This window comes from Streptosporangium sp. NPDC000509, from assembly GCF_042898365.1.
GTDB lineage: Bacteria > Actinomycetota > Actinomycetes > Streptosporangiales > Streptosporangiaceae > Streptosporangium.
In genome coordinates, this window is sequence record NZ_JBIAYX010000007.1 from 80,979 (window position 1) to 137,689 (window position 56,711).

Annotated in this window: 50 protein-coding genes and 1 pseudogene (2 of these 51 cut by a window edge); 19 read left to right on the forward strand and 32 right to left on the reverse strand. The window is 70.7% G+C overall.

Going from position 1 to position 56,711, the window contains the following annotated elements; translation table 11 throughout:
- Window positions 1–250 carry the 5' portion of a YciI family protein gene (locus tag ACFY3D_RS14645; protein ID WP_389979376.1) on the reverse strand. 137 nt of this gene lie to the left of the window's left edge, so the window shows 250 of its 387 coding nt (coding positions 1–250); the start codon lies at window positions 248–250; the stop codon falls past the left edge of the window.
- Window positions 251–484: 234 nt separating this feature from the next.
- Window positions 485–793, reverse strand: a complete 309-nt coding sequence (locus ACFY3D_RS14650; protein ID WP_389979379.1) for a LysR substrate-binding domain-containing protein — start codon at window positions 791–793, stop codon at window positions 485–487.
- A gap of 217 nt (window positions 794–1,010) precedes the next feature.
- Here ACFY3D_RS14650 and ACFY3D_RS14655 point away from each other — a divergent pair, with 217 nt between their 5' ends.
- A complete protein-coding gene (locus tag ACFY3D_RS14655) occupies window positions 1,011–1,541 on the forward strand; it encodes a hypothetical protein (protein ID WP_389979382.1) in 531 nt (176 codons plus the stop codon).
- Between the two features lie 194 nt (window positions 1,542–1,735).
- Here the strand turns inward: ACFY3D_RS14655 and ACFY3D_RS14660 are convergent, their stop codons facing one another.
- The 6 genes and pseudogenes from ACFY3D_RS14660 to ACFY3D_RS14685 all read right to left on the reverse strand — a co-directional run bounded on the left by ACFY3D_RS14660 (window position 1,736) and on the right by ACFY3D_RS14685 (window position 10,718).
- On the reverse strand, window positions 1,736–4,750 hold the full coding sequence (locus tag ACFY3D_RS14660) for a hypothetical protein (RefSeq protein ID WP_389980037.1): 3,015 nt from the start codon (window positions 4,748–4,750) through the stop codon (window positions 1,736–1,738).
- Window positions 4,648–5,928: pseudogene (locus tag ACFY3D_RS14665) on the reverse strand (helix-turn-helix domain-containing protein); the annotation flags it as partial. The gene ACFY3D_RS14660 and the pseudogene ACFY3D_RS14665, both read right to left, overlap by 103 nt.
- Window positions 5,929–6,067: 139 nt before the next feature.
- Window positions 6,068–7,207, reverse strand: coding sequence for an NAD(P)/FAD-dependent oxidoreductase (locus tag ACFY3D_RS14670; protein WP_389979385.1), 1,140 nt, complete (start codon window positions 7,205–7,207; stop codon window positions 6,068–6,070).
- A 163-nt stretch (window positions 7,208–7,370) separates the two neighbouring features.
- A complete protein-coding gene (locus ACFY3D_RS14675) occupies window positions 7,371–8,579 on the reverse strand; it encodes a tetratricopeptide repeat protein (RefSeq protein ID WP_389979388.1) in 1,209 nt (402 codons plus the stop codon).
- A complete protein-coding gene (locus tag ACFY3D_RS14680) occupies window positions 8,576–9,907 on the reverse strand; it encodes an AAA family ATPase (RefSeq protein ID WP_389979391.1) in 1,332 nt (443 codons plus the stop codon). Before ACFY3D_RS14680 ends, ACFY3D_RS14675 begins: the two co-directional genes overlap by 4 nt.
- A gap of 238 nt (window positions 9,908–10,145) precedes the next feature.
- Window positions 10,146–10,718 (reverse strand): TetR/AcrR family transcriptional regulator, encoded by a 573-nt coding sequence (locus ACFY3D_RS14685; protein ID WP_389979394.1) that lies wholly within the window; start codon window positions 10,716–10,718, stop codon window positions 10,146–10,148.
- Between the two features lie 72 nt (window positions 10,719–10,790).
- Between ACFY3D_RS14685 and ACFY3D_RS14690 the strand changes: the two genes are divergently transcribed.
- A complete protein-coding gene (locus ACFY3D_RS14690) occupies window positions 10,791–11,363 on the forward strand; it encodes a dihydrofolate reductase family protein (protein WP_389979397.1) in 573 nt (190 codons plus the stop codon).
- A gap of 211 nt (window positions 11,364–11,574) precedes the next feature.
- Window positions 11,575–12,528, forward strand: coding sequence for a zinc-binding dehydrogenase (locus ACFY3D_RS14695; RefSeq protein WP_389979400.1), 954 nt, complete (start codon window positions 11,575–11,577; stop codon window positions 12,526–12,528).
- A 327-nt stretch (window positions 12,529–12,855) separates the two neighbouring features.
- Here ACFY3D_RS14695 and ACFY3D_RS14700 read toward each other — a convergent pair whose 3' ends face one another.
- Window positions 12,856–13,554: a response regulator gene (locus ACFY3D_RS14700; RefSeq protein WP_389979403.1), complete on the reverse strand. Its 699-nt coding sequence runs from the start codon at window positions 13,552–13,554 to the stop codon at window positions 12,856–12,858.
- Window positions 13,551–14,762, reverse strand: coding sequence for a sensor histidine kinase (locus tag ACFY3D_RS14705; RefSeq protein ID WP_389979406.1), 1,212 nt, complete (start codon window positions 14,760–14,762; stop codon window positions 13,551–13,553). Before ACFY3D_RS14705 ends, ACFY3D_RS14700 begins: the two co-directional genes overlap by 4 nt.
- 188 nt (window positions 14,763–14,950) lie before the next feature.
- Here ACFY3D_RS14705 and ACFY3D_RS14710 point away from each other — a divergent pair, with 188 nt between their 5' ends.
- Window positions 14,951–16,216 (forward strand): alpha/beta hydrolase family protein, encoded by a 1,266-nt coding sequence (locus ACFY3D_RS14710; protein WP_389979409.1) that lies wholly within the window; start codon window positions 14,951–14,953, stop codon window positions 16,214–16,216.
- Window positions 16,217–16,427: 211 nt separating this feature from the next.
- On the opposite strand, the gene ACFY3D_RS14715 is transcribed toward ACFY3D_RS14710, so the two are convergent.
- Window positions 16,428–17,423, reverse strand: coding sequence for a MerR family transcriptional regulator (locus tag ACFY3D_RS14715; protein WP_389979412.1), 996 nt, complete (start codon window positions 17,421–17,423; stop codon window positions 16,428–16,430).
- Window positions 17,424–17,667: 244 nt separating this feature from the next.
- Entirely contained in the window at window positions 17,668–18,462 is a 795-nt protein-coding gene (locus ACFY3D_RS14720; RefSeq protein WP_389979415.1) for a hypothetical protein, read from the reverse strand.
- Between the two features lie 618 nt (window positions 18,463–19,080).
- Between ACFY3D_RS14720 and ACFY3D_RS14725 the strand changes: the two genes are divergently transcribed.
- On the forward strand, window positions 19,081–19,932 hold the full coding sequence (locus tag ACFY3D_RS14725) for an alpha/beta fold hydrolase (protein ID WP_389979418.1): 852 nt from the start codon (window positions 19,081–19,083) through the stop codon (window positions 19,930–19,932).
- A 173-nt stretch (window positions 19,933–20,105) separates the two neighbouring features.
- Here ACFY3D_RS14725 and ACFY3D_RS14730 read toward each other — a convergent pair whose 3' ends face one another.
- On the reverse strand, window positions 20,106–21,038 hold the full coding sequence (locus ACFY3D_RS14730; RefSeq protein ID WP_389979421.1) for an NAD(P)H-binding protein: 933 nt from the start codon (window positions 21,036–21,038) through the stop codon (window positions 20,106–20,108).
- Between the two features lie 62 nt (window positions 21,039–21,100).
- Here ACFY3D_RS14730 and ACFY3D_RS14735 point away from each other — a divergent pair, with 62 nt between their 5' ends.
- Window positions 21,101–21,724 (forward strand): TetR/AcrR family transcriptional regulator, encoded by a 624-nt coding sequence (locus ACFY3D_RS14735; RefSeq protein ID WP_389979424.1) that lies wholly within the window; start codon window positions 21,101–21,103, stop codon window positions 21,722–21,724.
- A 244-nt stretch (window positions 21,725–21,968) separates the two neighbouring features.
- A complete protein-coding gene (locus tag ACFY3D_RS14740) occupies window positions 21,969–22,400 on the forward strand; it encodes a glutaredoxin family protein (RefSeq protein ID WP_389979427.1) in 432 nt (143 codons plus the stop codon).
- Window positions 22,401–22,603: 203 nt separating this feature from the next.
- Here ACFY3D_RS14740 and ACFY3D_RS14745 read toward each other — a convergent pair whose 3' ends face one another.
- Window positions 22,604–23,182, reverse strand: coding sequence for a TetR/AcrR family transcriptional regulator (locus ACFY3D_RS14745; protein WP_389979430.1), 579 nt, complete (start codon window positions 23,180–23,182; stop codon window positions 22,604–22,606).
- 139 nt (window positions 23,183–23,321) lie between these two features.
- On the opposite strand from ACFY3D_RS14745, the gene ACFY3D_RS14750 reads away from it, so the two are divergent.
- The 3 genes from ACFY3D_RS14750 (at window position 23,322) to ACFY3D_RS14760 (ending at window position 25,388) form a co-directional block, all read left to right on the forward strand.
- Window positions 23,322–23,738: a DoxX family protein gene (locus ACFY3D_RS14750; RefSeq protein ID WP_389979433.1), complete on the forward strand. Its 417-nt coding sequence runs from the start codon at window positions 23,322–23,324 to the stop codon at window positions 23,736–23,738.
- 151 nt (window positions 23,739–23,889) lie between these two features.
- Window positions 23,890–24,468 (forward strand): hypothetical protein, encoded by a 579-nt coding sequence (locus tag ACFY3D_RS14755; RefSeq protein WP_389979435.1) that lies wholly within the window; start codon window positions 23,890–23,892, stop codon window positions 24,466–24,468.
- 26 nt (window positions 24,469–24,494) lie between these two features.
- A complete protein-coding gene (locus ACFY3D_RS14760; protein WP_389979438.1) occupies window positions 24,495–25,388 on the forward strand; it encodes a hypothetical protein in 894 nt (297 codons plus the stop codon).
- A gap of 186 nt (window positions 25,389–25,574) precedes the next feature.
- On the opposite strand, the gene ACFY3D_RS14765 is transcribed toward ACFY3D_RS14760, so the two are convergent.
- Genes ACFY3D_RS14765 through ACFY3D_RS14775 form a run of 3 tightly spaced genes read right to left on the reverse strand, consistent with a single transcriptional unit; the run spans window position 25,575 to window position 27,267 of the window.
- Window positions 25,575–26,189 carry a GNAT family N-acetyltransferase gene (locus ACFY3D_RS14765; RefSeq protein WP_389979441.1) on the reverse strand — a complete coding sequence of 205 codons (615 nt, stop codon included), beginning with the start codon at window positions 26,187–26,189 and terminating at the stop codon, window positions 25,575–25,577.
- A complete protein-coding gene (locus ACFY3D_RS14770) occupies window positions 26,183–26,860 on the reverse strand; it encodes an NUDIX domain-containing protein (RefSeq protein WP_389979444.1) in 678 nt (225 codons plus the stop codon). Before ACFY3D_RS14770 ends, ACFY3D_RS14765 begins: the two co-directional genes overlap by 7 nt.
- Entirely contained in the window at window positions 26,857–27,267 is a 411-nt protein-coding gene (locus tag ACFY3D_RS14775; protein WP_389979447.1) for a hypothetical protein, read from the reverse strand. The genes ACFY3D_RS14770 and ACFY3D_RS14775 overlap by 4 nt, the downstream gene beginning before the upstream one ends.
- Before the next feature lie 50 nt (window positions 27,268–27,317).
- Between ACFY3D_RS14775 and ACFY3D_RS14780 the strand changes: the two genes are divergently transcribed.
- The 6 genes from ACFY3D_RS14780 to ACFY3D_RS14805 all read left to right on the forward strand — a co-directional run bounded on the left by ACFY3D_RS14780 (window position 27,318) and on the right by ACFY3D_RS14805 (window position 32,864).
- Window positions 27,318–28,067: a DeoR/GlpR family DNA-binding transcription regulator gene (locus ACFY3D_RS14780; protein WP_389979450.1), complete on the forward strand. Its 750-nt coding sequence runs from the start codon at window positions 27,318–27,320 to the stop codon at window positions 28,065–28,067.
- Between the two features lie 343 nt (window positions 28,068–28,410).
- Complete coding sequence (locus tag ACFY3D_RS14785) at window positions 28,411–28,911, forward strand: GtrA family protein (protein ID WP_389979453.1); 501 nt, start codon at window positions 28,411–28,413, stop codon at window positions 28,909–28,911.
- Between the two features lie 356 nt (window positions 28,912–29,267).
- The gene (trpS, locus tag ACFY3D_RS14790; RefSeq protein ID WP_389979456.1) at window positions 29,268–30,248 is read left to right on the forward strand and encodes a tryptophan--tRNA ligase; all 981 of its coding nucleotides are present in this window, start codon (window positions 29,268–29,270) and stop codon (window positions 30,246–30,248) included.
- Window positions 30,249–30,335: 87 nt separating this feature from the next.
- Entirely contained in the window at window positions 30,336–30,554 is a 219-nt protein-coding gene (locus ACFY3D_RS14795) for a hypothetical protein (RefSeq protein WP_389979459.1), read from the forward strand.
- A gap of 79 nt (window positions 30,555–30,633) precedes the next feature.
- Window positions 30,634–31,533, forward strand: a complete 900-nt coding sequence (locus ACFY3D_RS14800) for a GAF domain-containing protein (RefSeq protein ID WP_389979462.1) — start codon at window positions 30,634–30,636, stop codon at window positions 31,531–31,533.
- Entirely contained in the window at window positions 31,530–32,864 is a 1,335-nt protein-coding gene (locus ACFY3D_RS14805; protein ID WP_389979464.1) for an ATP-binding protein, read from the forward strand. Before ACFY3D_RS14800 ends, ACFY3D_RS14805 begins: the two co-directional genes overlap by 4 nt.
- Here ACFY3D_RS14805 and ACFY3D_RS14810 read toward each other — a convergent pair.
- From ACFY3D_RS14810 to ACFY3D_RS14855, 10 genes are all read right to left on the reverse strand, one after another.
- Complete coding sequence (locus tag ACFY3D_RS14810; protein ID WP_389979467.1) at window positions 32,845–33,780, reverse strand: hydroxymethylglutaryl-CoA lyase; 936 nt, start codon at window positions 33,778–33,780, stop codon at window positions 32,845–32,847. The genes ACFY3D_RS14805 and ACFY3D_RS14810 overlap by 20 nt on opposite strands.
- The gene (locus tag ACFY3D_RS14815; RefSeq protein ID WP_389979470.1) at window positions 33,777–34,559 is read right to left on the reverse strand and encodes an enoyl-CoA hydratase/isomerase family protein; all 783 of its coding nucleotides are present in this window, start codon (window positions 34,557–34,559) and stop codon (window positions 33,777–33,779) included. The genes ACFY3D_RS14810 and ACFY3D_RS14815 overlap by 4 nt, the downstream gene beginning before the upstream one ends.
- Window positions 34,560–35,810, reverse strand: a complete 1,251-nt coding sequence (locus tag ACFY3D_RS14820; RefSeq protein WP_389979473.1) for a CaiB/BaiF CoA transferase family protein — start codon at window positions 35,808–35,810, stop codon at window positions 34,560–34,562.
- Window positions 35,807–37,972: a hydantoinase B/oxoprolinase family protein gene (locus tag ACFY3D_RS14825; protein ID WP_389979476.1), complete on the reverse strand. Its 2,166-nt coding sequence runs from the start codon at window positions 37,970–37,972 to the stop codon at window positions 35,807–35,809. Before ACFY3D_RS14825 ends, ACFY3D_RS14820 begins: the two co-directional genes overlap by 4 nt.
- A 14-nt stretch (window positions 37,973–37,986) precedes the next feature.
- Window positions 37,987–40,056: a hydantoinase/oxoprolinase family protein gene (locus ACFY3D_RS14830; protein ID WP_389979479.1), complete on the reverse strand. Its 2,070-nt coding sequence runs from the start codon at window positions 40,054–40,056 to the stop codon at window positions 37,987–37,989.
- Between the two features lie 6 nt (window positions 40,057–40,062).
- The gene (locus tag ACFY3D_RS14835) at window positions 40,063–41,355 is read right to left on the reverse strand and encodes a hydroxymethylglutaryl-CoA reductase, degradative (protein WP_344743558.1); all 1,293 of its coding nucleotides are present in this window, start codon (window positions 41,353–41,355) and stop codon (window positions 40,063–40,065) included.
- 146 nt (window positions 41,356–41,501) lie between these two features.
- Window positions 41,502–43,421: a helix-turn-helix domain-containing protein gene (locus tag ACFY3D_RS14840; protein WP_389979483.1), complete on the reverse strand. Its 1,920-nt coding sequence runs from the start codon at window positions 43,419–43,421 to the stop codon at window positions 41,502–41,504.
- A gap of 396 nt (window positions 43,422–43,817) precedes the next feature.
- Window positions 43,818–45,158 carry a flavin-containing monooxygenase gene (locus tag ACFY3D_RS14845; RefSeq protein WP_389979486.1) on the reverse strand — a complete coding sequence of 447 codons (1,341 nt, stop codon included), beginning with the start codon at window positions 45,156–45,158 and terminating at the stop codon, window positions 43,818–43,820.
- A 38-nt stretch (window positions 45,159–45,196) separates the two neighbouring features.
- Entirely contained in the window at window positions 45,197–46,846 is a 1,650-nt protein-coding gene (locus ACFY3D_RS14850; RefSeq protein WP_389979489.1) for a glycoside hydrolase family 13 protein, read from the reverse strand.
- A gap of 208 nt (window positions 46,847–47,054) precedes the next feature.
- Window positions 47,055–47,669: a TetR/AcrR family transcriptional regulator gene (locus ACFY3D_RS14855; protein WP_350945484.1), complete on the reverse strand. Its 615-nt coding sequence runs from the start codon at window positions 47,667–47,669 to the stop codon at window positions 47,055–47,057.
- 442 nt (window positions 47,670–48,111) lie between these two features.
- Between ACFY3D_RS14855 and ACFY3D_RS14860 the strand changes: the two genes are divergently transcribed.
- Window positions 48,112–49,101 carry an NAD-dependent epimerase/dehydratase family protein gene (locus tag ACFY3D_RS14860; protein WP_389979493.1) on the forward strand — a complete coding sequence of 330 codons (990 nt, stop codon included), beginning with the start codon at window positions 48,112–48,114 and terminating at the stop codon, window positions 49,099–49,101.
- A gap of 113 nt (window positions 49,102–49,214) precedes the next feature.
- Here ACFY3D_RS14860 and ACFY3D_RS14865 read toward each other — a convergent pair whose 3' ends face one another.
- Window positions 49,215–49,589, reverse strand: coding sequence for a hypothetical protein (locus tag ACFY3D_RS14865; protein WP_389979496.1), 375 nt, complete (start codon window positions 49,587–49,589; stop codon window positions 49,215–49,217).
- Window positions 49,590–49,641: 52 nt separating this feature from the next.
- Here ACFY3D_RS14865 and ACFY3D_RS14870 point away from each other — a divergent pair, with 52 nt between their 5' ends.
- Both ACFY3D_RS14870 and ACFY3D_RS14875 read left to right on the forward strand, forming a co-directional pair.
- Window positions 49,642–51,936, forward strand: a complete 2,295-nt coding sequence (locus tag ACFY3D_RS14870; protein WP_389979499.1) for an MMPL family transporter — start codon at window positions 49,642–49,644, stop codon at window positions 51,934–51,936.
- Window positions 51,937–52,263: 327 nt separating this feature from the next.
- The gene (locus ACFY3D_RS14875; protein WP_389979502.1) at window positions 52,264–52,527 is read left to right on the forward strand and encodes a MerR family transcriptional regulator; all 264 of its coding nucleotides are present in this window, start codon (window positions 52,264–52,266) and stop codon (window positions 52,525–52,527) included.
- 243 nt (window positions 52,528–52,770) lie between these two features.
- Here ACFY3D_RS14875 and ACFY3D_RS14880 read toward each other — a convergent pair whose 3' ends face one another.
- The 4 genes from ACFY3D_RS14880 to ACFY3D_RS14895 all read right to left on the reverse strand — a co-directional run.
- On the reverse strand, window positions 52,771–53,940 hold the full coding sequence (locus ACFY3D_RS14880; protein WP_389979505.1) for a zinc-dependent alcohol dehydrogenase: 1,170 nt from the start codon (window positions 53,938–53,940) through the stop codon (window positions 52,771–52,773).
- The gene (locus tag ACFY3D_RS14885) at window positions 53,937–54,830 is read right to left on the reverse strand and encodes an SRPBCC family protein (RefSeq protein WP_389979508.1); all 894 of its coding nucleotides are present in this window, start codon (window positions 54,828–54,830) and stop codon (window positions 53,937–53,939) included. Before ACFY3D_RS14885 ends, ACFY3D_RS14880 begins: the two co-directional genes overlap by 4 nt.
- A gap of 600 nt (window positions 54,831–55,430) precedes the next feature.
- Window positions 55,431–56,006: a type 1 glutamine amidotransferase domain-containing protein gene (locus ACFY3D_RS14890; protein ID WP_389979511.1), complete on the reverse strand. Its 576-nt coding sequence runs from the start codon at window positions 56,004–56,006 to the stop codon at window positions 55,431–55,433.
- Window position 56,007: 1 nt separating this feature from the next.
- Window positions 56,008–56,711, reverse strand: partial view of a glutathione-independent formaldehyde dehydrogenase gene (locus tag ACFY3D_RS14895; RefSeq protein WP_389979514.1) — the 3' portion only. 457 nt of this gene lie beyond the right edge of the window; the window shows 704 of its 1,161 coding nt (coding positions 458–1,161); its start codon lies off the right edge, out of view; it ends in the stop codon at window positions 56,008–56,010.

The following is a 56,711-nucleotide window of genomic DNA, read 5'->3' on the forward strand; positions in this document are numbered from 1 at the left end:
GCAGGAAGTAGCCGCCGAACAGTTCCCTGGTCTCGCCGTACGGCCCGTCCGTGACCACCGGAGCCTCGCCGCTGAAGTCGACCACGACACCCTGCCCCGGATCGTCCAGCCCTTCCGCCGCGACGAGGACCTCGGCCTTCATCATGTCCTCGATGAACCGGCGGGTTGTGGCCATCATCTCGTCGAGGTCGGCCATCATGGCCGCGCTCGTCTCATCGGTGCCTCGCATGATCAGCAGGTATTTCGACATCGCGTTCTCCTGGTCCGGCGGGACCGCCTCTCGGCCCTCGCACCACACGTCGAACGAGCGGCCCGCCAATCGACACCGTCCCGGAGAAATCTTTCGCCGCGACGCGGACGATCCTGTCAGACCGGCCATCGAGCCCGGAATGGGTGACCGACGGGATCAGCGGAGACTCGACGTTCACCCGGGACGTGGGCGGCCTCCGGAGGAGGCGATTCCTGCTCGGCCTGATCGGATCAGTCACCCGAATATGGATATGCGAGGTTGGGCCGGCGTGGCGGAATCCACGGGACGGCCCGCTGAAAGGCCGACCATCGGAGACCGGGTTCCGCCCGCGACCAGGGCCTGCCTGCCGTTCCAGTCCTCGCAGAAGAACCCGATCCGAGGGGATCCTCCCAGGGCTTCGGCGAGCTGGAGAAGTGGGCCGAGGCAGTCGGGGTAACCGCCTTCGATCCACACCTCGTCGCACAGGTCGGACAGCGACACCCGGCGAAGCCCTGCCAGCCGATGGTCGGCGGGCAGGGCGACCTGGAACTCCTCGTCCAGCATCTGATTCCTCGACCTCGATGCCGGTGGCCCCGCTGACCCGGCTCCACGCCGGGATTCCGCCTGCTCTCCGGTGGTGAGCGGTCTGTGGCCGAGGTCGTGGGCGTGTACGGGACTGTACGGATAGTTCAGGCACCCCTTTTCGACGACCCGTACGGCTCGTGAGTGTGAGCTCACCGCCGTCGGCACAGGGTCTGGCGGCACCACGGAAAGGAACCCGATGTCCAAGCTCTTCGGGACCCGGAGGATCACGCCCACCCTGACGGCCCTCGCCGTCGCGCTCGCCCTGACAGGGACGGCCGGCGCCGTCGCCAGTTCCCAGGGCGGCACCGAGACCAGCGTCCAGTTCTTCACCGGGGAGAGCACCCCGTGGACCGTCCAGACGGTCGCCACATGGTCGAACGTCCCGACCGCCGTGACGAGCGTCACGGTGCCCGCGGGCACCACCCGGTTCGTTGACGCCCGCTTCACCGCCGAGTCCATCTGCGTCGGCGATCCTGCCGGCTGGTGCTCGGTGCGGATCGTGGCCGTCAACTCCACGGGGACGACGGTGGAGCTCAACCCTGTCACGAGCACCGACTACAGGTTCGACACACCCGGCGGAGCCGAGGAGGCGCACTCCCTGGAGCGGTTCTCCCCGCCACTGGGTCCCGGCACCTACACCGTGCGGGCGCAGGCGCTGCGGATGACCGGCATCAGCCAGTTCACCCTGGACGACCTCTCCTTCGCCGTGGGCCTGGTCAACCCCTGACCTTGCCCCGCCGTCGGGTCGGAGGACCGCCGGAGGCGGCGCCCGGCCCGACGGCTCCGTGGTGGGGTCGGCGTCCCGCGCCCGGCGGCTCCACGCGGGGCTTGACGGCTCCGTGCTCGGCCTCGTACCCGGCTCCGCCCATGGCCAGGCGATCCCGCGCGAGGTCCGGAGCAGGCGTGTGGCCCGGCCGAGGGTCAGCGGCACGGTGGCCGGTGGTCGAGGTCCGGTAGGTACCGCCTCCACTCCGCCTCGGCGATGGGCGCGCCGGCGAGCGAGCAGACCCACCGGGAGACCCTGCCGGTGTCGGTGTCCCAGAGGCGGGCTGTGGTGTCGTTGCCGCCGGTGGCGAGGGTGTGTCCGTCAGAGCCGAACGCGACGGCCGACACGCCGTCGGTGTGGGCGGTCAGCGTCGCGGTCCAGGCGGCCTGCCGAGGTCGTGTGGTGTCCCACAGCCGCACGGTGTGGTCGGTGCTCGCGGTGGCGAGGGTCCGCCCGTCAGGAGCGAACGCGACCGCGTTGACACGGCTGGTGTGACCGTTCAGCGTGGCCAGGGCGGCGGGGCGGCGTGGGTCGCGCAGGTCCCACAGGCGGATGGTGTGGTCGTCGCCGGCGGTGGCGAGGGTCCTCCCATCCGGGCCGAACGCGACCGCGTTGACGCTGTTGGAATGGGCTCCGATCGTCGCGAGCGGGGTCGGCCGTCGCGGGTCACGCATGTCCCACAGGCGGGTGGTGCGGTCGTCGCCGCCGGTGGCGAGGACCTGCCCGTCAGGGCCGAACGCAGCCGCGTTGACCACGTCGGTGTGCCCGCGCAGGGTGGCGGCGCGCCGTGGCCGACGGACGTCGGTGACGTCCCACACCCCGACGTCCGAGTCCTCACCGACGGTGGCGAGGGTCGCGCCGTCCGGGCTGAACGCGAGGCCGTACAGATCGCCGGCCTTCAGGTTCAGGGCGGACAGCAACGCCGGCCGGCCGGGCCGGGTCACGTCCCACAGGCGCAGGGTGTCGTCGAGACCGACGGTGGCCAGCACGGACGCCCCCGGCTGGAACGCCACCCCGGTCACCCCGTCGGTGTGGCCGGTCAGGGTCGCAGAAAGCCGGGGGCGGTGCGGGTCCGCGACGTCCCACAGGTAGGCGGTGAGGTGGCTGCCGGTGGCCAGAAGGCGCCGGTCGGGTGTGAACGCCACCGCGTTGACCTGGCCGTAGTGTCCGGTCAGGATCGGCTGCCGCAGGTTCCACAGCCGTACGCTGGTGTCCGCCCCGCCGCTGACGACGGTGCCCCCACGCGGGTCGACGGCCACCGTGTAGACGACGCCCGCGTGACCCGCCAGCGTCACCGGCGCGCTGGCCCGCCGCGGGTCGCGGACGTCCCAGATCCGCACGCTCAGGTCGTAGCCGCCGCTGACGAGGGTGTGCCCTTCGCGGTCGAAAGCCAGCGCGACAACGCCGCCGCCGTGCCCGGTCAGCGTGGACAGCGGGCGTGCCGCTCCCGGGTCGCGCAGGTCCCACAGTCGGATGGTGTTGTCGAAACCGCCGGTGGCCAGCACCCGGCCGTCGGGACCGAACACCGCGGAGAGCACCCGGTCGGTGTGTCCGCGCAGGTCGGGCAGGCGCCGTGGGCGGGCGGGGTCGGCGACGTCCCACAACCGGACCGGGGTGTCGAAGCCCGTGGCGGCGAGGATCCGGCCGTTCGGGCTGAACGCCACGTCGGACGCGCCTTTCCGAAAACCCCGCAGGACGGCGGCCGGTACGGGTCTGCGGGGGTCGGAGACGTCCCACAGCCGGACGGTACGGTCGTAGCTCGCCGTGGCGAGGACCCGCCCGTCCCCGCTGAACGCCGCGCCGATCACCCCCTCGGTGTGGCCGGTGAGCGTCGCCAGCGTCGCCGGACGCCGAGGGTCGGAGACGTCCCACAGCCGGGCGGTACGGTCATCGCCGGCGGTCGCCAGGAGGCTCCCGTCCGGGCCGAACACCGCCGAGGTGACGCCGGCGCCGTGGCCGGTGAGCGTGGCCAGGGGTGTAGGGCGCCGCACGTCGTCGGTCCGCCACAGCCGGATCGTCCGGTCGATGCCGGCGGTGGCCAGGAGGCTCCCGTCCGGACTGAACCGGGCGGCGTAGACCGCGCTGGTGTGCGCGGTCAGCCGGGTGGCGTACGGGGCGGCGTAGGTGCTCAGCAACGCGCCGCGCGACTCCGGGATGGGCGCCAGACGGTACGCGGCCAGACTCAGCTGCGCCGAGAGCGCCGGGTCGGCCGGGCGCAGCGCGGTGGCCTCGTTGGCGACCTTCCCGGCCAGGGCGGTGTCGCGCTGCGTCCGCAGGGTCTGCTCGCTGCGGACCGCGACGACGACGGCGGCGGTCGTGAGCAGCAACAGCACGGTCAGGACCGCGACGAGCCGCCGCAGGCGGCGGGCACGACGCTGGGTGGCTCGCTGCTCGGCGAGCTCACGCGCGGCGGAGGCCTCCAGGAACTCGCGGGCCACCGGGCCGGGGGCGGCGTGCGGACCGACGGTCCGCGCCCACTCCCGTGCCACCGCGAGCCGGACGCCTCGGTAGAGCGCGCCCGCGTCGCGGTGCTCGCGATCCCAGGCCACGGCCGCCTCGTTGAGTCGGCGTCCGGTGAGCAGGCCGGCCCGGTCGACCTCCAGCCAGCCGCGCAGCAGCGGCCACGCGGTGAGCAGCGCCTCATGGCTGATACCGACCGTCTTGGCGTCGCGGGTGAGCAGCCGCTGCTCGACGAAGCGCCCGATGACGTCGGTCGACTGCCCGGCCGGGTCGCCGCACTCGGCGAGCAGGTCGGGGGGGGGGGCCCCCCCCCCCGGGGGCCCCCCCCCCCCCGGGGCCGCGGCCGCCCCGGGGGGGCGGCGCGGGGGGGGGGGGGGGCCCCCCCCCCCGCCGGGGGGGGTGTCCGGCGCCGGGGGGGGGGGGGGGGGGCGCCCCCGCGGGCCCCCCCCCCCCCCGCTTCGGGGGGCGCCGCCGCCGGGGGGGGCCCCCCGGGGGGGGGGGGGGGGGGGGGGGCCCCCCCCGGGGGGGGGCCCCCCCCCGCCCCGGGGGAGACGTGCACCAGGCTGAGGAACAGTCGCCGGGCTCGATGGCGCCCAGCCTCGTCGAGGGCGTCGTAGACCGCGTCGGCGCTGGTCGCCACCGCGCGGTCGATTCCTCCGACGGCACGGTAGTCGGCGATCGTCAACCGCCGGTCCCGGCTGTGCTGCCAGGTGGCGTACAGCGCGTGAGACAGCAGCGGAAGCGCGCCTGCCGCGTGCTCGGGGGCGTCTCCGTCGTCTCCGCCTCGCGGGACGACCTCCCCGATCAACAGCTCGACCAGGCCTTCCTCGACCTCGACCCCCGCCTTGCGTGCGGGCTCGACGATCGCGCGGCGCAGCTCGGTCGCGCTCATCGGCCCCACGGTGAGCTGGTCGGCCCGCACCGCCGCGACCAGTTCGGGGTAACGCAGCGCCGGGGCGTAGAAGTCCGCGCGCAGCCCGATGACGACGCGCGCCGCACTCTGTCCGGCCACCGCGCACAGCGCGGTCACGAACGCGCGCCGCTCCGCGTCGTCGGCGCACGCGGTGAACAGCTCCTCGAACTGGTCCACGACGAGTAGCAGGCGGGACCGCTCCCCTGCTGTGGCGTACTCGGCGGCACGCGCGGGATCGGCGCGCAACCGGGCGGCCACGTCATCCGTGGGCAGGCCGGCCGCGGCGGCCAGCCAACCGGCGAGCTCGTCACACGGGCGCGCGCCCGGGGTGAACAGCGCCACCGACCAGTCAGGACCGAGAAGCCCGTCGTGACGCACCGCGTGGACCAGTCCGGCGCGTAGCAGTGACGACTTGCCCGATCCGGAGACCCCGACGACGACCTGTACGCCCACGGCGCCCTCGATGTCCCCGTCCCGGGCGGCCAGGCGATCGACCAATTCGCGGGTGAGCGCCTCACGCCCGAAGAACCACTCCGCGTGCTCGGCCTCGAAACCGGCCAGGCCCCGGTACGGCTCCGGGTCCCGCGGCCGGCGGCCGGGTGTGCGCCTCACCCGCTGCCAGGCCGACAGCCACCGCGCGACCAGCCCCGGATCGTCGACCCCACAGACCGCCAGGACCCGTATCAGCAGTTCGCGCGACGAGGTGGAGGGCAGTCCCCGTCCGGCGAACCAGTCACCGATCGTGCTGTGGTTGCGGAAGGTGTCGGATCCGGCCGCGACCTGGCGAACCGTCAGCCCGGCGCGCAGCCGCAACAGTGTCAGCTCGCGAGCGAAATCATCGCGTACCCTGATCCGTTCCGGATTCGGCGTCTCCTCTTCCGGCGAATGTGGCACGGGCACGGTGGCGTCCTTTCTCGGTCTCACCCAGATGCCCCGACGACATGTCACACGGAAACGCGCCCTCAATGTAAACACCGCTCGATGTTCACGCAATCGCCTTGGACGCGATCGGACGCCCCGGACCGATGAGCTGTTCGAGCCGAAGGAAAGCGGCCATGGCGAATCGACACCGGGCCCCTCTTCTCGTCACGGGGCGGTGGCCGGCCCCATTCCGTCACCGGCGGGGGTGGTCGGCCACCGGGTCCGCGAGGCGTTGGTCGATGTCGGGAAACGAGCCGTCGCCGAACAGGATCCGCACCGCCAGGGCGCGACCGGCGCGACCGCGTAGCACGGTCACCGCCGCCTCCGCCGCGGCGGGGGACCGGATACCGGCGAAGACGCGGCGCAGCGACAACCGGCCCCGAAACCGGTTTCGCAACGCGCCCCCGTCGTATCGGCTCAGCACCCGTTGGTCGCCGGTACGCAGGTATCCGGCGGTGACCGCCGCGGCCAACTCGGACATGCGCAGGCAGGGGTCCAGCCCACCGGCCGTGAGCGGTGACACCGCACCCGCCGCGTCCCCGACGAGCAGCCCGGCGGGACATGCCAGCCGCCGCAGTACACCGCCGACCGGGATCGGACCACCTCGACGCTCGATCGGCCCGACCGGCGCCGCGTGGCCGGGCGCGTCAGCGACGAAGGCGTCCAGCAGGTGGCGGATACCGGCGCGCATCGCGTCCGGATAGCCCGCGACACCGACATGCGCGTGCCGGCCGTCGTCGATCACCCACCCCAGATACCCCGGAGCGACCCGGGGGTCCAGCACGCAGTGGAACGTCGGGGTGGTCGTGCCCGACGCGATCGGGTGGACGATCTCGGCGCCGACGAGAAGGCGCCGGTTGACGTCAAGGCCGAGGTCACGGGCCACCCGGGAGCGGGCACCGTCCGCACCGACGACGAACCGCGCCCTCACCGGTTCCGCGCCCTCCAACCGCACGAAACCCCTCGACACGCCGACATACCGTACGCCCAGGAGGACCCGTGCCCCGGCCGACTCCGCCGCGCCGCGCGCGTGCTCGTAGACGGCCGCCATGTCGGCCACGCGATACTCGTCCCGGTCACTGGTGAGCCGGATCGGTGCCCGCCGCGACGGCGGATACAGCAGCACGTCCCGGATCCCCGGCCCGAGCAGGTGATCGGGGATGTCGAAGTCGTCGAGGGTACGGCGCACGAAGATCCCCGTCGTGCGGATGCCGGCCGACAACGATCCTCGACGGTCGACCACCATCACGTTCAGGTCCCGGCGCGCGAGCAGGCGGGCGGTGCTCAGACCGGCCAGGCCCGCACCCACGACCAGTACGTCCACTGTCTGCATATCTTGTGACGGTAAGGGCGACGCCTCGCCCGTACGACGGTTTGCACGCTACCTGCCCCATACCTCCACACCGTCGCCACACTCGGCTCCCTACCGAGAGGGCCGCGCCCTGCGCCCCGGTCGGCACCGCGCACACCCGCCGAAGTGCCCCGGTCCAGCCGGGTCAGCGCGGGTGCAGGAGGTTGGCGGCCCAGGTGGACGCCAGGCAGGCGTAGAAGACGAGCAGCACCGGGACCAGCGACTGGCCGACGTACGACATCGGGATCAGGGCCGCCTGCGTCGCGGCCAGCGCGCCCGTGACGCCTCCGAAAACGTGGCGGCGCACCCCGCTGAGCCGTGCCGTCTCCTGGACGGGCGTGATCAGTCCGAGCACGGCGACACCCGCCATCACGGTGCCGGGCGACCGCGCCACGGCGGCCGACGCGAGCAGCACGATCCCGCAGCAGAAGAGGCCCGCGGAGATCCGGGCGGCCCACACCTCGGCGGTGTCGAACAGCTGCCGGTCGCGAAGGTTCCGGTGCAGAACCAGCGTGGTCACGGCCTGGCTCACCCAGTTCACCCAGGTCGCCACCGTGAGCAGCACCATGTAGACGAACCAGGGGACGAACAGGCACAGCGCGAGCCACAGCAGGATCCGCCGACGGGTGAGGAGACGCAGAGACGCGAGCCAGCCGTCGAGACGACGCAGCGGATTGCGCTGTTTGAGGGCCTCCAGGAGCAGGCTCCGGCCCTCCTCGTACTCGGGCGCGAGCCGGAGTGTCTCGCGGAACGCGTCGGCGGCGGCCCTGTGGTCGCCGGTCGTCATCATGACCAGTCCGTACGCACGGTGCGCGTCCGCGTTCTCGGGGGCCAGCCGGATCGCCCGCGAGGCGTGCTCGCGGGCGCCGTCCGCGTCGCCGAGCTCGGCCAGGGTGAGCCCCATGATCTGGGCGAGCCCGCCGTCCTCCGGTGCCAGCCTCAGTCCACGGCCCGCGGCTCCGGCGGCGGCCGGGAACTCGCGAAGGTTGAAGTGGGTGCGGGCCAGCAGTTCGTAGATCAACGGCTCGTCCGGGCCGCGCGCCAGCGCGTTCTGGAAGGCACCCAACGCCTCGCGCTCCCGGCCGGTTCTGCCCAGGATCAACCCGGCCACCCAGTGCCCGAACCAGTGATCGGGGATCAGTCCGGTCCCGCGGTTCGCCTCCACGAGCGCCTCGTCCATGTCCTTCTGGAGAAAAAGCGCGAGGGCGAGCATGAGGTGCGCGGCCGGATTCTGCGGATCCTCGGCCAGCGCGGCACGGGCCTCCCGCTCGGCGTCGGGGCCGCGGCGCAGCATCACCAGCATCCGCGCCCGCTCCGCCAGAGCCTGGACCCGGGCGTCGACCGAGGAGGTCATCGCCGCCTGCCGCCGATCCAGGGCAGCAGGTCGTCCCAGGCCCCGCTCTCGTTGGAGTACGTGACGTAGTTTCGGGCCGTGGCCATCCATTCGGCGACCGCCGTCGGGCGGACCGAACGGGCCGCGCCCAGCAGGTCGGCGGTGGACAGCGGCAGGAGGCGGCCAACGCGTATCGCGTCCTGGAGCTTGGCCTCCACGGCCCGGTCCACCACCCCCTTGAGGTCGGCACCGGTGAACCTCTCGGTGGCCTCGGCGATCATCCGGAAGTCCACCTCGGCCAGCGGCGTCTTCCTGCACAGCAGTGACAGAACGGCCGCCCGCGCCGCCACGTCCGGCGGCGGCACGAACACCAGCTGGTCGAACCGGCCGGGACGGCGGAACGCCGCGTCCACGTACCAGGGGGCGTTCGTCGCCGCGAGGATCAGAACCCCCTCGTTGGCGCCGCCCTCCACACCGTCCATCTCCGCGAGGAACTGGTTGACGATCTGCCGGTTGTGCGCCTGCCCCATGTCCGAGCGGCGCGCCGCCAGCGCGTCGACCTCGTCGAAGAACAGCACGCACGGGCTGTTGCGACGGGCCCTCTCGAACGTCGCGTGCAGGTTGCGTTCGCTGGACCCGACGTACATGTCGAGGATGTCCGACAGTCCGACGCTGATGAAGTCGGCGCCCAGTTCTCCGGCGGCGGCCCGCGCCAGATGGGTCTTCCCGCAGCCGGGCGGCCCGTACAGCAGCACCCCGCCGCCGGCGCGCCTGCCGTAGGCGGCGAACATCTCCGGCTGCTGGACCGGCAGCAGCAGCTTCATCCGCAGGGACTGCTTGACCTGCTCCATCCCGGCCACGTCCGCGAAACTCGTACGCAGCCTGTCGGCGCCCGGGTTCAGGGGCGACGCCACGTTCGCCGCCGCCTCGTCGAGGATGGGCCTCGGCACGGAGTTCGTGAGCTCGGCCTCGAACACGGGATCGGCGAGCGAGCCGTCCCGTGCCACGGCCTCCCGGTAGCGCAGTCGTGCGGCCGCCACGTCCCCTTCCGCGGCCAGCGCCCTGGCCACGACGACCCCGGCCCGGGGCGGCCCCTGCCCGGCCACGACGCGGTCGAGCGCCGCCAGGGCCGCGCCGCTCTTGCCCTGCCTGAGGAACACCTCGGCGAGCCCGGTCGCCGACTCGGCGTCACCGGGAACCAGGGCGAGCGCGGCGCGGAACTCGGCCTCGGCATCCATGAGCAACCCCGCGCTCAGCAGCTGTTCGGCCAGGTGGCGCCGCAACGGAAGATTGTCCGGCGACACCCGCAGCGCCTGCCGCAGCGCGTCCAACGTTCCCCGATCGGTCACAAGAGGCCCGCCTTTCACCCCAAAGCTGGAAACATCTGTCGATGATTCCATGCGGGTTCGCACCCGGCTGCCCCGCGCATCCGGTTCGTTCGCTCCCCCGCCCTCTCCGACGCGAACCGCGGTGGGCGCATCGCCTCCGATCAACGAATGCCGACCGGCGCATGAGGATCAGGAGAGTCAGAAGATCACTTCCCGTAAGGAACGATCGTCTCCCGGAATCCTCGGGCGGCCTCACAGGTCAGGCGTTCAGCGATCTTTGCACGGCGACGTCCACCAGCTCGTGGATCTCCCGCTCGGTGAAGATGTCGGGCAGTGTCAGCCGTTCCACGATGAGCCAGTTCAGCGCGAGGTAGAGGAGCACCGCCGAGGTCGAGTCACCGGGCAGGCCCGAGGCGGCATGGTGGCCGACGTTGGCGTCGATGTCCTCGCGGATGCGTTTGGTCAGCACCGCGCGCAGCTCAGGGCGCCGGGTGGACTCCAGCCGCAGTTCGAGCAGGGCCAGGTAGCCGGAGTTGAAGGCGGAGACCCGATCCACCAGTTCGTGCATGAGCTCGGCGTAACGGGTCGCGTCCTGCACACCTTCCCGGCTGCGGGCCATCGTGGCCTCGTCGGGCAGCAACCGCTCGTAGATGCGCCCGCCGACCTGGGTGAACAGGTCGTCGCGGTTGGCGAAGTAGTTGGAGGCCGTGCCCAGGGGCACGGCCGCCTCCGCGTCGACGGCCCGGAAGGTCAGCCCCCGCGCCCCCTCCTTGGCCAGCACCTCGATGGCCGCGTCGATCAACGCCTGCCGTCGCTCGGGATTCCTCCGCACTTGACACCACTCCATCTGTAGTACTACGTTCCAACCACTACAAGCAGAGTACTACATTGGGAGTTAATTGATATGCGAAAACTCGTCTACTACGTCGCCGTCTCGCTCGACGGCTACATCGCGGGCCCCAACGCCGAGTTCGACTTCTACCCCGTGTCGGACCAGATGGCCGCCTGGATCAACGACCGCTACCCCGAGACGCTCCCCACCCATGTCCGCGGGCTTGTCGGCCTTGAGGACGCGCCCAACAAGGTCTTCGACACGGTGGTGATGGGCCGCGGCACCTACGAGCCGGCCCTGGACGTCCCCACCACCAGCCCGTACGCCCACCTGCGCCAGTACGTCGTCTCCAGCACCCTGACGATCGACGATCCCACGGTGCGGGTGGAGACCGGTGACCCGGTCGAGCTCGTCCGGCGGCTGAAGGCCGAGGACACCGGCATGGACATCTACCTGTGCGGCGGCGGCAGGCTCGCCGCCTCCCTGCTCCCGGAGATCGACGAGATCATCCTCAAGGGCTACCCCGTGGTGGCGGGCGCGGGCATCTCCCTGTTCTCCGGACGGTTCCGCCCCACCCTGTTCACCCCCACCCGGCGCGAGTCCTTCGACAACGGAACCCAGGTCACCTGGCTCACCAGGGCTTAGCACCCCGAGCCGGCCGGACACCTCGGCGCGAGACTTCCTCAGGCAGCACGCGCCCGGCGAATGAGCACCCATCCGGAGCCCGCAAGAGTGTGGCCGGGGAACATGGCTCGCGGTCGCTTGACCTCGATCGAGGTTGAGGTTGGAGACTGCTCCGCGCCGGTGTCGGACAGCCGAGTACGGGAGAGCGACTGACGTGCGAGTGGTGAAGGTCATGAGTTTCGGAGGCCCCGAGGTGCTGGTCGCGGGCGAGGCGCCGGAGCCGGTCGCCGGGCCCGGCCAGGTGGTGGTCGACGTGTCCGTCGCGGGCATCACCTTCGTCGAGACGCAGATCCGGCGCGGCGTCGACAAATGGCACGCCAGGCCCGAGCTGCCGTACGTGCCGGGCGGTACGGTCGCCGGCCGGGTGGCCTCGCTCGGAAAGGGCGTGGATCCGGCCTGGTCGGGACGGCGCGTCCTCGCCGGCACCGGGGAGAGCGGCGGCTTCGCCGAGTGTGCGGTGGCCGCGGTGGGCGACCTGATCCCGGTGCCGGAAGAGCTGGGACTGCCCGAGGCCGTCGCCCTGTACACCGACGGCGGCACCGCGCTGGGCCTGGTCGAGGGAGCCCGGATCCGCCCCGGTGAGTGGGTGCTGGTCGAGGCCGCGGGTGGCGGTGTCGGCAGCCTGCTGGTGCAACTCGCCCGCGCGGCCGGCGCCGGGGTCGTCGCGGCCGCGCGCGGCGCGCGGAAGCTGGAGCTGGCTCGCGATCTGGGCGCGGAGGTCGCGATCGACTACTCCGATCCCGGCTGGACGGACCGGGTACGCGAGGCGACCGGTGGCGCGGGCCCCGACGTGGTGTTCGACGGGGTCGGCGGGGAGATCGGCCGGGCCGCGTTCGAGGTGACGGCGGACGGCGGCCGCTTCTCCGTCCACGGCGCCTCCAGCGGCCAGGTCACCGCGATCGACCTCACGCGGGCGCGACGGCGCGGGGTCGAGGTGATCGGGATCGAGCAGCTCTTCGGTTTCGGGCCGCGGATGGAGAAGTGGACGACGCGGGTGATGTCGGAAGCGGTGGCGGGCCGGATCCGGCCGGTCATCGGGCAGACCTTCCCCCTGGAACGCGCCGCGGACGCACACGCCGCGATCGAGTCACGCGCCGCCCTGGGGAAGACCCTGCTCCTGATCTGACAGCACCCCAGGACCTCCCCGCCGAACCACGCACCGCGATCGGCCGGAACCGTTGTGCCGCTCAGTCGGATGTCGTCCCGGCAGATTCGGGGCTCAAGTGGTCGGTCAGGAAGGCGATGATCTCGTTCCTGGCCTTCAGCGTGAGATGTTCCTCCTCGTCGACGAGGTGGGCGGTGACAACGCTGTGGGGGGCTCGATCACGTCGCCGAAGAACGGGGGCGGGCCGGTGTCCGCGGAACCGCCCGGAAGAACACGGCCGTCGCAGGCATCGCCGAGGAGCGCCCGGCAGGCGGCGAAGCGACCGCCGGTGCACCGGCGGTCGTCCGATCAAGGTGATCGGACGGTCCCCGGCATCGGTCGAAGGTCGGGGGTGGCGGGGCGGATGAGGCCGCTCTCGTAGGCGAAGACCACCACCTGGGCGCGATCACGCAGCCCGAGCTTGACCAGCACGCGGCTCAGATGCGTCTTGACCGTCGCCTCGGCCAGATGCAACGCCGCGGCGACCTCGGCGTTGGACAGCCCGCGCGCCACCTGCACCAGCACCTCGTACTCGCGCGCGGTCAACTGCGTCAGCCGCTCGTCCCGCTCGGCGGGCCCCTGTGTCATCTGTGGCGCGAACCTCTCCAGCACGCGGCGGGTGACGCGTGGCGACAGCGCCGCCTCTCCCTCCGCGACGTTGCGGATCGCGCTCAGCAGTTCCTGCGGCCGGGTGTTCTTCGGCAGGAACCCGGACGCTCCGGCCTTCAGTCCGGCGAAGGCGTACTCGTCCAGATCGAAAGTGGTCAGGATGAGCACGCGCGAACGTGGGCTGTCGCGCACGATCCTGCGGGTGGCCTCGATGCCGTCCAAGCCGGGCATGCGTACGTCCATCAGCACCACGTCCGGACGCAGGTGCCGCGCCAACCGGGCCGCCTGCTCGCCGTCACCCGCTTCTCCGGCCACCTCCATGTCCGGCTCCGCCTCGAAGACCATGCGGAAGGCCATCCGCAGCAGCGACTCGTCGTCGGCGATCAGCAGCCGGATCATCGTGGCGCTCCCAGGTTCAGCACGGCCAGCACCCGCCATCCGCCGCCCGCCACCGGTCCGGCGTCCAGGGTCCCCCCGTAGGCGGCCACCCGTTCCCGCATGCCCGCGATCCCGCGCCCGTCGTCCCGGAGCCCGGGGCGGGGCCCCGGCGCCCGGGTCCCGGCACCCGGGGACCCAGGAGCGCCGAGCACGACCGGGGCGCGAACATCGGTGACCTCCACCTCGGCGCGGCGCGGCGACACGTCGACCCGCACATCGGCGCCGGCCCCGGGCGCGTGCCGCAGCGTGTTCGTCAGCGCCTCCTGAACCAGCCGGTAGATCGTGAGCTGGGCGGCGGCGGGAACCGCCTTGGTGTCACCAAGCACCCGGACACACGTCGCGAGCCCGGCCGCGCGCATCCGCTCGGCCAGCGGACCGATCTCGGCGATCCCGGGCGCGGGCTGAAGTGTCTCCTTGAGGCGGTCCTCGTCCCAGGTGGCGTGATCTCGGCCGGAGCTCAGGGAGTGACGCATGTCCCGCAGGGCCTGACGTCCCGTCGCGGCGACCTGTTCCATCGCCGCCGCGGCCCGGTCCGGCGCGCTGTGGCGGACGTGGGCGGCGCTGTCGGCGAGCGCGACCATGACCGACAGATTGTGAGTGACGATGTCGTGCATGTCGCGGGTCATCCGCGCGCGCTCCTCGGCGACGGCCAGCCGTGCCCGCTGCTCGCGGTCGCGTTCCAGGAAGGTCACATACGCCCCCCGCCCCCGCACCCACAGGCCGCTCATGAGGGCGGCGCCCGCCATCGCGCTCAGCGCGGCCACCGTGAAAGGGAACCGGCCGGGCGGCGCCCAGCGGGCGGCGGCCAGCAGCACCCCGACCTGCAGCGCGAGCGCCGCCGACAGGGTGTGACGCCACGGGCGACGCGCGGCGACCGTGTAGAGGGCCACCAGGAGGGCGGCGTCGGCGGGAAGCTGCACGTCCAACGCCCACTGGACGGCGGCGGCGAGACCGATCGCGCCCAGGACCGTCATCGGAGCGCGCCGTCTCCAGGCCAATGGCGCCACCAGCGCCGTCTGCAGCGCGAGCAGCCACGGAGGACCGGACAACACCTGGCCGGGTCCGAGCGTGGCCAGGAACAGCGCGGCGGCGAGCAGCGCGTCGAGGGGCATGGGCGACCATCGGCTCGGCGCGATGAGGCGGGCCGCCGGACGGCCGGCTGGTTCCATGCACTTCACCCTAGGTCTCCTGCGGGTTCGCTCCCGCTCCTCCCCGGGGATGACCGTCATCCGAAAGTCGCATGCGCGCGCACGACCTCCGCCGCTGGCCCGCGGGCGTGCCGGACTGCCAGCCTCGTCGGACACCCCTTTTCCGGTTGAGGAGCCTTCGCATGCCCATTGTCACGAAAAATACGGATTTGGCCGTTGATTCCAAGGCCACCGGCTCGTCCGCCGTCTCCAGCAGCCCGGCGTCCGCCGTCTCGAAAGCCGCACGCACCGCAGGCAAGGTCGCGGGGCTGGCCGTACTGGTGCTGGCGACCTGCCCGCCCGCGGCCGGCGCCGACGCCGGGAGACCGATCGGGGTGAGCCTGCCCGCGCCCGGCGGCCCCTATACGGTCGGGACCGTCGCCGTGCGACTGGTCGACCGCTCGCGGCCCGACCCACTGGTGGCGGCCAAGCCGTACCGGGAACTGATGATCAGTCTGTGGTATCCGGCGACGGGCGGCGGGCCGCTCGCGCCGCACATGCCGCCACTGGCCGCCGCCGACTGGGATCGGCACTCGGCACCGCCCCTGGGCATCGCCAAGGGCGCCGTCGCCTGGGCCGCCACGCGCACGCATGCCCGCGTGGGCGCGCCGGTCGAACCGCGCGCGGGCAGGCTGCCGGTGGTGCTGTTCGGTTCGGGGGACGGCGGGCCGCGCACGCTGGGCACCACCCTGGTCGAGGACCTGGCCTCGCGCGGCTACCTGGTCGTCACCGTCGACCACACCTACGAGGCCGACCAGGTGGAGTTTCCCGGCCGGCGCCTGGTGCGCGCCCTGCCGCTGCCCGCGAAGCTGACGCCGAAGGTCATCGCCAAGCTGCTGGCCGAACACGCGACGGCACGCCTGGCGGACATGCGCTACGTTCTGGACCGGGTAACCGCCCTGGCCCACGGCCGCCCCATCGGCGGCAGGCTGCCCACGGGGATGCTCGGCGCGCCCGACGCCTCGCGGGTCGGGGTGCTGGGACAGTCGCTGGGCGGGTCGGTCGCCGCGCAGCTGACTCGCGAGGACGCCCGCGTGGACGCGGGCGTCAACCTCGACGGTGCCTATGTCGGCCCGGTGGCCACCCGGGGTGCGGCCAAGCCGTTCCTGCAACTGGCGGCCGAGACCCACACGCGTGACAGCGAGCCGAGCTGGAAGTCGTTCTGGCGGGCCTCGACCGGATGGAAGCGGGAGCTGCGCTTCAAGGGCGCGGCCCACGGCTCGTTCACCGACCTGCAGCCGCTGCTGCCGCAGATCGCGACCACACTCCCCAAGGTGCCGCTCGCGGACTACGTGGGCACGATCGACCCCGGCCGTTCGGTGGCGGCCCAGCGCGCCTACGTCGGAGCCTTCTTCGACCTGCACCTGCGAGGCAGGCCGACCCGCCTGTTCCAGGGCCCCGACACCCGCTTCCCCGAGGTCTCCCTCATCCCCTGAATCCACGGGGCCCGCCCTCGCCCACGCGGCCGGTTCCCCGGTCAGGCATCCCGGACGACGGCGCGGGGGAAGTCACCTCTCCCGCATGCGTCCGAGCCATGCCCCTGCGAAGAAGGCCCGAACGCCGGCCGTTCTCCAGCCGTGATCGGCACGACCGCGTCGGCTGCCGGCCTCGCCCGTCTCCTCTTTCCGGCGCGCCCGGTTCGCCGCCTCACCGGGCCGAGGCACGAAGGGCCGCCGCGATCCACGCGAAGAGCTCGGGCCCCTCCTCGTCACCGGCGGGCGGCGTCCCGTTGATCACGGCCACCAGGGACAGGTACCTGCCGTGGGTCGCGTCGTAGCGGGCCTCCTCGTGGGAATCCTCGCGCCGGATCTTCTCGACGAGGAGGAAGGCCGTGGCCATCCGCTCCCGCGACTCGGCCGCGGTCTGCCCGCCGACGGCCTCGGCGGACGCGTTCGCCATGCGAACGACCAGCTCCCGCGCTCGGGGAGAGTCCGCCGGCAGCCCGGAACGATACGCCTCCACGATCTCCTCCCCGACCTTCGCCCCCTCCTCGTGGATGAAGTCCCACACCGGTGCGGCGGCCATGCGCCGTCCGGGGAACGTGCCGTAGGTGTCCCGGAGATAGGAGCGGACCGCGCCACGGAACTCCTCGCCCCGCAGCAGGTCGGCCAGCTCGATCCAGGCTTCGAGCTGGGCGGCGGTGGGGTCCTCCGGCAGGCTCGGTCGCATCGTCCGCAACCGCTCGACGAAACCGGGGGGTACGTCGAGATCCTCGCCGACCTCGTTCCAGAAGTCGTCGACGAGCCGCTCGCGCTCCTCGTCGGGCATCGAGACGAGTTTGTGCATCAGGGTCACCTGCGCGGCCGTTCCGCCCTGCTTGACCAGGGTTCTCAGCACGGCCCGTCTGGCCCGGAGGACTCGCTCCTGACGCTCGACCAGCTCCAGGTGCGTCGCGAGGAGATCGTGCAGCGACGTCTCGCCGTCGAGCAGCCCGCGGATGTCGTCCAGGCCGGCGTCCAGGTCACGCAGGGTGCGGATGAGCTCCAGCCGGGCGATCGCCCGGACGTCGTACAGGCGGTAGCCCGCCTCGGTCACATCTGTGGGCGCGATGACCCCGGCGTCGGAGTAGTAGCGGATGGCGCTGACACTCAGACCGGTCCGGCGTGCCACGTCCCCGATCGGATACAGCTCGTTGTCGTCCATGCCGCCACTATGGTGTCTCAAGCGGCTTGAGACTCAAGTCCCGCCCCGCCACCGTCATGCGTCCGCACGGCTCGGCTCGAATCTCGGCCAGAACCCTCCGAACACGTCGGCCTGCACGACGCGAAGAGGTCGACCGGCGTTCGTCGTGAACGTCGAGGTCTTCCTGGAGCGTGACGGCCGCCGGCTGCTCATCCAGCGCGGGACGCAGGAAGCCCACGCTCCCGGACCGCGACTGCTCGTCGGCTCATGCCTCCGACGTGGTCTGGGCGGCCGGTTGGTGGCGCGGGGCGGCGAGGTCGTGGGCGGAGCGGGCCAGCCAGATCATGACCAGGACGCTCGAGACCACACCGAGTGCCTCGACAGCGACTCCCTCGTCCTGGAACGGCAATGCCGCCAGTAGCAGCAGGATGGGCACCACCAGGGCGGCGATGCCGTACGCGACGGTCGCCCTCCCCCAGCGGTCGTCGCCCCCTTGGGCCCGCAGGATCAGCACCGTCCAGGCCAGGGCGGCCAGGCCGCAGATCGTCTCCGCCCAACCCGGGACGGGCAGGCCGACGAGGTCGAGTACGCCGATGACGGTGAAACCGCCGTACCCCAGCACCCCCGCACCCCGCGTGTACTCGCGGTCGCGGTCCAGCACCCGCATGAACAGCAGCACGACCACCCACATCACCGCAGAGTGCATCACCGCCGTATCCGCCCAGATCCACGACGCGATGACGTGGAGCAGCCACATCGCGGCCACCGCGACGTAGAGCGCGACGCGCACCCGAAGGGTGTTCCGGTCCTGCTGGGGCGGCGGTCCCGCCGCCGGGCCGCGCAGGGTCTGCCGGATCCCCCACGCCCAGGACATCCCGGCCAGGACCAGGAGGAGCAGGTTCTGCCCTGTCGCCGCGACGCCCTCGGGGAGGGGCGCGAACATCGTCAGCCACCACAACGGACCAAGGTCGCCGGATGCCAGGGCGACGACGACGGCGACCGTCAGCGCGGCGCCGTACAGACCGGCGACAAGCAGGGCTGAAGGGTGACGACGTGACACGGGACGCTTCCTGAGGATTCGGGGGGATGGGAGCGAACGCCTCACCCTACAGTCGATCATCGGGAATGGCGCCAGGTGGAGGACGGGTCCGCGGGGGACCTCACGACGAGCCCGGCGCACCCGCTGACACCCTCGAAACTCCGGCAGGGCCGGTTGACCGCATACCGCTCATGGGCCGAAGCAGGCCACCCACCCGCCGCATAAGCCGCGAACACCAGATAACCGTGACGCAGCCCCAGTCCGGCCTGCCCGGCGACGCGAGCTCCGATCTCCACCAGCGCCCTGACACCGCCGGACGCGGGGCAGACCGTCTCGCGACGTGACCCCGCTTGACCTTGACACGGTGAGAAGGCTTTCACTGCTGCCAAGGAGGTGGTCCCCGTGCTCGAACGGGACGTGGTGGTGGTGCCCGCGGCGCGCCCGCGACAGCGGTTCTTCTCGCAGAGCTCCCGTTTCGCCGGCGATCTCACACAGAGTCACCTACCGGCCGAAGCCCGGGGTCGTCGGCGACCTCTCCTCATATCCGGCGGCCGGTCCTGCTCCGCGCGCTCGTCGGCGCGCCGAACAGGTCCGGCCGGCTCGTCCCACATTTCAACGCGCTCGACGCGCGAGGAGGGGATGCAATCCGTCATGACCATGATCTACAAGTCCGAGGCCGGTGAACGCGAGCTCCGCGACCACTACCGGCAAGCGCTGGAGTCCTGGCCGGTTCCCGCCGAGCACCTGTGGGTGCCGACGCGCGAGGGCGAGACCTTCGTCCTGGCCTGCGGCCCGCAGGACGCACCGCCCCTGGTGCTGCTGCACGGCTCGGGCACGAACACGGCGATGTGGCGAGGAGATGTCGCCACCTGGTCTCAGCACTTCCGCACCTACATCGTCGACCTCGTCGGCGAGCCGGGCCTGAGCGCGCCCTCGCGCCCCGCCCTGGACTCTGACGCGGTGTCCCTCTGGCTGGACGACGTACGGGAAGGCCTCCAGATCACCGACGCCGCGTTCGTCGGCGCGTCTCTGGGCGGCTGGACGGCCCTGGACTACGCCATCCGCCATCCAGAGCGAGTGACCCGCCTGGTGCTGATGTGCCCCGGCGGCGTGGGACGGCAGAAGGTCGGCTGGATCTTCAAGACCCTGCTGACCCGCCCGTTCCGACGCGATCGACTACGCGAGTCTGTGATGATCGTCGCGGGACTGGACGAAGAGAAGGACCGGCAGGCCCTCGACGCCCTCGTCTTGACGTTCACACACTTCAACCCGCGCCGGGAAAAGCTCCCGGTATTCCCCGATGAGGCGTTGCGCGGCCTCACCATGCCCGTACTCGTCATCGTCGGTGCCCACGACGCCATGCTCGACTCCCACCAGACCGCCCGGCGTGTCCGTGAGTGCGTCCCGCACTCGACCGTGCACCTGCTCCCCGAAGCCGGTCACGCCATCTTCGGCCAGGCCGAGCCGATCGCCGAGTTCCTCCGGGCCTGAGGCGAAAGGTCACTCGACGCCGAAAGCCCTGTCGGCATCCTGCTCACGACCACGGCCCGCGCCTGAATTCACCGAGCTGTTTCACGTGATTCCCCTGGTCTGTGCTCATGCAGTGGGGTCGGCTTCGGGGTCGGTAAGGCGTGAGCGGGGTTGTCAGAAGGAGATCGGTCGATTCATCGGGTGGGGTTCTCGGTGAACGATGTGACGTGGTCGGTGACCCACTGGTGGAAGGTTCGCGCCGGCCTTCCGAGGAGGTCGGACACCGTCGAGGTGACGTACGCCGGGTGTCCCATCGTGGCGTTCCACGCCGCGAGGAGCATGTCCACGGCCGGGCGTGAGGCTTCCGGGGTCTCGCGCCGGAACTCGTCGGGCGACAGTTCCTCGAACGTCAGCCGGCGGCCCAGCACGTCTCCGATGACGCGTACCTGTTCGGCCTGGGTGAGTGACTCGGGGCCGGTCAGGACGTAGTCGCCGCCGGCGTGTCCGCCCTCGCGCAGGATCCGCGCTATGACCGCGGCCACGTCCCGATCGTCGACCGGGGCCGTCTCGGCCGCGCCGTACGGCCACCGGACCACGCCGTCGCCACGGATCGCGGCGGACCACCAGAACAGGGCGTTCGACGCGAACATCCCCGGCCGGACGATCGTCGCGTCGAGTCCGGTGGTCGCGACGAGCTCCTCGATCTCGGCGTGCAGCGCCGCCATCGGGTTCGGTTGCCGGAAGAACGGGTGCGGGGTCCGGTGCGGCGCGGACAGGTAGACGACCCGCTGCGCGTGGGCGGCCAGCCGGTCGACGACGGCCGCCGCGGTCTGCGGCGGGGCGGTCCAGACCAGGAAGACCGTGTCGACGGCGTGCAGCGCGGCGTCGAGCGATTCGGGCACCGTGAGATCGCCGGTGACGATCTCGACGCCGGCGGGCAGTGTCGCCGCCGACTCGGAGCGGCGCACCAGGGCACGGACCGGCACTCCCGCGTCGGTCAGCAGGTCGACCACGGCGCGGCCGATGCGTCCGGTCGCCCCGGTGACGAGCACCGGAGGCCCTCCCGTGGGTGTCAGGGCGGCCTCGCCGTCGGCGGCGGGGTGCGGCCGGGTGTCTGTCTGTTCCATGGGCGCATCTTTTCGTTACCGAGTTAAAAACGCAACTTAGTAACAAATGTTACCCTGGCGGAGTGAGCGAGCCGGTCGGGCTGCGGGCCCGCAAGAAGGTACGAACCCGGGACGCGATCGCCGAGGCGGCGATCTCGCTGTTCCTGGCGCACGGGTTCGACCAGGTGTCGGTGTCCGACATCGCCGCGACGGCCGAGGTGTCGAAACCGACGCTGTTCCGCTACTTCGCCACCAAGGAAGACCTGATCCTGCACCGCTTCGCCGACCACAACGGTGAGGCCGCACGCGTGGTCCGCGACCGACCCCCGAATATCACACCGATGGCGGCGCTGCACCGGCACTTCCTGGCCGGCCTCGATCGCTTCGAGCCGGTCACCGGCCTCAACGACCACCCCGAGGTGGTGGCGTTCCATCGGCTGGTGTTCACCACGCCAAGCCTGGCGGGACGGCTCCTGCAGTACATGCTCGACGACGAGGACGCGTTGGCCGCCGTCCTCGACCCGGGCGTCCGGGGCCGGCTGCAGGCCGCCCAGGTGATCGCGGTTCAACGCGTACTGGCCAGGACCAACTGGCAGAAGATCGCCGACGGGCGGACCGCACACGACGTGCGCCCCGAGGCGATCGCCGACGCCGACCATGCCTTCGCCGCCTTCGCCCGGCTGTGCCACACGACGGGCGCCTCCTAACCCGCCGCGCCCGCGCACTCCGGCCGGCGCCGCCGAGCGTTGACACCACCGGGGCAGGCAGGTCCAATGCGGCGAGGATCGCCGAGCACGCCACAGTGATGGCCCTGGCCACTGCTGCCTACTTATCGCGATCTTCTTCTCGCTGCCGACCCGCCGCTACCGCCCTCGACGCTGACGCCCCCGTCCGGTCCGCCGCTACCGCCCTCGACGCTGACGCCTCCGTCCGGTGCGCTAGCGTCATCACATGCTGCGCCGATGGATGCTACCGATTTTCTTCCTCGGACTCGGACTCGCCGCAGCGGCCCGGCAGACCGCCCAGGGGTCCCCGGGCGCCGCCGTCGCACCGCTCCTGCTGTTCCTGCTGGGGGCCGTCCTGCTGTCCCCGCTGATGTTCCCGAAGTCCATCGGCGCGGCGGAAGCGCTACGCCGCAGCGAGGCCGACGGCCGCCCGATCGTCTACTGGCGCCCCGGCTGCCGCTTCTGCCTGCGGCTGCGCATCCGGCTCGGCCGCCACGCCTACCGGATGCACTGGGTCGACATCTGGCGCGATCCGGAAGGCGCCGCGGCGGTCCGGGCGGCCACCGGCGGCGACGAGACGGTGCCGACCGTGGTGGTGGCCGGCAAGCCGCACGTCAACCCCGATCCTCAATGGGTGCGCGCGCAACCGCCCCTCTGAGAGGTCGCAGCCGTCCGTTTCGACATGCCACCTGACCTGGCGGCGCCTTCAGGCCTCCCAGCCGGCCGCGAGATACCGGGACGTCGCCGAGGAGTCGCGTCAGCCGGTCGTTGAAAAACGGCGCGAGCCGCGCCCGCACCCTCGCGCGAGCCGAAATCAGCCGATGACGGCGAGGTCGACCGAGTCGTGCTGAATCGCTCCTGTCAGATCGCCTTTCGACGGCCCGAGGGCGCGATGACCCGATCGACGAGGTCTTCGACGAAGGCCCTGGACGGCGGCCGGGCCTGGAAGACGCCCCGGACGAGCACGCCGCCCACCAGCAGGGCGAGGGACGACTCGACGTCCTCGGGCGGCAGGTGGGCGCGCAGGACCGCTTCCATCGACCGGGTGCCCGCCTCGTAGAGCTGCTGGCGCAGCTCGTCCACGACCGGATCGCTCCCGGAGCGCTCGAAAACGCCTCCCAGGACGCGGTCGAGGTGCCCGTCGGCGAGGTCCTCGGCGAAGTCGGTCAGCCCGGCGATCAGGTCGGCCCGCAGGTCGCCGGTCGGCTCCGGGTGGTCGACCGCGTCGCAGATCCGGCCGACCGAGGCCCGTACCAGGTCCAGGCGGGTCGGCCAGTGCGCGTAGACGGTCACCTTGGAGTAGCCGGATCGGCGTGCGACCTCGGCGTGGGTCACCGCGTTCCACCCTTCCTCGAGGAAGAGCCGCGTCGCGGCCTCGACGACGTCGCGGCGCGTCCGCAGGACTCTGGGATCGACCCCCTCCGCTTCCCCCTGCTCCATGTCGAATGATCCTATCCGGCTTCCTAGACCAAGAGATAACTTCTGAACACCTTGTACAGTACTTTCCAATGCGGCATATTAAGCGGCCGGCGGTGCGCACCAAAGCGCACCGCCTGCCGTCGACATCGGAAGAGGCGTCATGAGAACCACCACCCCGCGGAACCGTTCGAAAAAGCTCGACCTCGGCCTCTGGACCGCCCAGGGCCTCCTGACGCTCGCCTTCGCCGGTGCCGGCGTCTGGAAGCTGGTCACGCCGAGGGCGCAGCTCGCCGAGATCCTCCCCTGGGTCGGGGAGACTCCTCCGGCGCTGCTCTACGCGACCTCCGTGTTCGACATCCTGGGCGGGATCGGCGTGCTGCTGCCCGCGCTCACCCGCGTCAAGCCGGGGCTGACCCCGCTGGCGGCGCTCGGCTGCGTCGCGCTCCAGGTGTCCGCGATCGTCTTCCACCTCTCGCGCGGGGAGACGGACGTGGCGTTCAACATCGTGCTCCTCGCACTCGCGCTCTTCGTCGCCTGGGGCCGCCACCGCATGGCCCCGATCGCACCGCGCGGGTGACGGACGACCCCGATCACACCGCGCAGGGAACGGCGCCCTGTGTCCGTCCGGAACCCTCGGCGGACACCACCCCGCGCGGCCCCGGCCACTGACGATCTGCACATCGATGGCAGCAATGACTGCTTACGGGAAAAACTGCCACAATGAAGTCATGATCCCCAAGGTCGTGGCCGTCGTCGGCGACCGGGTCGCCGCGTTCGAACTCGGGATCGTCTGCCAGGTGTTCGGCCTGGATCGCTCCGACGACGGGCTGCCGCTCCACGACTTCACGCTCTGCACTCCACGACCTGGCACGATCCCGACGACCTCGGGGTACGCCATCCAGGTCGAGCACGGGCTGGAGCGTCTGATCGACGCCAACCTCATCACCGTGCCCGCCTGGCCTCAGCTCGACGCGCCCGTTCCCGCTCCCCTGTCCGCGGCCCTGCGGGAAGCCGTCGCGCGAGGCGGGCCGGGTTCGGCGGCGCCGACACCCTGCGCCACCACTTCACCGCCCGCCGCGGCATCGCCCCCGCCGCCTACCGTCGCGCCTTCCGCCACAGCACGTAACCGACCGCCGGCACGGGCGCACCGGCTACCTCCACACCTCCGCCACGGGTGGCGGGCGTGCCGCTCCCCGAGCGGTGAGGGTGAGGTCGGTCGTGAGGAGTCCCGAGATTGGGGCTTCGGGGCACGACCACCAGGATGGCAGGAATTTCCGGTAACCGGGCAGTGCTGCCACTCCTCCTGAATCGTCCGCTCTCACAGACTCGGGGCATGACATCGAGCACACACCGCCGTCCCTCGCTCGCGGGTCCTTTCCCCCTGCCCCGGCAGGAGCGCTTCACGGTCGCCGTCCACGCGCCCGGTGCCGGACCGCAGCACTGGGCCGGCGCACCGAGCGCCGCGCTGGACGCCGACGGCACGTTCGTCCTGGCCTATCGCGTGCGGGAGGATGGCGAGGACTACAACGTCGTGGCCCGCTCCGCGGACGGCGAACGCTTCACCACCGTCGCCGTCCTGCCGCGCCATCACTTCGGCGCGGCGATGGTGGAGCGCCCCGCCCTGGTCCGCACCCCGTCCGGCGGCTGGCGGCTGTATGTCAGCTGCGCCACGCCCGGAACCAAGCACTGGTGGATCAGGATGGTCGAGGCCGCGTCCCCGGAGGAACTGGCCGAGGCGGACGTGCGGACGGTTCTGGCCGGGGACGCCCGCACCGGAGTCAAGGACCCGGTGATCCGCTACGACGGCACAAAGTGGCGGGCCTGGATCTGCTGCCATCCGCTCGACGTGCCGGGCGCGGAAGACCGTATGAGCACCGCATACGCCACCAGCCAGGACGGACTGAGCTGGCGCTGGCACGGTGTCGTCCTCACCGGCCGGCCCGGCTCGTGGGACGCCCGCGGCGCACGTCTGACGAGTGTTCTCCCCGACGGCCGCGCCTGCTACGACGGACGCGCCTCGGCGGCGGAGAACTGGCGTGAACGCACCGGGCTGGCGACGCCGTCCAGCGGCGCCGGAGGCGCGCGGCTCACGCCGGTCGACGGCCCTCCCGTCGCGGACGTCCGCTACCTCGACGTACTGCCCCTTCCCGGCGGCGCTCATCGGATCTTCTACGAGGCCCGGCTGCCCGACGGCAGCCACGAGTTGCGCACCGAACTGGTGAAGTGAAAACGTCCGCGCTTCGCCGGGGCACGGCGGTGGGGTGGCCGAGCGTCTCCACCTTCGGTTCGATGACGACCGGCTGTGGGCGGGAGAGGGTGCTCTTGGCGCCGGCGTAGTCTGCCCACAGCCGGGCCGACCGGCGCCTGCCGACATCGCCGGCGAGCGGCTGTTTCCCGGAAACACCGGGTACGTCTATCGGCTCGGCCCGGGATGACCGGAGGAAGCCGGACGGCGGTCACGCCAGCGGGCCGCCGTCAGGCGGTACAGCACGTGGCGGCGGAGCCGGTGACCGGGCGGCAGGACCGGATGGTCGAAGTCGCCGGCAGAGTCATGGGTCATGCCGAGGCGTTCCATGACCGCGCTGGAGCGCGTGTTGACCGTCGCGGTGAAGGAGACCACCTCGTCCAGGCCAAGGCGGTCGAGGGCGAGATCGAGCGCGGCGGTGGCGGCTTCGGTGGCGTACCCGTGCCCCCAGGCTCGGCGGCTCAGCCGCCAGGCGATCTCGACGGCCGGCATGAACGGCGCCTCGAACGTGGGCCGGTGCAGGCCGGTGAAGCCGATGAACTCGCCGATTTCCTGGAGTTCCACCGCCCACCGCCCCCAGCCCTGGCGGGCGATCGCATCGTTGCCGGCGGCGGCGAACGCGTCGCTCTCGGCGCGGCTGAGCGTGGACGGGAAGTGCTCCATGACCGACGGGTCGGCGTTGAGTGCGGCGAAGGGCTCCAGGTCCGAAGGGCGCCAGGGGCGCAGCAGCAGCCGTGCGGTGCGCAGTTCGGCCGGCGGCAGGAGGATGGGGATGTTCACCATGACCGATCCTGTGCCCCAGCGGAGAAGGGTCCGTGCAGCGCGGCCCACTGCAGCAGCATGATCGTTTTGGCGTCGGCGATGCCGCCGTGGCGGACGAGGCGGAGGGCGTGGTCGAAGCCGAGCTCGACGACCTCGATGTCTTCGCCTTCCTCGGCGACCCCGCCGCCGTGTGAGGTGCGGGTGGTGGGGCCGTAGGGGGCGGCGTAGAAGTGCAGGCGTTCGGTGACCGAGCCGGGGCTCATGTAGACGGTGAAGACATGCTCGGCCTCGCCGATCGCGTGGCCGGTCTCCTCGGCTGCCTCGCGGCGGACGGCCTCCTCCGGAGTCTCGTCGTCGAGCAGCCCGGCGGCGGTCTCCAGCAGCATGCCGTCGGCGTGCCCGTTGACGTAGGCGGGGTAGCGGAACTGGCGGGTCAGCAGGACGGTACGGCGGGCGATGTCGTACAGCAGGACCGTCGCGCCGTTGCCGCGGTCGTAGGTCTCCCGCTCCTGCGTGCTCCAGCGGCCGTCGGCGTGCCGGTAGTCGAAGGTGGTGGTGCGCAGCACGTACCAGTTGCAGGCCAGGAGTCGCACGTCGCGCACCCGGACCCGGGTGTTGCCGGTGAGATCGCGTCCCGCCCGATCCAGGCCGGTGCGGCCGCGGCGGTCCGGCTCGTCGAGTCCCGCGGTCATGACGCCCTGCCGGCGGAGAGACCCTTCCCGAACAGCGGGAGGTGCACGGGCACCGTGGCGATCGCCCCGATCCTCGGCAGCGGCCGGCGGGCTTTGCGGGCCTCCGGCCACGGCGTGCCGTCGGCCGCCTCCGGAACGAGGCCGTGCACCGGCGACCGGACGTTCAGGAGCAGGCCGCGGAGGGACGCTGCCGCGCCGACGCGGGCAGGGGCGAGCCGGTCGGCCAGTTGTGCGTTCATGATGCCTTTTCTGCTGTTTCTCGCTGCCACCCATTCCCCGATCATCGGGACGTGTCCACTGCGGAAGACGGGCCGCGCCGTCTCCTCCAGCCGGGCCGGGTCGCGTGCCATCGGTTCGGAGTCGTCGCCCGTGCCGGACCGGCAGGGGCCTACGACAAGAATCATCACGCGACAGGACTATAATACGAAATATTCGGAAGAAACAAGGAGAAACGTGCATGCTGGCCGCGCAACGTAGGGACCTGCTCCTGGAACGCCTGCGGAAGGACGGCCGGATCATCGCCAAGGACCTCGCCGCCGAACTCGGCCTGTCCGAGGACAGCATCCGCCGCGACCTGCGCGACCTGGCCGCGGCCGGCCTGTGCCAGCGGGTGTACGGCGGTGCGCTGCCCGCCTCCCCCGCGATCGCCGACTACGTCACCCGCCAGGGCATCGAGGTCTCCGGCAAGCAGCGGGTGGCCGCCGCCGCGGCCACGCTGATCGGGCCCGGCAGCACCGCGATCCTCGACGGCGGCACCACGACCCTCGAGGTCGCCCGCGCTCTCCCGCTCGACCTGCGCGCCACCATCGTCACCCACAGCCCGACCGTGGCCGGCGCGCTGGCCGACCACCAGGACGTGGAGGTGTACCTGATCGGCGGGCGGCTGTTCAAGCACTCGATGGTGTCCTGCGGCGCGGCGGCGGTGGAGGCGGCCCGCGGGGTCAACGCCGATCTCTTCCTGCTCGGTGTGACCGGCGTGCATCCCGAGATCGGATTGACCACGGACGACGCCGACGAGGCCGCGATGAAGCGTGCCCTGGCGCGGCAGGCCGCGGACACCTACGTGCTGGCCAGCTCGGAGAAGATCGGCGCGGCGTCCCGGTTCACCGTCCTGCCGCTGACAGAAGTGGCCGGCGTCGTCACCGACGCCGAGGCGGGCAACGCCACGGTGCGGGCGCTCGGCGTACCGATCGTCCAGGCCACCTGACCGCCCCGGCACAGCCGACGTGCACGATCCTGCAGAAGCAGGATCACGTGAAGATCAACTCATACACCACTTCGCTGGATGTGCCCCCGGCTGTCCCGGCCGATGAGCAGTCGGCCTGGTTCGAGTCTCGACTCCGACTACTTGGCGTGTGCTTCCAGGAGCCTCGGAAGGTGTCGTGCTTCGCCGAGAAAAGCATGAGCAAGCACCATGGGTTGAGCGCGATCGATGACGGCGAAGCCGGATAAACCGTGTCCGTAAATCTCGTTACCGGGGTGTCCGACCGGTGAGAAGATCGGGAGTGCTCCGAATAGCGAACGCAGTACTCGTAAGATTACCGAGACCGTTGCACGCACTCGCGCTGAAGCACCGTGAGCTGCTGAAGTTCGCGGTGGTGGGCGGAACAGCGTTCCTGGCGGACAACACGGTGTTCTATGGGCTGAAGCTGACCGTTCTGGAACCGAAGCCGGTGACCGCGAAGGTCATCGCGGTGCTCGTGGCGACGATCGTGTCCTATGTGCTGAACCGTGAATGGTCGTTCCGGACCAGGGGCGGTCGCGAGCGCCGTCACGAGGCGGCGCTGTTCTTCCTGGTCAGTGGCGTCGGTCTGGTGCTCAGCTCCGTGCCGCTATGGATCTCCCGATATGTGTTCCTGCTGGAGACCCCGGATGTGAGCCTGGTGACCCAGGAGATCGCCGACTTCGTGAGCGCGCAGGTCATCGGCACGCTGATCGCCATGGTCTTCCGTTTCTGGGCGTTCCGGAAGTGGGTCTTCCCCGACGAGGAGGCCCGGTCCGGCGGCGTGCGGCTGGCTCCCACCCCCGATTCCACGGAAGAGGCGGCTTGACGGCGGCGAATCCGGAAGCCGTCGCGGGGGTGTTCACAAGCAGGGACGACCCGCGGTCGAAGCGAGGCTTGAAAGATCGCTTCCCGCGCCGGTCATGATTCGTTCCCCGGACTCGGCCCGCGCGGTGGGCACGCACAAGAATCATCGTCGGCTTGACTGCGATCTCCGCCCGCCGGATGGTATGGTCTCGGCATGCGGACGATCTTCTTGTTCCTTGGCTGGTGGCGCCCCTGACGGGCGGCACCGTTCATCCGCGTACCTGACAACGCGGCCGCCCGGTTCGGGCGGCCGTTTCGTGTGTTCGCACCTCGGTGGCCCGGCCAGGGCGGCCTCCCGATCCCAAGGGAGCCAAACCGATGCCACGACGACTCACCGGCTTCACCCCGTCCGGCGACCTGCATCTGGGCAACTACATCGGCGCGATCGCCCCGATAGTCGCCAAGCAGGCCGTCACGGACACGGTGGTGTTCATCTCCGACCTGCACTCCCTGACTCTGGAGCATGATCCGGCCGAGGTGCGGCGGCGGACGCTGGAATTCGCGACCATCCTGCTGGCCGCGGGCGCGGACCCCGAGGCGTCTTTGTTCCTGGTCCAGTCGCACGTCCCCGAGCACGCCGAACTGCACTACCTGCTGGAGTGCACCACCGGGTACGGCGAGGCCCAGCGCATGATCCAGTTCAAGGAGAAGTCCGGCCGTCAGAACCAGGTCCGGATGTCGCTGCTGACCTATCCGATCCTGATGGCCGCCGACATCCTGCTGTACGACACCGACGAGGTGCCGGTCGGCGAGGACCAGAGCCAGCATGTGGAGCTGGCCCGCGACGTCGCCCAGCGGTTCAACACCCGCTACGGCCCCACCTTCACCGTCCCCCGGGCGGTCAACCCGCCGGTCGCCGCCCGCATCATGGACCTGACGTCACCCGGCGACAAGATGAGCAAGTCGGCCCCCTCGGCGGCGGGGGTGCTTCGGCTGCTCGACGAGCCGAACGTCCTGCGGCGCAAGGTGATGCGTGCGGTCACCGACGCCGACACCGTGGTGAGCTACGACCCGGAACACAAACCGGGAGTATCCAACCTGCTCGCCATCCTGGCCGCCTGCACCGGCGACGAGCCTCAGCGGCTGGCCGGGCGGTTCGACCGGTACGGCGAGTTGAAGGAAGCGGTCGCCGACGCGGTGGTGGCCACCCTCGCCCCCCTCCGGGACCGCTACCTGCGACTGGCCGAGGACCCGCGGCACGTCCAGGCGGTGCTGCGGGCCGGTGCCGACCGTGCCCGCGGACCGGCCGGCGCGAAGGTACGCCAGGCCAAGGCGGCGATCGGTCTACTCCCCGGATGAGCCGGACCGATCATGCGCATACCTCTCCGGTCTACCCGCGTACCGGCGAGGAGTACACCCGATCCGACACGGCCACGATCGATCCACATGCTCGACCTCATCGCAGGCTCCCTGGACTACATCGACGAGCGCAGCCGACGCCTGTGGCCCGGCCAGGTCGGCCATCGGCACGGGCGGGAGGATCACCTGGCCTTCCTGCGGGCGCGCGAACTGCCGCGCGAGCGCAAGGCCCCATCTGAGGGTGCGCCGGCATGGCGGCCTCTGCCGAGGAATGCCAGGACCTGGCATTTCTTTGCCGGGGTATGAGATTCGAGATGTGGTTCCTCCGTATTCTGGGCGGAAGGCGCATAAAGCTCACCAGGTGGAAGGCTTTGGAGTGAGCCGGATGGCAGATGGCTGGAACGGCGGGGGAGGGCCCGACGAGAAGCTCGTGGAGCGGTTCCTGGATGGGAAGCTCACGGGGAATGACGTACGCGCCGTGACCCTGCATTCGTGGCGGCGGTGCCAGGAGGCGGGACTCACGCCCGGCACCGTGCAGCCGCGCCTGCTTGGTGATCTTGACTTCGACTGCGGAGTGGTGCGCGCGGCCCGGCCCGTGTTCGAGCGGCTGCGTACCGTCGTCGGGGGCACCCCGGTGAGCATGTTCCTGGGCGATGCGAATGGGGTCATGTTCCTGCGCAACGAGGGCGAACCGGCCCTGTCCCGGACTCTGGACGCGGTCGGCGCCGCGCCCGGGTTCCGCTTCGCCGAGGCGGACATGGGCACCAACGCCTTCGGCTCGGCGCTGGTGGAACGGCGAATCTTCCAGGTCACCGGCAATGAGCACTTCGCGGAGGAACTGCGCGGGCTCACCGGCGTAGGCGCCCCGATACGCCACCCGCTCAGCGGGCGGGTGAACGGGGTCATCAGCGTCGTCGGCCCGAACGACACGGCCAACGCGGAGATGATGGTCCTGGTCCGGCGATCGGTCGCCGCCGTCGAGCAGCGCCTGTTCGAAATGGCGGCCGACCGCGAGCGGGCCCTGATGGAGGAGTTCCTCCGGGCACCGGATGGAGGCGCCCCGACGGCTTCCACGCCCTTTGACCTGTGCCGCCGTGATCGGCTCGCCCTGGAGGACGCCGCCGTGAGGCTGGTCGCGCAGGGCCGGGCGGCGGTGGTGAAGATGGTCATCTCGGACGGCCGCACCGCCACGCTCGTGGCCCAGCCGATCAACGGTTCCACCGCCATCGCGGTGAAGGCGCGGTTCACCGACGGCCAGCGGGCCCGGCCGAACAGGGGAAGATGATCGGAACCGAGGAGTGGCTGCTCGCCGTGAGCGAGCCGGGCATCGGCCGGCTCGCCCTGCGGGCGCGCGAGCGACTCAGCCTGCTGTGCGACGCCGGCTCCCGCATCGGCACCACCCTGGAGGTCACCCGGACCGCCGAGGAACTGACCCAGGTCGCCGTCCCCCGGTTCGCCGACTACGTCGCCGTCGACCTGACCGACTGCGTCCTGCGGGGCGAGGAGCCCGGCAGCATGGACGCGGGGCAGCGCCGGGTCGCCCTCACGGGCATCAGGGAGGGGACCGCTCTGCACCAGCTTGGCGTGCTCATCCACCCGCTCCCGTCCACGCCGCAGGGGCGCAGCCTCGCCACCGAGCAGCCGGTGCTCGGCTCGGTGTTGTCCAACACCTTCGGGTGGCTGGCGCAAGATCCCGAGCGCTGCCGGAGAATCTGTGAGCAGGGCATCCACTCGCTCATCGCGGTGCCGATGCGGGCCCGGGGCGTCACGCTCGGCGTGGTGAGCTTCTATCGCGCCACGGGCAAGGACGCGTTCGAGGAGGACGACCTCGCCCTGGCCGAGGAACTGGTCGGCCGCGCCGCGGTGTGCGTCGACAACGCCCGCCGCTACACCCGCGAGCACGCGATATCCGCGGAGCTGGAGCGCGTCACCGCGTCGTTGCAGCAGGCGCTCGACCTCCAGCGACGCTTCACCACCGACGCCTCGCACGAACTGCGCACCCCGCTGGCCGGGCTACGGGTCACGTTGGAGGAGGCGCGGCTTCACCCCGACGAGACCGACCTCGCCGACCTGATGGAACACGCCCTGGGCGATGTGGACCGGCTGCAGGCCATCATCAGCGACCTCCTCATGCTGGCCCGGATCGGAGCGGCACCGCCCGCCGCCCTGGAGTCCGTCGACCTGGCCGTACTGGCCAAGGCCGGAACCGCGCGCCGCACCGACGATCCGCACCCGGCCCGGCTCGACCTCACCGCCGACGTGACGGCCGACGCCGTCCCGGAACAGATCCGCCGGGTGCTGGACAACCTGCTGGACAACGCGCAACGGCACGCCGCGCGCGACGTGCTGGTCACGGTGCGCCGCGCCGGAGGCATGGCCGAGCTCAGCGTCACCGACGACGGCCCGGGCGTGCCTCCAGCGGAGCGCGAGCACATCTTCCAGCGTTTCGCCCGGCTGGACACCGCCCGCAGCCGCGACCGCGGCGGCACCGGGCTCGGCCTGGCCATCGCCCGTGACATCGCCCACGCCCACCACGGCACCCTCCACGCCGAGGACGCGCCCTCGGGCGGAGCACACTTCGTCCTCCGCCTCCCGCTCAACACGCGGACGGCGTGAGGGCCCGGACCGTACGCGAAGGGCTCGGACGGTTCAGACGCGCGGCGAGCCAGGCGCTCGTCTCGACCAGCTTGCCCAGGTCCACTCCGGTGTCGATGCCGAGTCCGGCCAGTTGCCAGAGCAGGTCCTCGGTGGCGAGGTTACCGGTGGCGCTCCTGGCGTAGGGGCAGCCGCCGAGGCCGCCGGCGGACGCGTCGACCGTGGTGACCCCGCGGCCGAGCGCGACGAGGGTGTTGGCCAGGGCTTGGCCGTAGGTGTCGTGGAAGTGCACGCCGATCCGTCCGACCGGCACCCCGGCGCCCACCAGGGCGTCGAGCAGCGTGGCGACCCGGCCGGGGGTCGCGACGCCGATCGTGTCGCCGAGGCCGAGCTCGGTGCAGCCGAGCGCGAGCAGCCGCGTCGCGACCGCGACGACCTGGGGAATCGGCACCTCGCCCTCCCACGGGTCGCCGAAGCACATCGACAGGTAGCCTCGCACGCCCAGGCCCGCCTCGCGGGCGCGGGCGACCACAGGGGCGAACATCTCCAGCGACTGGGCGACGGTCCGGTTCAGGTTGGCCCTGGCGAAGGATTCGGTGGCGCTGGCGAAGACGGCGACGTCGGTGAGCCCGAGGCCGATCGCCCGGTCCAGGCCGCGTTCGTTCGGGACGAGCACCGGGTAGCGCACGCCGTCGCGCCGCTTCAGCCGGCGCAGCACCTCTTCGGCGTCGGCGAGCTGCGGCACCCATTTCGGATGCACCAGCGAGGTGGTCTCCACGACGGTGTGCCCGGCGTCGACGAGCCGCTCGACGAGCTCGACCTTCACCTCGACCGGCAGGATCGCGGCCTCGTTCTGCAGGCCGTCCCGTGGCCCTACCTCCCAGATCGTTATCCGGCCGGGCAGGCTGGGCAACGGGTCGACTCCGTAGCGGTTCACCCTTGCCCCTTGCGTGAGGGGAACTCGGGTGATCGGCGGGCGGCGAAGGCCGCCAGGCCCTCGCGGGCGTCGGGCGAGGTGAAGGCCCGCTGCCCGTAGAGCGCCTCGGCGTGGAACGCCTGGTGGAGCGGGAGGTCGCCCAGGCGCAGGACGGCCTGCTTGATCGTCGCGACCGCGGTGCCGGACAGCCCGCCGATCCGGTGGGCCCACGCGAGCGCCGTCGGCATCACCTCCTGCGCCGGTACGACGGCGTTGAGCAGGCCCAGTCGCAGCGCTTCGGCGGCCGGGACGCGCTCGCCGAGCAGCAGCAACCGCATGGCCCAGGCGTACGGGATCTGCCGGGTCAGCCGGGCGAGTGTGCCCCCGGCCGGCACCACTCCGACGCCCGGCTCGGGAAGGCCGAACTCGGCGTCCTCGCTCGCGACCCGCAGGTCGGTGGAGAGCATGATCTCGAACCCGCCGCCCAGACACAGGCCGTTGACGGCGGCGATCACCGGTTTGAACAGGCTGGTGTGCTTCTGGTGCGCGCCGTCCCAGCGGGAGATGTCGAACCGCCCCTCGGCCAGCGCGGGGATCGACTCGCCCAGGTCCGCGCCGACGCAGAACGCGCGTTCCCCCTCGCCGGTGAGGATGGCGGCGGCGATCGTGTCGTCGTCCCGCACCCGGGCGAAGGCGTCGGCGAGCTCGTCGTACATGGCCAGGGTCAGCGCGTTGAGCTTGGCGGGACGGGCGAAGGAGATGATGGCCGTGGACCCGTCCCGCTCGAAGCCGATGGTCAATCAGATCACCCCCGCGGCGCGGAGTTCGGCGATCCGCTGCGGGGAGAGGTCCAGCAGGCCCCGCAGTACGGCGTCGGTGTGCTCGCCGGGGCGCGGGGCGAGCGTACGCGGCCGGGCGGGGGTGACGTCGAGCTTGATCGGCTGGCCGAACATACGCAACGGCCCGAAGTCCGGGTACTCGACGTCGACGATCATGTCGCGCGCGGCGATCTGCGGATCGTCCACCACTTCCGCGATGGTCCTGACCGCGCTCAGCGGCACCTGGTCGCCGGCCAGTTCTTCGAGTTCGGCGCGGGTGCGTGACGCGAACCAGTCGTGCAGAAGCGGACGGATCCGGTGAGAGTAGACACCGGGGTCGAACCGCTTGGCCATGGTGTCGATCTCCGGGTCACCGGCGAGTTCGGGACGGCCGAACATCGTGCACGTCAGCCGCCAGAACTTGTCGGTGTAGCCCCCGAAGAAGACGTACCCGTCCCTGCACGGGTACAGCTCGTACGGGCGTACGAACGGGTGCTGGTTGCCCAACGGCCTGGGCACCTCGCCGTCCACCGTGTACGACACGACCGCGTTCTCGGTCAGCGACAGCACCGAGTCCTGTTGCGACACGTCGACGAGCTGACCCTCACCGGTGCGTTCGGCGTGCCGCAAGGCGGCCAGGGTGCCGATGACGGCGTACAGGGTGGCCGACAGATCGCCGATGATCGTGCCGACCCGGACCGGGGGCCGGTCGGCGTAGCCGTTCATCGACCACAGGCCGCCGGTGGCCTGCGCGGAGTTGTCGTAGGCCGGCCTGCTCCGGTACGGCCCGGTCTGGCCGAAGCCGGAGATGGCGGTGTAGACCAGACGGGGGTTCTCCGCGCGCAGGACGGCGGGCCCGACGCCGAGCTTGTCCATGGTGCCCGGCCGGAAGTTCTCCACCAGCACGTCGGCCCGGCGCACGAGCCGCTTGAGCAGGTCTCGCCCGTCGGACGTCGCCAGGTCGAGGGTGAGCCCGAGCTTGCCGCGGTTGTACTGCGCGAAGAACGCGCTGAACGTGCTCCCGTCGGCGGCCGGCAGATGAGGGGGGAAGTCGCGGGCGTAGTCCGGTTCGCTCGGCCGCTCGACCTTGATCACCGTCGCACCGAGGTCGGCGAGAATCATCGAGCAGAACGGGCCCGCGACCACCCGGGTGATGTCCAGCACCACGACTCCGGCGAGAGGCCCGCGCTCCGCCGGGACGAGGCCGTCGCCGTCCCAGGTCTCGGCGGTCATCGGGCGCACACCTCCTCCGGCGCGGCCACGCGCACCCTGGTCTCCAGCAGGGTGCCGCAGGCCGGGCTGACGAACTCGTCCAGCAGGACGGCGGGCTCTCCGGACCGGGGCCGGATCCGCACGCCGAACTCGGCGAGGCGTTCGGCGGCGGGACGGGTCCGGATCACGGCGTCGTCGCGCCAGTCGTCGGCGGTGCCGATCCGGGCCCCGCTGGCCGGGCAGTACCAGTGGCCGTCCCGTCCCCGCTGCGGGACGGAGGCTCCGGCGACGCCGGTCATCGTGTCCAGGACCGCCGCCGCGGGGGGTGTGCCGCCCAGCCGTTCCGCGCGGAGCGCGGCCCTGCGCCCGGCGGTCGCGGCGAGGTCGGCATGGTCGCCGTCGAGCACCACGCCGTAAACACGCTCGGCCGCGGCCGCGGTCACGTAGCCGTCACCGACGTCCTGCGCGACCCGCGCCGGGTCGCGCAGCAGGGGGTCGCCGTAACCGCCTCCTCCGGCGATCCACTGGACGAAGACGTCGCCGCGCCGGACGGTGAGGTCGTACTGGTTGATGTCCAGCAACTGCCTGGTGGCCGCGGAGAGGTTCTCCTCGGTGGGGACGGCGCCGCCGGACATGAGCCGCCACACGTCGGTGTCGCGGCACAGAAGGTGGCCGCTGCCGCCGCCGGGCAGGCCGCCCCCGTAGCCGTCGGCGGGCACCTGGGCGCTGGGCGCGAACACGGTCTGTGTCACCTCGCTCGCGCCGTGCAGTGTCCAGGCGAATTCGTGGCCGAGGCCGCCCCGGTGCGCGCCGTGGCCCGCGCTGGCGGGAGAGAGCCGCTTCCACAGGTAGAGCACCGGGTAGAGCATCTCGTTCATCTCCACATCCGGCAGCATGTTGTTCATCTGCGTCATCATTCCGGCGCAGTCGAGGCCGTCGGCCTCGGGCTGGGCGCCGGCCCCCATGCCGCCGCCGTCCATGTTGAACAGCACGAAGTAGTCGCCGTTGTCACGGGTTCCGGCCGAGATCCCGCCCGTCCAGGAGTCGGCCCAGACACCCTGCGTACGCTCCCGGAGCACGGGGTCGTCACTGGCCCGGCACGGCTCGTTGAACAGCTTGGTGATCAGTCTGCTCACCCGGGCCCCGGTGGTGAGGTGGCCGTTGCTGATCGGCGCCGGCGGGCGCGGGTTGACGATGCTCCCCGGCTCGGCGACCACCTCGAAGGCCGTCATGACGCCCTCGTTGAACGGCACGTCCCACGCCAGGATCGGCACGACGGCGGTGGCGACGCTGCCCACCAGGGCCCCGTAGCTGCAGTTGACGAACCCGTCGGTCTGCGGGCTGGAACCGGTGAAGTCCAGCGTGACCTGATCGCCGCGCTTGGTCAGCGTGCACCGGACCCGGTAGAGATCGTCGGTGTGCCCGTTGTGCTCGGTCCACTCCTCCGCCTCCCACACGCCGTCGGGCAGCCGGGCCAGCCGGTCGCGCACGACCTGCTCGGCGATCTCGAAGTTGCGCCGCGTGTACGCCCGGAAGCGGTCGGGCCCGAACTCGGCGATCGTGGCGAGCAGCCGGCGGATGCCGGTGTTGTTGCTCGCGACGAGGCTGCGCACGTCGTTCCAGTACGGCACGGGGACACGGACGTTGTTGAGCAGGATCCGCCGGACCCACTCGACCGGCTCGCCCCGCTCGAAGACCTTGACCCCGGGCGGCAGCCGCAGGGCCTCGCTGTAGCAGTCGTACGCACCGGGCGCGAAGCCACCGGGGGTCATGCCCCCGACGTCGAGCAGATGCGCCTGCGACTGTGCCCAGCCGATCAGCTCCGCGCCGTGGAAGATCGGGGAGATCACGTTGGTGTCGGGCGGGTGGCTCGCCCCCGCGGTGTGCGGGTCGTTGCAGATGAAAGCGTCGCCCGGATACAACGGCTCGCCCCGGATGGCCTCGACGAGGTTGCGGACGGCGACGCTGCCCGACCCGATGTGGAACTGCACGTAGTCCGAGTACGCGTAGATGCGTCCCTCGGGATCGAACAGCGCGGTGTTGAAGTCACCGGCCTCGGTGATGACGGGCGATCCGGAGGACCGGATCATCGCGATGCCCATCTCCTCGACGATCGAGTCGAGGCGCATCCTGATCACTTCCAGCGTGACCGGGTCGAAGTCGTCGGACGTCGGTGAGCTCACGGGGTCTCCTTCGATCAGGCGGCGTCGCCGGCGCCGGCGTGGTTCAGGCGGATGAGGAAGTGCCCACCGTCGATGACCTCGACCGTCGCGGCCGGCGGCACGTAGACGGTGGTGTCGGGTTCCTCGATCAGGCACGGGCCCTCGGCCTTGCCGAGCGCGCCGAACCCCCGGTGCACCTCGACGTGGCGGCGGTGGCCGGACAGCGGCTCGACGACCTCCCGCGTGGTGACGGTGTGCCGCTCCTGGCCGGGGGTCTCGGTCACGGTCTGCGTCTCGGTGCGGCCGACCGCCCGTACTCGCGAGTTGACCAGCAGCACCTCGGCCTCGGTCCACGCGGTGCCGGTGCCGAACTCGGCCTCGTAGTCCGCCACGAACCGGCGGCGCAGCGTCTCCTTGTCGCCCTCCCGGAACGGCTCCTCGGGCAGGCGCGTGGTCACCTCGAAGATCTGGCCGACGAACTTCATGTCGGCCTCGCGGAAGACCGCGCGGCGGTCCTGGGGGATGCCCTCGGCGTCGAACCAGTCGCGCGCCCGCTGTTCCAGGACGGCGAACTCCCTCTCCAGCGCCTCGGCCGGCTGGTCCATCGTCCACGGGCTGGTCTGAACCGCGGAGAAGACCGAGTCGGCGTGCATGAGCCCGTACGCCGAGAACACGGCGGCGTTACGTGGGATGACCACCTCGCCCACTCCCGTATCGGCGGCGATCGCGGCGGCGAACAGCCCGCAGGCGCCGCCGAAGCCGACCAGGGTGAACTCACGGGGATCGTGCCCGCGGTTGACGGTGATCTTGCGTAGCGCGTTGGCCATCTGTGAGGTCGCCAGCCGGTACATGCCGTGCGCGGCGGCGTCCTCGGACAGCCCGAGCGGGCCGGCGAGGTGCCGCCGGATCGCCTCGCGCGCCTTGCCCGGCGACAGGGGGACCGTCCCGCCCAGGTAGTACTCGGGGTTGATCAGCCCCATGACCAGCGCGGCGTCGGTCACGGCCGGACGCTCGCCGCCCTTGCCGTAGCAGGCGGGCCCGGGCACGGAACCGGCGCTGTGCGGGCCGACGCGCAGCACCCCGCGGCCGTCGATCCAGCCCAGGCTGCCGCCCCCGGCGCCGATGGTCTCGATGTCCACCGCGGTGAGGCTGGTGGGTAGCCCGCCTATCTCGGCTCGCGGCAGCACCCGCAGCTCGTCGTCGATGATCGCGGCGGCGTCGAGGCTGGTACCGCCCATGTCGGCGGTGAGCACCCGGCGCCGGCCCAGCCGCATGCCGAGCAGGCGCGCGCCGGTCACCCCGCCGACCGGGCCGGAGTTGAACATCGAGATCGGTGCCCGCGCGGTCTCCTCGACCGAGAGGAACCCGCCGTGTACCTGCATGATCTGCACCCTGGTGCGCAGCCCCTTGGCGGCCAGGGCGTCGGCGAGCTGCTGGAAGTGGGTCGCGACGATCGGCTTGACCGCCGCGTCCAGCGCCGTCGTCACCATGCGCTCGTACTCCCGGTACACCGGCGTCAGCGCGCTGGACAGCGAGTAGGGCACGTCCGGGTGGTGCTCGCGCAGATGATCGGCGATCGCCCGCTCGTGCGCGTCGTTGCGGAAGGACCACAGCAGGCACACCGCGATCGACTCGGCGCCGGCCGCGAGCACCTGCTCCACGCTCGTACGCACAGCGCCGGGCGACAGCGGCACCAGCACGGTGCCGTACGCGTCGACGCGTTCGGGCACCTCGACGATCAGACGCCGGTCCACGATGTCCGGCGGCGGCGCCAGCTTGTGCGAGTCGCGCTCGTCGGTACGCGCGGAGCGGGCGATCCGCAGCGTGTCCCGGAAGCCCTGGGTGGTCAGCAGCCCCACCCGGGCGTACTTCTGCTCGTCCACCGCGTTGGTGACGATGGTGTTGCCGAGCACGAACCGGTCGATCGCCGGGTAGAACTCCGCCTCGCTCAGCCCGACCTGCTCGCGCAGAATGCTCAGCGCGGCGAGGATGCCGGTGGTCACGTCCGGTGTCGAGAACGCCTTGCCGCGCACGGCGCGGCCGTCGGCGATGGCGACGGCGTCGGTGAAGGTGCCCCCGACGTCGATACCCACGTCCAAAACCATGGCTTCTCAGTCTCCTTCGGCTGTACCGGCTCCGACACGGAGTTCGGCCAGGATCTGCTCGGCACGGTCGGCGCGTACCGCCTTGGCGGCGAGCATGCGCGCGACCACTGTGGGGATCTCCTCGGGGCTCGCGCCCGCGGTCACCGCCACGTTGCGCGCGTGCAGTGACATGTGTCCTCGCTGGATGCCCTCGGTGGCCAGGGCCCGCAGTGCGGCGAGGTTCTGCGCGAGCCCGACCGCGGCGACGACACCGGCCAGCTCGCTCGCGGTCCGCACCCCCAGCAGCCGCACCGCCGCGCGCGCCACCGGGTGCACCTTCGTGGCCCCGCCGACCAGACCGACCGGCATGGGCAGTTCCAGGGAGCCGGACAGGTTGCCCTCCGCGTCGCGTTCGAAGTGGGACAGGGAGGTGTAGCGACCGTCCGGGGCGACCGCGTGGGAGTGCGCGCCCGCCTCGACCGCGCGGGTGTCGTTGCCCGTCGCCAGCACCACGGCGGTGACGCCGTTCATGATGCCCTTGTTGTGGGTCGCCGCCCGGTACGGATCGGCCTCGGCCAGCGCCGCCGCGTGCACGATGTCCCGCACCACCTGCGAGCCCCCGAGGGCCTCGGCGTCGAAGACGGCGCGTGCCCTGGCCAGGCGCAGGTCCGCCTTGTTGGTCAGGATCCGCAGCAGGGTACGGCCTCCGGCGATCTCACCCACCCTGGTCGCCACGGCCTCCGCCATCGTGTTCACCGCGTTGGCGCCCATCGCGTCCCGCACGTCGACCACGAGGTGGAGAACGACGTAGACGTCCTCGCCCGACGGCACGAGCCGTACGGTGATGTCCCGTACGCCGCCGCCGAACTCCACCAGGCGCGGGTCCTGCGCGTTCGCCAGCTCGGCGAGCTCGCCACGCGCCTCCAGCAGCCGCAGCCGCGCCGCGTGGGGGTCGGCCGCGCCCAGCACCTGCACCTGCGCCTGCATGATCGGCGCCGAGCACGTCGTGGCGAAGCCGCCGTGTATCCGGGCGATGCGCGCGGCGTTGCTCGCCGCGGCGACCACCGACGGCTCCTCCGTCGCCATCGGCACCAGGACGTCGGATCCGTTGACTCTGAAGTTCGTGGCCACGCCCACCGGCACCCCGAGGACCCCGAGGACGTTCTCGATCATGTGGTCGGCCTGGTCCAGGGTGAGCCCGGCGGCCGGATCGAGTACGTCGAGCGCGCCGGGATCGAGCCCGGCGCTCTTCGCGGCGAGGGCCCGCCGCTCCCCGGGCGACAGGTCGCGTAACCCCGTCAGCCGACTGTGAACACCCACGATGCCTCCCGCATACCGCCGAAACAGGCTGTTGATCGAGCCGAAACGCAAACGGCTTGTGCGGAAGGCTAGGTCCGACCGGAACGCCACGCCCATGGGTGAATCACACGCCGTTGAAGCCATTGCCATGTGTGAACCGACGTAGATCACAGACCGGTCGCGAGGGCGTGCATACGTACGGCCACGGTGACGCGAAAGAACGGCTCCGGCTCGCGCCACGGCGGGCCGAGCAGCAGGGTGATCCTGTCCAGACGCTGGTTGACCGTGTTGATGTGCATGTTCAGCGCTCGCGCCGCCCGCGCCGGGCTGCAGTGCGAGTCGATGTAGGTGCGCAACGTCTTCACCAGGTCGGTCGAATGATCGCGGTCCCAGCGCAGCACCGGCCCGAGCACCGCCTCGGTGAACGCGACGATCCCGTCGCGCCCGGCGCCGAACAGGGCCAGGTACGGCTGGTAGGCCGCCGCGTTGACGGCCGTGTCCTGGATGCCCATGCCGTGCAGCAGATCGGCGCACTGGCGCAGCGGCTCGAACCGGGCGCCCAGTTCGCCCCATGTGGCGACGGGCGCGTCGGCCACCACGAGCACCGGCGGCCCCGTCAGCGGGCGCACGCACTCACGGACCTCGGTCGCCGCGCCGTCGGGGTCGGCCGCGTCCGTCAGCACGACCACACAGCCCGCGTGCTCACCGGCCAGCAGGCCAGGGCGCCAGGTGCCGAGCGCCTGCACGGCCGCCCTGCGCCGGTCACGCGGCACCAGCACCGCGACGACCATGCGCAGCGACTCCAGACGGACCCCGCGGGCGCGGGCCCGCAACATCAGCTCCTCGCGGTGTGTGCCGTCGCCCAGCAGGATGTCGGAGATCAGCTCCCCCCGCACCCGCTCCTCGGCCTCGGCGACGGCCTCCCGCTTCAGCGCCAGCAGGGCCACGATCTGCGCCGCGCGCTCGATCGTGCGCCGCTCGACCGAGCCCAGCGCGAGATCGCCGTGGCCGACGAGGATCGCGCCGAGCAGCGTCTCGGCGGCCACCACGGCGACCACGACAGACGCCCCGTCATCCGACGGGTCCAGGAACACGCACCGCCCCGTGGTGCGGCTACGCTCGACCGCGGCGCGTACGTGCGCGGTCACGGGCGAGGACTCCCGCGAGGCATCGGTCCGCGCCGAGGCGAGCGGGGCCAGGTCGCGGTCGAATATCTCCACCGACCGTCCCAGCGAGGCGGCGAGCGTCCGGGCCACCTCGTGCGCGGTGCCCCCGCGCAACACCGCATTGGTGAGGTCCTGATGCACCGCGCTGGCGCGTTCCCTCGCCGCCATGGTGCGCGCGAGATCCTCGTTGGCCGCCCGCGCCGCCTCGGCCGACGCGCGGGCCTGCGCCAGCAGGTGCACCGTCTGCAACACCACGGCCGCGTGGTCGGCGAACGCCGACAGCAGCACGATCTCCTCGGGCGTGAACGCGTGCTCGTCGCGGTTGGCCGCGAACAGCACCCCCAGCACGCGGTCGCCCGCCACCAGCGGCACACCAAGCAGCGACACCAGCCCCTCGGCCCGCACGGCCTCGTCGATCTCCGCGTCATGCGGGACGTCGAGATAGTGGTCGTAGTTCGTCGTCCACTGCGGGCTGCGCGTGGACACGACCTTGCCGGCCAGGCCCTTTCCCGGGGGCACCCGAAGCCGGCGGAACTCGGGCGCGAACGTGCCCAGCGTCGAGCGCACCCGCAACTCATCGGTCTCCTGATCGAACTCCGACAGGTACGTCACGTCGGTGCCCACCAGGCCATGCGCCCGGGCCACCAGGCGGTCCAGCAGCGCGTCCAGATCGCGCAGCTCGGCCAGCTCACGCGCGCTGGACAGCAGCGCGGACAGTTCTTGATCGCGCCGACGCCACCGCGCCAGCGCCGCCCGCACCCGCCGCGTCCGCCGCAGCACGCCGGCCAGCTCGACGCCGTCGAGCGACTCGGCGAGCGGCGCGACGGCGCTCTGCTCGTCGGCCGTCTCATCGAGCAGCAGGTCCAGCAGTCCGAGCACCGAGTCCAGGGGCACCAGCGCCCGCTGCGCGGGCAATACCATGTTCCCAGCATATGGGCCCCGTCTCACGTGCCGGTATGGACGTGGCCGCTGTGTATCCGGGCGTCGGCAGCCCTTCCTCAAGCAGGTGGACGATGCGCCACAGCCGGTCGGCGCCCGGATCCACCGGCCCGATCCTTCCCTGCCGGCCCGGACAACAGGGCTGACGCGTGCCGATCAGAGTGATCGCAGACAGTCCCATACTGATCGCAAGAGCCGATTCTCCAGGTACGGCCGGAGCTGTAGGCCCGGGCCCCCGGCTGAGCCGCCGGAGCACGGCGAGGTTGATCCGCCGGTGCGGGAGTTGGCGGTGCGGCTGCTCCGGACTCCGCAAGGGCTGGGCGCAAGACGACATGGACGCTGTCCGGCACCACCGTCGTTGGAAGGCCGGAGTCCGGGTCATGGGTGTAGGAGCGCGTTGAAGCGTCCGGGGGTGAGGTCTTGCCATCCCATTCTGCGTGCGAGTCTGCGCAGCTCGCGTTTGTAGGCACGGACCTCGACATAGGTGGCGTGCCGGTCGCTGCCTACGAATCTGATGCCACCCGAGAGGTCGGGGCTTTCCGACTCCACGATGTGTCGGAACGATCTGATGCGATCGGGGTTCGATCGGGTGTCGGCCAGATGCTCGGCGATGAGGTGGGCGATCCGGTCGAATAGCGTGTACGCGCTTGAGTTCACCTCGATATAGCTGATTCCGAACAGCCCCGGCCGGCGAGCGAACGCGTTGAGGAACATCTTGGGTCTGCCTCCCGCCCATTCCATGTAATCCGGTGGGAGGTAGGGGATCGACATGTTGTAGCCGGTGGCGAACAGGACGAGGTCGACCTCCTCGCGGCTGCCATCGGTGAAGAGGACGTCCTTGCCGTCGAATCGGGAGATGCCGGGTTTCGCGGTGATGTCGCCGTGCTGCAGGTAGTGGAGGAGCTGCGTGTTGATGAGCGGGTGTGACTCGAAGAGCTTATGATCCGGGCTCGGCAGTCCCCACCGGCGGACGTCGCCGATCATGATCGGCGAGACGGTCCTGTAGAGCAGGCGTTCAACCCAGATCGGCAGGTGTTCAGATGTGTCCGACGGTTTGCCCATGATGTGTTTGGGGATGAAGTGATACCCGCGGCGGGTGCTGATGAACGCCTTGTCGGCGTGTGCCGCCGCATCACACGCGATATCGGCGCCCGAGTTCCCGAGGCCGACGATGAGGACGCGCCTGCCCTCGAACTCCCGGGGATCCGTGTAGGTCACGGAGTGGCGCGTCTCCCCGATGAAGGCGCCGGAGACCTCCGGCATCTTCGGGTCCCATGTCACGCCCGTGCAACAGATGATGGCTGCCGCCTGGATGCGGTCGCTGTCGGTCGTGACCGTCCACTCGCCGGTGGCGTCGTTCTGCGTCACGGTTGTGACGCGGGTGTTGAATCGGATCCGGTCGCGAAGCCGGTACGCGTCGGCGAAGGACCGCGTGTAGTCGAGGATCTCGGCGCGGTTCGGGTAGTCGCCGAACGTCTGCGGCATCGGATGATCGAAGAAGCCGGATTTGTCTCGTGATGAGATGAAATGCGCGGATTTGTACATCGGAGTCCCCGGATTGTCAAGATCCCAGATCCCGCCGACGTCGGTGTGACGTTCGAGCTGGACATAGGGGATCTCGCGTGCCAGGAGAGCGCGGGCGGCGGCGAGCCCCGCGGGGCCCGCGCCGATGATGACCACAGGTAGGTCTGTCGTGGGAATCGGCGTGGGGGTCGTCATGCTCTTCCTCGGTTGTCGCGGGAGCGCTTTGGGTGCGGTTACGCGGCGGTCGTGCCCGCTCGGAGCCATGCCGTGGCGTTGCCGGGGATACGTCTGTCAGCGGTCACCGGTTGGGTGCTGATCAGTACGCTCCCCTCGGGAAGGTGAATCGGATCGTGGCTGAAGTTCGTGATCGACGTCCATCCGTTGGCGCGCCGAAACGCGATGACGTCCTCGCCGAGGTCGATCCACTCGATCGACTCGTCACACTGCAGATCCCGCCTGAGGCGCAGCGCGGTGCGATACAGCGACAAGGTCGAATCGGGGGCGGCGGTCTGCGCTTGGACGGAGAGCGCACCGAACCACTCGGGCTGCGGCAGATGTGAGGTCTGCTCGCCGAAGCCGAACGACGGTCCTTGGGTAATCCACGGAAGCGGGACTCGGCAGCCGTCTCGGGTGATGGCGACGCCGTCCTCAAGGCGCGCCATCGGGTCCTGCCATTGGCCTGGCGGGATGTCCGTCACCTCGGGCAGGCCGAGCTCCTCGCCTTGATAGAGATAGGCGCTGCCGGGCAGGGCGAGAGAGAGCAGTGTCGCGGCGTTGGCGCGCCGCAGACCGAGAGCGACGGTGTCCGGGGTCGGGGTGGGGATGAGTCGGGGATCGGCACCATCGGGGAGGGCGAGGCGGCTCGCGGGTCGCACGACGTCGTGGTTCGAGAAAACCCATGTGCTCGAGCTGCCGGATCGGGCGGCCAGCTCAAGATTGTGCTGGACGATCGCCCTGACCGCGGGTGCACCCCACGGCGCCGTGAGCAGGTCGAAGTTGAATGCCTGGCCGAGGCCGGTGGCACTGGCGTAGCGAACGCGCCGGTGAGGCTTCACCCACGCCTCGGCGACGGCGAACAAGGGCGGGTCGTAGCCGTCGAAGACTTCTCGCCATTCGGCGTAGATGTCGTGCACCTCGTCGCGGTCGAAGAGCGGATGCTGCCCATCCGCGAAAGGATCGTCGAAGGTAAGCCCCTTCAGTATGGCCAGGCCCGGAACGATCTGCTGCCAACTCGGGAGCGGATCGCGAAGATCCTTGGCCAGGCCCATCGCGACGTCGACCCGGAAGCCGTCCACTCCTCGGTCGCCCCAGAAACGCAATGTACGCAGGAAGTCTGACCGCACGTCTTCGCGCTGCCAGTTCAGATCGGGCTGATGCTTCGTGAACAGGTGCAGATACCACTGTCCATCCTCGACACGCGTCCACGCCGGCCCGCCGAAAAGCGCCATCCAGTCGGTCGGGGGCAGATCCCCGTTTTCGCCGCGACCGTCTCGGAAGACGTAACGATCGCGCGCCGCGGAGCCGCGTCCGCCACCCAGCGCCTCCTGGAACCAGGCGTGGCGGTCGGAGGTGTGGTTCGGGACCAGGTCGACGATGACCTTGATGCCCCGTTCGTGAAGCGCGTCGACGAGCTCATCGAAGACCTCGAGTGTACCGATGAGCGGATCGACCTCGCGGTGGTCGTCGACGTCGTAGCCGCCGTCATTGAGGGCGGACGGGTAGAAGGGGCTGAGCCACACCGCGTCGATGCAGAGGGAGGCGAGGTAGTCCACTCGGGAGAGGACGCCGCCCAGATCGCCGACCCCGTCGCCGTTCGAGTCGGCGAAGCTACGCGGATACACCTGATAGACGACGGCCTGGCGCCACCACGCCGGGTCGGACATGCGGGACAGTCTCGCCTGATCTGCTGCGGGTGTGGGATGGGACGACATGCGCTGCTCCAGTCGGCTAGAGCGCCGCAGGGGGCGGCAGCCGGTAGAGACGGTAACACGAAAATATCCGAGTGGACAATTTCAAGCCAAGTCTCGCCGACCACATGCGAAAGCACGAAGAAACCCCGCATCCCCCCTCGAAGGGATGCGGGGTTTCCGGTCACTCTCCGGCGGTGTCGGCCTTGCCTGGAGGGGCGAGAAGCCGGCCGAGGACGCTCATGCCGGCCGACATGTCCACACTCCGGTCGAGCAGCCACTGCGTGGACAAGCCGTCGCTCGCGGCGACGATGACGGCGGCAATCGTCTCAAGGGGGATGTCGTCGCGAACGACGCCGGCGGCGCGTCCGGCGACGAGGAGTGCGGTGACGTCACCGCGCAGACCGTTGTAGCGATCGATGAAGTACGCACGCGAGTAGGTGTTCTCCCGCTCGAGCGCCCGGGCGATCATCGCGTTGTAGAGCGCCATCATCCCGGGCTGACGCAAGCTGAACTCGGCCATGGCGGCGGCGAACACGGCGGGGTTTTCGCTGCTCTCGTTGGCCAGTTGCTCGCGCGCCCGGGCATCGGCTTGACGTAGAACTTCGAGAAACAGCTCCTCGCGTGAACCAAAGTGATGGCGGAGCACGGGGTGGGTCACCCCCAGCGAGTCCGCGATCGACCGCAGCGATGTTCGATCCGAACCCAGCTCGTGAAAGACATCGAGCGCCTTGTCGACGATCTCCTGCTTCCGGCGCGCGCTCTTCGCGTACGGGCCCCGATCGGACTGCTTCGTCACGTTCTCCTCATTTCTTCCGGTTTTCCCAGGCGGGGCATGCCTAGCCCTCCGTCGCCGCGCTCGGTCCATCGTATTCCGCGAGCACATCCAAAAATATCCATCTGGATATTTTGTGCTACGGTTCTACCACTTGGCACTGGACCTTCATGGGACGTCCGAAGTCCACCGACCCGGGAGTCGGATACATGAGACCGAAACAGGCACCAGCGCGCTTGCGAGACCTCACCGCGACAGTCGCGGCGAGCGAGGACGTCGAACTGCTCCATGCTCCAGCCCTCTCGCAGACCCACGACGTCTGTTCGGAGGGTCCGTGGGTGTCGAGGTACACGCTCCCCGGGTTCCCGGGGCAGTGGGGTCCGATGCCCTGTCACCCGACTGCGGAGGCCCACCGCGCCATCGCGGCGGAGCTCGACTCACAGCTATGAGCACGGAAAGAGGAAGAATGCGTTGTTTGGTAACGGGTGCCACGGGTTTCTTGGGCAGCAACCTCGTACGAAGTCTCGTCGCGAGCGGGCACGAGGTGGTGGCGACGGGGGCGCCGGGATCGACGACGCGCTACGTGGAGGACCTGCCCATCCGTGTGGAGTCGGCCGATCTGCTCAACCCTGCTGCGCTTCCCGCACTGGTGGCGGAGCAGGACTGGGTCTTCCACGTGGCCGGCGACACCTCGACCTGGAGTCGTCTTGCCGCGCGCAGGCGCAGGGTCAACATCGACGCCACGGCAATGCTGGCCGACGCGAGCGTGGCCGCCGGAGTGAAGCGCTTCGTCCATACGAGCACCCTCGACGTCCACGGGTACAACCGCGACGGCTCCCCCCTTGCGGAGCGCCCCGGCGACCGGTCGTTCTTCGGGATCGGATACGACTATGCCGACACCAAGGCGGAGGGAGAGCGACAAGCCCTGGCCCGTATCCCGAGGGGACTCAACGTGGTGGTCGTCTACCCGGGCTTCATGATCGGGCCATACGACCACACGCTTCAGCTCGGCCGAGTCGTCCGCGACCTCCAGGCAGGTAGGCTCACGTTCGCGCCGGCCGGTACTTCATCATTCTGCGACGTGCGAGCCGTCGCCGACGGCATGGTCGCGGCTGCGGAGCGGGGCCGTACCGGCGTCGGATACAACCTCACCGGCGAGAACCGCACGTACCTCGACATGTTCAGCCGCATCGCCGAGCTCGTCGGCGCGCCTCGCGGCCCAATCAGGGTGCCTCGCGCGGTGCTGTTCACCTACGGCACGGTCGCGCAGTTCGCCGCTGGTTTCACGAAGCGGGCACCAGACATGGATCCCGGGATGGCCGCGTACCTGTCCTCTCCGCAAGCGTCGGACTGGAGCGCCGCGCGCACCGAGCTCGACTACCACCCCGGTGACCTCGACGCGGCGATCCGCGACGCCGCCGCATGGTACGACGAGCACATGCCGGTCGTGCGCTGATGATGGCGCCGATCGAGGCCGCTATGTGGAACTCCTCGTGCTGGGGATAATCGCCACCGTCCTGGGGACGGGGGTGCTCGCTTTCATCCGCGGGGTGCGCTGAGCCGACCGGGCTACGCCCCCGACCCCGACTCCGGCTCCGACTCCGAGCTGTGCGGCAGGAGCGTCGCGATGTCGCGGCCCGCTCGGCGGGAGAAAGTCTCCAGCGGCGCCTTCTGAAGCAGCGTGTCGGTCAGGATCCGATCGACGAGACCTGGCAGCAGCAGAAGAACGATCAGCTCCAACTCGACGGTGGGACGCCGTCCCAACCGGCTCAGTCCCTGCACGATGAGTCGCCGCGTGTCCGCCTCGGTGCGCGCGCGGATCTCGGGCCGGCGCCGGCCCCGTGCGCTGTCGCGGAGGGTGACCGGCAGCGCCTCCAGCAAGGCGAGTTGCCAACCCCGGCCGGTTACGCCGAGGAGGAGCACCACCATCCACATCGCTGCCATCGACGAGTGGCTGTGAACCCACTTCCACAACACACCATAGGAGGAGAACCTCATGTCCGCACTGCTCTATCGCCTCGGCCGATGGTCCTTTCATGCCCGCAGAACGGTCGTGGGACTGTGGGTACTTGCGCTGGCCGCACTCATCGTCGGATCGTCCGGGTTCGCGCGTCCGTTCGTCGAGGGCTACAAGATCCCCGGCACGGAAGCACAGCGGGCGATGGATGACCTGGCCGTGTCGTTCCCGGAGGCGAGCGGTTCATCGGCGCAGATGATCGTTGTCGTGCCGCCCGGGCAACGTGCGGACGATGCGCTTGTCCAGCGGCAGATCGCGAACGCGGTCGCTGCGATCGAGAGCGTTCGGGGGGTGATGTCTGTCTCCGACCCGTTCGCCGCAGGACATCTGTCGGGCGACGGTCGCGCTGTTCTCGTCCCGGTGCAGTTCTCTCAGGCGAGCGCTGATATCGCCGATGCCACGTTGGCGAGCATTGTCGATGTCGGCGAGCGGACGGAGCGCGCGCTGAACGACGGCTCGCGAGTCGCCGTTGGCGGCGAGGCCCTGGGCGCGGTAGAGCTCCCGCACGACTCGGCGGGCGAGATTTTCGGCCTTGCGTTGGCCTTCCTCGTCCTCCTCGCGACCTTCGGGTCGTTCGTCGCCGCCGGTCTTCCGCTGCTCGCTGCAGCCATCGGCGTCGGCGTGAGCTTGACCGCCATCGAGGTCGCCACGGCACTGGTGGATGTGTCGTCGACGGCGCCGGTGCTCGCGATGATGCTTGGCCTCGCCGTAGGGATCGACTACGCGTTGTTCGTTCTCTTCCGGCACATGCGACACCTGCGAGATGGCATGGGGGCCGCGGAGTCGATCGCCCGCGCCGTCGCGACCGCGGGATCGGCCGTCGTGTTCGCGGGCCTTACCGTCGTCATCGCGCTGGTCGGCCTCGTCATCGTGGACATCCCGTTCCTGACGGCGATGGGTTTCGCGGCGGCGGCGGCCGTCGGAATCGCCGTGGTGGCGGCTCTGACTCTCGCGCCGGCGCTCATGGGTTTCGCGTCGCCCCTGCTTGCCCGCGGACTCGCTCGCCGTCGCCTCCGCATCGAGCGACGTGCCGCCTCGCGGCGGCGAGCGCACCGGCCGGGCCCGGGAGTTGCGCCGCACGCGAGCGTCTCCGGGAGGTTCTTCGGGGGATGGGTGCGACTCGCCACCGCACGGCCCCGCACGACCGTCGCTCTCGTCATCGCATCGGTCGGCCTCATCAGCATCCCGGCGCTGGATCTGAAGCTGGGGCTTCCGGATGCCGGCAGCGAGCCCGTGACCTCTCCCGTGCGCGAGACCTACGACCTGATCACCGAGCACTTCGGGCCCGGATTCAACGGCCCCCTCCTTCTCACCGGCCCGATCGCGGCGAACACGGATCCGATCGAGGTCATGGCCGACATCGCGAAGAAGGTCGGCGAGCTGGAGGGCGTCACCGACGTGCCCTTGGCCGTGCCCAACGCCGACGGCACGGCCGGCCTGATCACGGTCATCCCGGCGAGCGCACCGGAATCGGAGGACACGAAGCTCCTCGTCCGATCTCTCCGCGCCCTCGCCGTCGAAATCGAGTCCGAGCACGGTGTCGACCTCTCCGTCACCGGGTACACGGCTGCCGGGATCGACGTGTCCGCCCTGCTCGCCGATGCGCTCCTGCCGTACATCGCGTTCATCGTCATCCTGTCCCTCATCCTCATGACCATGGTGTTCCGTTCGATCTGGGTGCCCGTCAAAGCGACTGTGGGCTTCCTCTTCACCATCGGGTCCGCGTTCGGCGCGGTATCGCTGGTGTACTCCTGGGGCTGGTTCGCGGAACCTCTCGGAGTCGAGCAGACGGGACCGGTGATCACCTTCATGCCGATCATCGCGCTGGGCGTCCTGTTCGGGCTGGCCATGGACTACGAGGTCTTCCTCGTCTCAGCGATGAAAGAGGAGCACGCCCACGGCACGGGTGCGCAGGCAGCGATCACGCACGGATTCCTCCGCTCGGCACCAATCGTCACCGCGGCAGCACTGATCATGTTCGCCGTCTTCGCGACGTTCATCCCCGGCGCGGATGCGACGATCAAGCCGATTGCGCTGGCACTCGCCGTGGGCGTGTTCGTCGACGCGTTCGTCGTGCGAATGACCTTCGTGCCCGCGGTGATGAAACTCCTCGGCGAGAACGCATGGCGAATGCCGAAGTGGCTCGAGTCGCGACTGCCGTCATTCGATGTCGAAGGGGAAGGGCTCGACCGTCGCCTGGCAGACGTTGCCCAGACGCCCGCGCCTTCGGGCGAGACCACGGTCACCGAGGTCTCCGACCAAGCGCGGACCTGACGGAAGAAGCTCAAGGCGGACGCGGCCAAACTCGCGGCGCGAAACGACAAGCTCCGCCAGGACCGGCGCTACCTCACCCCCCACCTGGCAGGACGCCTACAAGACGTCGGTCGTGACCACCCTTGACTCCGACGTAACGTCAGAGTCTCTCCTGGTCGTATGCCCCTCGAACAGGACCTGTTCGTCGTCTCCCATCTCGCGTCGCAGCGGCGGAGTACGGCTCCACGGTCCTGGCCGGGTTCGGCGTCGCCGGAGCCGGATCCTCGTGCTGTCGGCTGTGATCGTCTCGTGCGCTTCGCGCGACCTGAAGTCAAAGGAGCCGTCCGAATGCTCAGCAGTGAGCTCGCCGAACTGGTCGGCGTCACCGTCCGCACGTTGCGCCACTACCACCAGATCGGGCTGCTGCCCGAGCCACCACGCTCGGCCGGGGGATACCGGAACTACGACGTCGGCCACCTCGTCCGGCTCCTGCGCATCACGAGAATGACCGCTCTCGGCGTACCGCTGTCCGCACTGCCTGCGGTGCTGGACGATCCGGCGGCCGCAGGCGGTCGAGTACCCCATGGCGCCCCCCTGCTCTATCGCAGATAAGCAGCAGGAGTCGCCGGTGCCGCGGCGGGGGGTTCTCCCAGGACGGCCTCGACCTTGTCGCAGGTAATCGGTCACTATCTGCGGTAACTGACCATGATCGGCTCTACCGCTGATTTCTGCATCCGGACTCCTCGAAGGCCTACCGCCAGAATCCGGCCCGATCTTTCCTGGATGCCTACCTGAGGGAGCGGCGAGCCACCGCGGAGATCGAGCGGAACTGACTCTGGTCCGCGAAGGCCGGCGTTATGGAGTGAGGACCACCTTGTTGCACTCGTCCTGCTTGTTCTTGAACAGTTCGAACGCGTGCGGCGCCTTGCTGAGCGGCATCCGGTGCGAGATGACGAAGCTCGGATCGATCTCGCCTCCGCGGATCCGCTGCAGCAGTGGCTCCGTGTAGCGCTGCACGTGGCACTGGCCGGTGCGGATGGTCAGTGACCGGTTCATGACGGTGCCCATCGGGAACTTGTCCACGAATCCGCCGTAGACGCCGATGACGGACACCACGCCGCCGTTGCGGCAGGCCATGATGGCCTCGCGTAGCACGTACGGGCGCTCGGTCTCCAGCCGGGCGGCCTGCTTGGTGCGGTCGTAGGCGTACATGGCCGGAGTCGGATGGTGTGCCTCCATGCCGACGGCGTCGATGCAGGCGTCCGGGCCGCGCCCGCCGGTCATGTCGCGCAGCGCGTCCAGCACGTTCACCTCCTCGTAGTTGAGGACCTCGGCGCCGGTCCGCTGGACCCGCCTGAGCCGGTACGGGAAGCGGTCGATGACGATGACCCGGTCGGCGCCGAGCAGGAACGCGCTGGCCGCGGCGAACTGCCCGACCGGCCCCGCGCCCCAGATCGCGATCGTCTGGCCCGGCTTGATGTCGCACATCTCCGCTCCCATGAAGCCGGTGGGGAAGATGTCCGACAGGAACAGCACCTTCTCGTCCGGCAGGTCGTCCTCGACCTTGATGGGACCGACGTCGGCGAACGGGACGCGCACGTACTCGGCCTGCCCGCCGGGGAAGCCGCCCAGCATGTGGGAGTAGCCGAAGATGCCGGCGGGCGCGTGGCCCATCAGCTTCTCGGCGATCCCGGCGTTGGGGTTGGAGTTCTCGCACACGGAGTAGAGGCCCTCTTCGCAGGCGAAGCAGGCGCCGCAGGCGATCGGGAACGGCACTACGACGCGGTCGCCGACGTGCAGGTCGCGCACGCCGGAACCGACCTCGACGACCTCTCCCATGAACTCGTGGCCGAGCACGTCGCCCTTCTTGACGGTCGGGATGTAGCCGTCCACGAGGTGCAGGTCGGAGCCGCAGATCGCGGTGGAGGTGACGCGGACGATCGCGTCGCGCGCGTTGAGGATCTGCGGGTCGGGAACGTCTTGGATCTCCAGGCGGTTGCGGCCCATCCACACGTTGGCTTTCATGCCCGTCCTCCGATCGGTTGTGCGGGACGCTGGTGGAGCTGGCGCAGGGCGCGGTGACCCTCGGGGCTGCCCTCGGAGCGGACCACCTCGCCGGTCTCCATGACCTGCTTGAAGCGGCGCAGGTCGTCGCGGACCTGCTGCTCGGGGTGCTCGCCGAACATCCGGGCGACGGCGGCGGCGAGCTTGTGGCCGGGCGCGCCGTACTCCAGCGAGACGTCCACGACGGTGCCGCGCCCACCGGGGCCGTCGCTGAAGCTGACCAGGCCGGCGGTGGAGACGCCGGTGCCGGGCACCGACCGCCAGGCGATCAGGTCGTCGGCCCGCTCGTCGATGATTTCGGCCTCCCACTCCAGGTCGACGATCGGGCCCTTGGCCTTCCAGCGGGAGCGGCGCTGGTTGATGGTGCGCACCGAGTCCAGGTGCACCATGAAGGAGGGCAGGTTTTCCAGGTCCCGCCAGAAGCGGTAGACCTCCTCGCGTGGCTTGTTGATGGTGATGGAGGCGCGCACCTGCAGCGGGCCCTTGGCCTTGGCGGTGCCGCCCCGGGCGCAGGCGACGTCGAGGGCGGTGATCCCGGCGACCGCGCCGAGCGCGGCCAGCACGCGGATGCGGCGGGCGCCCGTGCGGTTGGCGGCGGCCTTGCCGAGGACGCCGAGATCCATCGTGTCGCCGGCGACCCTGGTCCACGCCCATTGGGCGGGGCTCTTGGCGCCGAGCAGCAGCGCGGCGTGCAGGAGCTCGCGCCCGCCGACGAGCCTGGCGACGGTCGTGGCCTCGGGCGCGTCGTCGACGCCGCACAGGCGGGTCACGGCCCGTGGCGCAGCCAGTTGCGCCACGCCCAGCGCGAGGCTGGTCCACCCGAGCGCACGGGCGAATTTGTTGATCATCATGCCTCCTAACACAGGTTGCGGTGGTATGTGCGCACGCCGCAGGTGGCCCCGGTCTGCCGACGCCCCCGCGTCTACCGTCTCCTTCCCCCCGACAAAGCCGATGACACAAGCAGATTCAGGCACGAAAGGTGCAATTCGCCTGGATGGCCGTCCACGACGGGTTTCGCATCTCGCGCCGGACCTGCTGACGGCCGAACAACACCAGGCGGTGTGTGACGGCGCCCGAGCAGGCACCGGTGGTTCTAAAACTGACGATCATCGTTGACACCTGAGTATCCGACCCACTACGGAGATCCACATGTCTCAGCCCAGCCCTCGCCCGATCGTGAGGCCAAGGGGCGCCTGGCGGTCATCCGGCACGTAGAGGAGGTCACCGGCAACGTCGCAATGTCGTACCGGTACTTCGGCATAGCCGGCACCAGAGCAGTCCGGGCCGACCGGATGCCCAATCCGCCGCCGGCAGACGTCCCCAAACGCAGGAGCAGCCTGTCCAGCCCGTTCGACGAGCAACTCACCAGCGGCGCTGTCACCGCGGTGCGTCGACGAACACCGGTTTTGCCGGCACGGACAGCGACGGACGAACGTTCGTGATCGACGAGGTCACGCCCGATGTGCAGCGGCGGTGAACTGCGGGCCTTTGGCGAACTCCTGCACGATGCGCTCGCAAAAGGCCGGCAGGTCGTCGGGCGACCGGCTCGTGGTGATGTTGCCGTCGGTGACGACCGGCTCGTCGACCACGTCGGCCCCGGCGTTACGCAGGTCGGTGCGCACGCTCGGCCACGAGGTCAGCCGGCGACCCCGCGCGACGTCGGCCTCGACGAAGTTCCACGGGCCGTGGCAGATCGAAGCGACCGGCTTGCCCGACTGGACGAACCCCCGGACGAACTGCACCGCGGCAGGTTCCATCCGCAACTTGTCCGGGTTCACCGTCCCGCCCGGCAGGAGCAGCGCCTCGTAGTCGTCGACCGACACCTCGCCGACCAGCTGGTCTACCGTGAAGGTGCCGGCGGCTTCGAGGTCGTGGTCGCGCGCCTGGATTTCGCCGCTGGTGATGGAGACCACGACGGTGCTGGCACCGGCGTCGTCCAACGCTTGCCGCGGCCGCTCCAGCTCGACTCGCTCCACCCCGTCGGCCGCGAGGATGGCGATCCGGCGTCCGTTCAGCTCTCCAGCCATGTCAGGCACCCGCCCCCGCCATCGCCGGGTGCAGAACGACCTTCGTCCAGCCCTCGTCTCGCTTGTCGAAGTGCTCGTAGGCCTCCGGCGCACGGTCGAGGGGCAGCTCGTGGCTGACGATGAAGGACGGTTCGGCCTTGCCCGCGGCGATCAGGTCGCGCAGCTGCCGATTGTACTTCTTGACCGGAGCCTGGCCGCTGCCGATGTGCTGGCCCTTGAACCAGAACATGCCGTAGTCGAAGGCGAGTTTGCCTTGCTTGGCCAGCTCGTCGCCGGCCCCGGGGTCCTGGGGCACGAAGACGCCGACATTGCCGATCTTCCCGGTGAAGCGTACCGAGGCGACCAGCCGGTTCATCGTCAGGTTGGGGTGCTCCTGGCCATCGGGCTCGTGCGCCTGATAACCGACGCACTCGCAGCCGTTGTCCGCGCCCAGCCCCATCGTCTCCTCCAGAACGGCCTGCACCGGGTCGACCTTCGAGTCGTCGATGGCGATCGCGCCGATCGACTCGGCCAGTCGCAGCCGGTCGGGGTGCCGGTCGACGACCATCACCTTGCTCGCCCCCCGGATGGTCGCCGAGAGGGCGGCCATCAGCCCGACCGGACCCGCGCCGTAGATGACCGTCTGGTCGCCGGGCTGCACGCCGGCCATCTCGGTGGCGTGGTAGCCGGTCGGGAAGATGTCGGCGAGCATCACGTAGTCGGTCT

What these genes read in the sequence shown, in the direction of transcription:
- ACFY3D_RS14650 (WP_389979379.1), bottom strand. Translation starts at nt 793, where the DNA reads ATGCTGGACGAGGAGTTCCAGGTCGCCCTGCCCGCCGACCATCGGCTG.
- ACFY3D_RS14655 (WP_389979382.1), top strand. Translation starts at nt 1,011, where the DNA reads ATGTCCAAGCTCTTCGGGACCCGGAGGATCACGCCCACCCTGACGGCC.
- ACFY3D_RS14670 (WP_389979385.1), bottom strand. Translation starts at nt 7,207, where the DNA reads ATGCAGACAGTGGACGTACTGGTCGTGGGTGCGGGCCTGGCCGGTCTG.
- ACFY3D_RS14675 (WP_389979388.1), bottom strand. Translation starts at nt 8,579, where the DNA reads ATGACCTCCTCGGTCGACGCCCGGGTCCAGGCTCTGGCGGAGCGGGCG.
- ACFY3D_RS14690 (WP_389979397.1), top strand. Translation starts at nt 10,791, where the DNA reads ATGCGAAAACTCGTCTACTACGTCGCCGTCTCGCTCGACGGCTACATC.
- ACFY3D_RS14695 (WP_389979400.1), top strand. Translation starts at nt 11,575, where the DNA reads ATGAGTTTCGGAGGCCCCGAGGTGCTGGTCGCGGGCGAGGCGCCGGAG.
- ACFY3D_RS14700 (WP_389979403.1), bottom strand. Translation starts at nt 13,554, where the DNA reads ATGATCCGGCTGCTGATCGCCGACGACGAGTCGCTGCTGCGGATGGCC.
- ACFY3D_RS14705 (WP_389979406.1), bottom strand. Translation starts at nt 14,762, where the DNA reads ATGGAACCAGCCGGCCGTCCGGCGGCCCGCCTCATCGCGCCGAGCCGA.
- ACFY3D_RS14715 (WP_389979412.1), bottom strand. Translation starts at nt 17,423, where the DNA reads ATGGACGACAACGAGCTGTATCCGATCGGGGACGTGGCACGCCGGACC.
- ACFY3D_RS14725 (WP_389979418.1), top strand. Translation starts at nt 19,081, where the DNA reads ATGCAATCCGTCATGACCATGATCTACAAGTCCGAGGCCGGTGAACGC.
- ACFY3D_RS14730 (WP_389979421.1), bottom strand. Translation starts at nt 21,038, where the DNA reads ATGGAACAGACAGACACCCGGCCGCACCCCGCCGCCGACGGCGAGGCC.
- ACFY3D_RS14740 (WP_389979427.1), top strand. Translation starts at nt 21,969, where the DNA reads ATGCTGCGCCGATGGATGCTACCGATTTTCTTCCTCGGACTCGGACTC.
- ACFY3D_RS14745 (WP_389979430.1), bottom strand. Translation starts at nt 23,182, where the DNA reads ATGGAGCAGGGGGAAGCGGAGGGGGTCGATCCCAGAGTCCTGCGGACG.
- ACFY3D_RS14750 (WP_389979433.1), top strand. Translation starts at nt 23,322, where the DNA reads ATGAGAACCACCACCCCGCGGAACCGTTCGAAAAAGCTCGACCTCGGC.
- ACFY3D_RS14755 (WP_389979435.1), top strand. Translation starts at nt 23,890, where the DNA reads ATGATCCCCAAGGTCGTGGCCGTCGTCGGCGACCGGGTCGCCGCGTTC.
- ACFY3D_RS14760 (WP_389979438.1), top strand. Translation starts at nt 24,495, where the DNA reads ATGACATCGAGCACACACCGCCGTCCCTCGCTCGCGGGTCCTTTCCCC.
- ACFY3D_RS14765 (WP_389979441.1), bottom strand. Translation starts at nt 26,189, where the DNA reads ATGGTGAACATCCCCATCCTCCTGCCGCCGGCCGAACTGCGCACCGCA.
- ACFY3D_RS14770 (WP_389979444.1), bottom strand. Translation starts at nt 26,860, where the DNA reads ATGACCGCGGGACTCGACGAGCCGGACCGCCGCGGCCGCACCGGCCTG.
- ACFY3D_RS14780 (WP_389979450.1), top strand. Translation starts at nt 27,318, where the DNA reads ATGCTGGCCGCGCAACGTAGGGACCTGCTCCTGGAACGCCTGCGGAAG.
- trpS (WP_389979456.1), top strand. Translation starts at nt 29,268, where the DNA reads ATGCCACGACGACTCACCGGCTTCACCCCGTCCGGCGACCTGCATCTG.
- ACFY3D_RS14795 (WP_389979459.1), top strand. Translation starts at nt 30,336, where the DNA reads ATGCTCGACCTCATCGCAGGCTCCCTGGACTACATCGACGAGCGCAGC.
- ACFY3D_RS14800 (WP_389979462.1), top strand. Translation starts at nt 30,634, where the DNA reads ATGGCAGATGGCTGGAACGGCGGGGGAGGGCCCGACGAGAAGCTCGTG.
- ACFY3D_RS14805 (WP_389979464.1), top strand. Translation starts at nt 31,530, where the DNA reads ATGATCGGAACCGAGGAGTGGCTGCTCGCCGTGAGCGAGCCGGGCATC.
- ACFY3D_RS14820 (WP_389979473.1), bottom strand. Translation starts at nt 35,810, where the DNA reads ATGACCGCCGAGACCTGGGACGGCGACGGCCTCGTCCCGGCGGAGCGC.
- ACFY3D_RS14830 (WP_389979479.1), bottom strand. Translation starts at nt 40,056, where the DNA reads ATGGTTTTGGACGTGGGTATCGACGTCGGGGGCACCTTCACCGACGCC.
- ACFY3D_RS14840 (WP_389979483.1), bottom strand. Translation starts at nt 43,421, where the DNA reads ATGGTATTGCCCGCGCAGCGGGCGCTGGTGCCCCTGGACTCGGTGCTC.
- ACFY3D_RS14845 (WP_389979486.1), bottom strand. Translation starts at nt 45,158, where the DNA reads ATGACGACCCCCACGCCGATTCCCACGACAGACCTACCTGTGGTCATC.
- ACFY3D_RS14850 (WP_389979489.1), bottom strand. Translation starts at nt 46,846, where the DNA reads ATGTCCGACCCGGCGTGGTGGCGCCAGGCCGTCGTCTATCAGGTGTAT.
- ACFY3D_RS14860 (WP_389979493.1), top strand. Translation starts at nt 48,112, where the DNA reads ATGCGTTGTTTGGTAACGGGTGCCACGGGTTTCTTGGGCAGCAACCTC.
- ACFY3D_RS14865 (WP_389979496.1), bottom strand. Translation starts at nt 49,589, where the DNA reads ATGGCAGCGATGTGGATGGTGGTGCTCCTCCTCGGCGTAACCGGCCGG.
- ACFY3D_RS14870 (WP_389979499.1), top strand. Translation starts at nt 49,642, where the DNA reads ATGTCCGCACTGCTCTATCGCCTCGGCCGATGGTCCTTTCATGCCCGC.
- ACFY3D_RS14875 (WP_389979502.1), top strand. Translation starts at nt 52,264, where the DNA reads ATGCTCAGCAGTGAGCTCGCCGAACTGGTCGGCGTCACCGTCCGCACG.
- ACFY3D_RS14880 (WP_389979505.1), bottom strand. Translation starts at nt 53,940, where the DNA reads ATGAAAGCCAACGTGTGGATGGGCCGCAACCGCCTGGAGATCCAAGAC.
- ACFY3D_RS14885 (WP_389979508.1), bottom strand. Translation starts at nt 54,830, where the DNA reads ATGATGATCAACAAATTCGCCCGTGCGCTCGGGTGGACCAGCCTCGCG.
- ACFY3D_RS14890 (WP_389979511.1), bottom strand. Translation starts at nt 56,006, where the DNA reads ATGGCTGGAGAGCTGAACGGACGCCGGATCGCCATCCTCGCGGCCGAC.